The organism is Chlorobium ferrooxidans DSM 13031, from assembly GCF_000168715.1.
Lineage (GTDB): Bacteria > Bacteroidota > Chlorobiia > Chlorobiales > Chlorobiaceae > Chlorobium > Chlorobium ferrooxidans.
Map to the genome: position 1 here is coordinate 171889 of NZ_AASE01000001.1, position 57671 is coordinate 229559.

Annotated in this window: 53 protein-coding genes, 1 tRNA gene and 1 pseudogene (2 of these 55 only partly in view); 14 read left to right on the forward strand and 41 right to left on the reverse strand. The window is 51.2% G+C overall.

Annotated features, from left to right (window positions below):
* From purH to CFERDRAFT_RS12250, 7 genes are all read right to left on the reverse strand, one after another.
* Positions 1-1320 carry the 5' portion of a bifunctional phosphoribosylaminoimidazolecarboxamide formyltransferase/IMP cyclohydrolase gene (gene purH, locus CFERDRAFT_RS00810; RefSeq protein WP_006365276.1) on the reverse strand. 258 nt of this gene lie to the left of the window's left edge, so 1320 of the gene's 1578 nt are visible here — the first part of the coding sequence; its start codon is at positions 1318-1320; the stop codon falls past the left edge of the window.
* A 129-nt stretch (positions 1321-1449) separates the two neighbouring features.
* Positions 1450-2754: an NAD(P)H-dependent oxidoreductase gene (locus CFERDRAFT_RS00815; protein WP_006365277.1), complete on the reverse strand. Its 1305-nt coding sequence runs from the start codon at positions 2752-2754 to the stop codon at positions 1450-1452.
* Positions 2754-3446, reverse strand: coding sequence for a TetR/AcrR family transcriptional regulator (locus CFERDRAFT_RS00820; RefSeq protein WP_006365278.1), 693 nt, complete (start codon positions 3444-3446; stop codon positions 2754-2756). Before CFERDRAFT_RS00820 ends, CFERDRAFT_RS00815 begins: the two co-directional genes overlap by 1 nt.
* A gap of 247 nt (positions 3447-3693) precedes the next feature.
* The gene (locus CFERDRAFT_RS00825; RefSeq protein WP_006365279.1) at positions 3694-4473 is read right to left on the reverse strand and encodes a PhzF family phenazine biosynthesis protein; all 780 of its coding nucleotides are present in this window, start codon (positions 4471-4473) and stop codon (positions 3694-3696) included.
* A gap of 162 nt (positions 4474-4635) precedes the next feature.
* Positions 4636-4860 (reverse strand): addiction module protein, encoded by a 225-nt coding sequence (locus CFERDRAFT_RS00830; RefSeq protein WP_232209720.1) that lies wholly within the window; start codon positions 4858-4860, stop codon positions 4636-4638.
* A gap of 92 nt (positions 4861-4952) precedes the next feature.
* On the reverse strand, positions 4953-5597 hold the full coding sequence (locus CFERDRAFT_RS00835) for a hypothetical protein (RefSeq protein ID WP_006365281.1): 645 nt from the start codon (positions 5595-5597) through the stop codon (positions 4953-4955).
* 22 nt (positions 5598-5619) lie between these two features.
* A complete protein-coding gene (locus CFERDRAFT_RS12250; protein WP_156777949.1) occupies positions 5620-5769 on the reverse strand; it encodes a hypothetical protein in 150 nt (49 codons plus the stop codon).
* Positions 5770-5962: 193 nt separating this feature from the next.
* Between CFERDRAFT_RS12250 and purN the strand changes: the two genes are divergently transcribed.
* From purN to nfo, 4 genes are all read left to right on the forward strand, one after another.
* Positions 5963-6565 carry a phosphoribosylglycinamide formyltransferase gene (purN, locus tag CFERDRAFT_RS00845; RefSeq protein ID WP_006365282.1) on the forward strand — a complete coding sequence of 201 codons (603 nt, stop codon included), beginning with the start codon at positions 5963-5965 and terminating at the stop codon, positions 6563-6565.
* Positions 6562-7236: a 7-carboxy-7-deazaguanine synthase QueE gene (locus CFERDRAFT_RS00850; protein WP_006365283.1), complete on the forward strand. Its 675-nt coding sequence runs from the start codon at positions 6562-6564 to the stop codon at positions 7234-7236. Before purN ends, CFERDRAFT_RS00850 begins: the two co-directional genes overlap by 4 nt.
* A 275-nt stretch (positions 7237-7511) precedes the next feature.
* On the forward strand, positions 7512-8516 hold the full coding sequence (locus tag CFERDRAFT_RS00855) for a glycosyltransferase family 2 protein (RefSeq protein ID WP_006365284.1): 1005 nt from the start codon (positions 7512-7514) through the stop codon (positions 8514-8516).
* Between the two features lie 42 nt (positions 8517-8558).
* The gene (gene nfo, locus CFERDRAFT_RS00860; protein WP_006365285.1) at positions 8559-9401 is read left to right on the forward strand and encodes a deoxyribonuclease IV; all 843 of its coding nucleotides are present in this window, start codon (positions 8559-8561) and stop codon (positions 9399-9401) included.
* A gap of 207 nt (positions 9402-9608) precedes the next feature.
* Here the strand turns inward: nfo and CFERDRAFT_RS00865 are convergent, their stop codons facing one another.
* Positions 9609-10490 carry a cell division protein FtsX gene (locus CFERDRAFT_RS00865; RefSeq protein WP_006365286.1) on the reverse strand — a complete coding sequence of 294 codons (882 nt, stop codon included), beginning with the start codon at positions 10488-10490 and terminating at the stop codon, positions 9609-9611.
* A 243-nt stretch (positions 10491-10733) separates the two neighbouring features.
* Here CFERDRAFT_RS00865 and CFERDRAFT_RS00870 point away from each other — a divergent pair.
* Positions 10734-10806: transfer RNA gene (locus CFERDRAFT_RS00870), tRNA-Ala, on the forward strand.
* 101 nt (positions 10807-10907) lie between these two features.
* Here CFERDRAFT_RS00870 and CFERDRAFT_RS00875 read toward each other — a convergent pair.
* Together CFERDRAFT_RS00875 and CFERDRAFT_RS00880 are read right to left on the reverse strand one after the other, a co-directional pair.
* Complete coding sequence (locus tag CFERDRAFT_RS00875) at positions 10908-11432, reverse strand: hypothetical protein (RefSeq protein ID WP_006365287.1); 525 nt, start codon at positions 11430-11432, stop codon at positions 10908-10910.
* 51 nt (positions 11433-11483) lie between these two features.
* Positions 11484-14111, reverse strand: coding sequence for a RyR domain-containing protein (locus CFERDRAFT_RS00880; RefSeq protein WP_232209721.1), 2628 nt, complete (start codon positions 14109-14111; stop codon positions 11484-11486).
* Between the two features lie 473 nt (positions 14112-14584).
* Here CFERDRAFT_RS00880 and purF point away from each other — a divergent pair, with 473 nt between their 5' ends.
* Positions 14585-16078: an amidophosphoribosyltransferase gene (gene purF, locus CFERDRAFT_RS00890; protein ID WP_006365289.1), complete on the forward strand. Its 1494-nt coding sequence runs from the start codon at positions 14585-14587 to the stop codon at positions 16076-16078.
* Between the two features lie 108 nt (positions 16079-16186).
* Here purF and CFERDRAFT_RS00895 read toward each other — a convergent pair whose 3' ends face one another.
* From CFERDRAFT_RS00895 to bchF, 15 genes and pseudogenes are all read right to left on the reverse strand, one after another.
* Entirely contained in the window at positions 16187-16621 is a 435-nt protein-coding gene (locus tag CFERDRAFT_RS00895; RefSeq protein WP_006365290.1) for a TraR/DksA family transcriptional regulator, read from the reverse strand.
* A gap of 62 nt (positions 16622-16683) precedes the next feature.
* Complete coding sequence (gene ileS / locus CFERDRAFT_RS00900; protein ID WP_006365291.1) at positions 16684-19941, reverse strand: isoleucine--tRNA ligase; 3258 nt, start codon at positions 19939-19941, stop codon at positions 16684-16686.
* Between the two features lie 322 nt (positions 19942-20263).
* Positions 20264-20479: a hypothetical protein gene (locus CFERDRAFT_RS00905; protein ID WP_006365292.1), complete on the reverse strand. Its 216-nt coding sequence runs from the start codon at positions 20477-20479 to the stop codon at positions 20264-20266.
* A gap of 114 nt (positions 20480-20593) precedes the next feature.
* Positions 20594-22009, reverse strand: coding sequence for a mannose-1-phosphate guanylyltransferase/mannose-6-phosphate isomerase (locus CFERDRAFT_RS00910; protein ID WP_006365293.1), 1416 nt, complete (start codon positions 22007-22009; stop codon positions 20594-20596).
* An 18-nt stretch (positions 22010-22027) separates the two neighbouring features.
* Positions 22028-23008, reverse strand: coding sequence for a UDP-glucose 4-epimerase GalE (galE, locus tag CFERDRAFT_RS00915; RefSeq protein ID WP_006365294.1), 981 nt, complete (start codon positions 23006-23008; stop codon positions 22028-22030).
* Positions 23009-23041: 33 nt separating this feature from the next.
* The gene (rfbB, locus tag CFERDRAFT_RS00920; RefSeq protein ID WP_006365295.1) at positions 23042-24091 is read right to left on the reverse strand and encodes a dTDP-glucose 4,6-dehydratase; all 1050 of its coding nucleotides are present in this window, start codon (positions 24089-24091) and stop codon (positions 23042-23044) included.
* 26 nt (positions 24092-24117) lie between these two features.
* Positions 24118-24990 (reverse strand): dTDP-4-dehydrorhamnose reductase, encoded by an 873-nt coding sequence (gene rfbD / locus CFERDRAFT_RS00925; RefSeq protein WP_006365296.1) that lies wholly within the window; start codon positions 24988-24990, stop codon positions 24118-24120.
* Positions 24991-25039: 49 nt separating this feature from the next.
* Positions 25040-25468, reverse strand: coding sequence for a HEPN domain-containing protein (locus CFERDRAFT_RS00930; protein ID WP_006365297.1), 429 nt, complete (start codon positions 25466-25468; stop codon positions 25040-25042).
* Between the two features lie 64 nt (positions 25469-25532).
* Positions 25533-26039, reverse strand: a complete 507-nt coding sequence (locus CFERDRAFT_RS00935; RefSeq protein ID WP_006365298.1) for an LptE family protein — start codon at positions 26037-26039, stop codon at positions 25533-25535.
* Between the two features lie 13 nt (positions 26040-26052).
* Positions 26053-26877, reverse strand: coding sequence for an SDR family NAD(P)-dependent oxidoreductase (locus CFERDRAFT_RS00940; protein WP_006365299.1), 825 nt, complete (start codon positions 26875-26877; stop codon positions 26053-26055).
* A gap of 23 nt (positions 26878-26900) precedes the next feature.
* A pseudogene (locus tag CFERDRAFT_RS00945) lies at positions 26901-28203 on the reverse strand (RuBisCO large subunit C-terminal-like domain-containing protein).
* A gap of 131 nt (positions 28204-28334) precedes the next feature.
* On the reverse strand, positions 28335-29216 hold the full coding sequence (gene lsrF / locus CFERDRAFT_RS00950) for a 3-hydroxy-5-phosphonooxypentane-2,4-dione thiolase (RefSeq protein WP_006365302.1): 882 nt from the start codon (positions 29214-29216) through the stop codon (positions 28335-28337).
* Positions 29217-29272: 56 nt separating this feature from the next.
* Positions 29273-31390, reverse strand: a complete 2118-nt coding sequence (locus CFERDRAFT_RS00955) for a bifunctional aldolase/short-chain dehydrogenase (RefSeq protein ID WP_006365303.1) — start codon at positions 31388-31390, stop codon at positions 29273-29275.
* Between the two features lie 81 nt (positions 31391-31471).
* A complete protein-coding gene (locus CFERDRAFT_RS00960; protein WP_040432820.1) occupies positions 31472-31690 on the reverse strand; it encodes a hypothetical protein in 219 nt (72 codons plus the stop codon).
* 41 nt (positions 31691-31731) lie between these two features.
* Positions 31732-32205 carry a 2-vinyl bacteriochlorophyllide hydratase gene (gene bchF, locus CFERDRAFT_RS00965; RefSeq protein ID WP_006365305.1) on the reverse strand — a complete coding sequence of 158 codons (474 nt, stop codon included), beginning with the start codon at positions 32203-32205 and terminating at the stop codon, positions 31732-31734.
* A 354-nt stretch (positions 32206-32559) separates the two neighbouring features.
* On the opposite strand from bchF, the gene recX reads away from it, so the two are divergent.
* Positions 32560-33066, forward strand: coding sequence for a recombination regulator RecX (gene recX / locus CFERDRAFT_RS00970; protein ID WP_006365307.1), 507 nt, complete (start codon positions 32560-32562; stop codon positions 33064-33066).
* On the opposite strand, the gene pyrH is transcribed toward recX, so the two are convergent.
* The 5 genes from pyrH to rplM all read right to left on the reverse strand — a co-directional run bounded on the left by pyrH (position 33048) and on the right by rplM (position 36537).
* Positions 33048-33767, reverse strand: coding sequence for a UMP kinase (gene pyrH / locus CFERDRAFT_RS00975; RefSeq protein WP_006365306.1), 720 nt, complete (start codon positions 33765-33767; stop codon positions 33048-33050). The two genes, recX and pyrH, sit on opposite strands and share 19 nt — an antisense overlap.
* 90 nt (positions 33768-33857) lie before the next feature.
* Entirely contained in the window at positions 33858-34724 is an 867-nt protein-coding gene (gene tsf, locus CFERDRAFT_RS00980; protein ID WP_006365308.1) for a translation elongation factor Ts, read from the reverse strand.
* A 33-nt stretch (positions 34725-34757) separates the two neighbouring features.
* The gene (gene rpsB / locus CFERDRAFT_RS00985; protein WP_006365309.1) at positions 34758-35513 is read right to left on the reverse strand and encodes a 30S ribosomal protein S2; all 756 of its coding nucleotides are present in this window, start codon (positions 35511-35513) and stop codon (positions 34758-34760) included.
* A gap of 167 nt (positions 35514-35680) precedes the next feature.
* Entirely contained in the window at positions 35681-36070 is a 390-nt protein-coding gene (gene rpsI / locus CFERDRAFT_RS00990; RefSeq protein ID WP_006365310.1) for a 30S ribosomal protein S9, read from the reverse strand.
* 17 nt (positions 36071-36087) lie between these two features.
* The gene (gene rplM, locus CFERDRAFT_RS00995) at positions 36088-36537 is read right to left on the reverse strand and encodes a 50S ribosomal protein L13 (RefSeq protein ID WP_006365311.1); all 450 of its coding nucleotides are present in this window, start codon (positions 36535-36537) and stop codon (positions 36088-36090) included.
* 151 nt (positions 36538-36688) lie between these two features.
* Between rplM and der the strand changes: the two genes are divergently transcribed.
* From der to CFERDRAFT_RS01010, 3 genes are all read left to right on the forward strand, one after another.
* Positions 36689-38002, forward strand: coding sequence for a ribosome biogenesis GTPase Der (der, locus tag CFERDRAFT_RS01000; RefSeq protein WP_006365312.1), 1314 nt, complete (start codon positions 36689-36691; stop codon positions 38000-38002).
* 74 nt (positions 38003-38076) lie between these two features.
* Entirely contained in the window at positions 38077-39195 is a 1119-nt protein-coding gene (locus CFERDRAFT_RS01005) for an Mrp/NBP35 family ATP-binding protein (RefSeq protein WP_006365314.1), read from the forward strand.
* 116 nt (positions 39196-39311) lie between these two features.
* Positions 39312-39572 (forward strand): NifU family protein, encoded by a 261-nt coding sequence (locus CFERDRAFT_RS01010; protein WP_006365316.1) that lies wholly within the window; start codon positions 39312-39314, stop codon positions 39570-39572.
* Positions 39573-39579: 7 nt separating this feature from the next.
* On the opposite strand, the gene CFERDRAFT_RS01015 is transcribed toward CFERDRAFT_RS01010, so the two are convergent.
* From CFERDRAFT_RS01015 to uvrB, 8 genes are all read right to left on the reverse strand, one after another.
* Complete coding sequence (locus tag CFERDRAFT_RS01015; protein ID WP_006365317.1) at positions 39580-41997, reverse strand: DNA translocase FtsK; 2418 nt, start codon at positions 41995-41997, stop codon at positions 39580-39582.
* Positions 41998-42033: 36 nt separating this feature from the next.
* Entirely contained in the window at positions 42034-43131 is a 1098-nt protein-coding gene (gene gcvT / locus CFERDRAFT_RS01020) for a glycine cleavage system aminomethyltransferase GcvT (RefSeq protein WP_006365318.1), read from the reverse strand.
* A 237-nt stretch (positions 43132-43368) separates the two neighbouring features.
* Complete coding sequence (locus CFERDRAFT_RS01030; protein ID WP_006365319.1) at positions 43369-43692, reverse strand: putative signal transducing protein; 324 nt, start codon at positions 43690-43692, stop codon at positions 43369-43371.
* Positions 43693-43835: 143 nt separating this feature from the next.
* Positions 43836-44492 (reverse strand): TPM domain-containing protein, encoded by a 657-nt coding sequence (locus tag CFERDRAFT_RS01035; RefSeq protein WP_006365320.1) that lies wholly within the window; start codon positions 44490-44492, stop codon positions 43836-43838.
* A 97-nt stretch (positions 44493-44589) separates the two neighbouring features.
* Positions 44590-45324 carry a TPM domain-containing protein gene (locus CFERDRAFT_RS01040; RefSeq protein ID WP_006365321.1) on the reverse strand — a complete coding sequence of 245 codons (735 nt, stop codon included), beginning with the start codon at positions 45322-45324 and terminating at the stop codon, positions 44590-44592.
* A 14-nt stretch (positions 45325-45338) separates the two neighbouring features.
* Positions 45339-45926, reverse strand: a complete 588-nt coding sequence (locus CFERDRAFT_RS01045; RefSeq protein ID WP_006365322.1) for a LemA family protein — start codon at positions 45924-45926, stop codon at positions 45339-45341.
* 160 nt (positions 45927-46086) lie between these two features.
* Entirely contained in the window at positions 46087-48288 is a 2202-nt protein-coding gene (locus tag CFERDRAFT_RS01050) for a RelA/SpoT family protein (RefSeq protein ID WP_006365323.1), read from the reverse strand.
* A gap of 120 nt (positions 48289-48408) precedes the next feature.
* On the reverse strand, positions 48409-50460 hold the full coding sequence (gene uvrB, locus CFERDRAFT_RS01055) for an excinuclease ABC subunit UvrB (protein ID WP_006365324.1): 2052 nt from the start codon (positions 50458-50460) through the stop codon (positions 48409-48411).
* Between the two features lie 268 nt (positions 50461-50728).
* Between uvrB and CFERDRAFT_RS01060 the strand changes: the two genes are divergently transcribed.
* The 3 genes from CFERDRAFT_RS01060 (at position 50729) to CFERDRAFT_RS01070 (ending at position 55774) form a co-directional block, all read left to right on the forward strand.
* The gene (locus CFERDRAFT_RS01060; RefSeq protein ID WP_006365325.1) at positions 50729-53674 is read left to right on the forward strand and encodes a M16 family metallopeptidase; all 2946 of its coding nucleotides are present in this window, start codon (positions 50729-50731) and stop codon (positions 53672-53674) included.
* Between the two features lie 214 nt (positions 53675-53888).
* Positions 53889-54968: an LPS export ABC transporter permease LptG gene (gene lptG, locus CFERDRAFT_RS01065; RefSeq protein ID WP_006365326.1), complete on the forward strand. Its 1080-nt coding sequence runs from the start codon at positions 53889-53891 to the stop codon at positions 54966-54968.
* A 5-nt stretch (positions 54969-54973) separates the two neighbouring features.
* Positions 54974-55774, forward strand: coding sequence for an SAM hydrolase/SAM-dependent halogenase family protein (locus CFERDRAFT_RS01070; RefSeq protein ID WP_006365327.1), 801 nt, complete (start codon positions 54974-54976; stop codon positions 55772-55774).
* 101 nt (positions 55775-55875) lie between these two features.
* On the opposite strand, the gene CFERDRAFT_RS01075 is transcribed toward CFERDRAFT_RS01070, so the two are convergent.
* Both CFERDRAFT_RS01075 and CFERDRAFT_RS01080 read right to left on the reverse strand, forming a co-directional pair.
* Entirely contained in the window at positions 55876-56589 is a 714-nt protein-coding gene (locus tag CFERDRAFT_RS01075) for an RES family NAD+ phosphorylase (protein ID WP_006365328.1), read from the reverse strand.
* A gap of 80 nt (positions 56590-56669) precedes the next feature.
* Positions 56670-57062 carry an MbcA/ParS/Xre antitoxin family protein gene (locus tag CFERDRAFT_RS01080; RefSeq protein WP_006365329.1) on the reverse strand — a complete coding sequence of 131 codons (393 nt, stop codon included), beginning with the start codon at positions 57060-57062 and terminating at the stop codon, positions 56670-56672.
* Positions 57063-57270: 208 nt separating this feature from the next.
* Here CFERDRAFT_RS01080 and CFERDRAFT_RS12255 point away from each other — a divergent pair, with 208 nt between their 5' ends.
* Positions 57271-57432, forward strand: coding sequence for a hypothetical protein (locus tag CFERDRAFT_RS12255; RefSeq protein WP_156777951.1), 162 nt, complete (start codon positions 57271-57273; stop codon positions 57430-57432).
* A 76-nt stretch (positions 57433-57508) separates the two neighbouring features.
* Here the strand turns inward: CFERDRAFT_RS12255 and CFERDRAFT_RS01085 are convergent, their stop codons facing one another.
* Positions 57509-57671: the final stretch of an HAD family acid phosphatase gene (locus CFERDRAFT_RS01085; RefSeq protein ID WP_006365330.1), read on the reverse strand. The gene runs 488 nt beyond the window's last position; 163 of the gene's 651 nt are visible here — the last part of the coding sequence; its start codon lies off the right edge, out of view — the gene reads right to left on this strand; its stop codon occupies positions 57509-57511.

Genomic DNA, 57671 nt, shown 5'->3' on the forward strand with positions numbered 1-57671 from the left:
ACCGACGCCGTATGTCTGACGGTTTTTCACATAGAGAATGGTGTTCGATTTGATATGCTTGCAGATCTTCCAGGCAAACATCAGATCCGAAAGCTCCTCTTCGGTAGGCTGACGTTTGGTCACCACCGTAAGATCCTCTTTTGCAACGATTTTGCTGTCGCGCTCCTGAACAAGCATACCGAACGGAGTGGATTTGAACTCCCAGCCCCCTTTCGGCAGAGCCTTTTTCTGAAGCACAAGCCTGCGGTCCTTTTTCTTCATCAAGAGCTCAAGCACACCCGACTCAAAGGCTGGGGCAATGAGAATCTCGGTAAAGATCTCATTGACGGCGACTGCCGCCTCCATATCAAGCGGACGGTTAAAGGCGATGATTCCGCCAAAAGGTGCCTGGGTATCGGTTGAGAATGCACGGCGGTAGGCTTCGGCAAGCGTAGGGGCCTGCGCAACACCGCACGGATTGGTATGTTTCACGATAACGACCGAAGGGTCTTCACCGCGGAACTCTTCAATAACTCCGGTTGCAGCGGCAATATCAAGCATGTTGTTGTAGGAGAGCTCCTTGCCGTGAAGCTTCTCGAAAAAATCGCCGAAAGAGCGTGAACCGTTACTGTCGGTCAAGGTGTAAAAGCCAGCGCTCTGGTGCGGGTTCTCACCGTAACGCATGTCGAGCTCACGCTCAAGCTTGACGGTCATCGAAGAGGCTGCCGCCGACTGCTCGCCTGCAGAGGCTTTGGTGAGGTATGCTGCAATAGCTCCGTCATAGCGGGAGGTCTCGGTAAATACCTTGGTTGCAAGCCTCAGGCGGGTCGCCCTTCTCGTGGCTCCGTTATTCTCCTTCATCTCCTTGAGCACAAGCGCGTAATCGGCACTGTCGGTTACCACCGTTACCGACTCGTTGTTCTTGGCTGCACTGCGGAGCATGGAGGGGCCGCCGATATCGATATTCTCTATGGCATCTTCAAAGGTTACGTCGGGTTTGGCGATGGTTGCCTCGAAGGGGTAGAGGTTCACGACCACAAGGTCAATAAATCCGATACCGTTCTCGACCGCCTGTTTGACATGATCGGGATTCTCCCGGACAGCAAGCAGTCCGCCATGAATTTTCGGATGAAGGGTTTTCACCCGCCCGTCCATTATCTCCGGAAATCCGGTGATGTTGGATATCGAGGCTGCACTGACGCCTGCATCCTGAAGCGACTTCAAGGTTCCTCCTGTTGAAAAAATCTCGACGCCGAGTAGCGAAAGCTCACGGCAGAAATCGACAATACCGGTTTTATCAGATACAGAGACCAGCGCCCGCTTGATGACAGGATCAGACATTTTTTTTGAAAATTTATTTATCGTTTGAGTGCTATTTGTGAAGCGGGAATTTAAGAAAAAATCCCCAATTATTTGAGCCACTCTGAACCTTCGGCGAAGCAATATACATGCATTGCAGTTTGCTCAAGACTAAACCGCTTTCTCGTAAGGCCTTGCCTTCAGGAGCTTCTGCGTACCGAACTTTCGTGCCCGCATCTTCCAGCTAATAGTACCGCCCAGTTTGTACAACCACTGCGGCATCACCGGCTTGGCCAGCAGCTCCTGCGCACTCTCTGAAATGGCTTTACCCTCGCCAAGCTCCCCTGCCGCGATCTCCAGCGCCCTTCTGAGGGATGCACCCTGTCCACCCATCTCCCCGAGCGGCCGTGCCTGAACCATCCCCTCCCCCGCGCCAAGCGAAAGCCCGCCCATCCACTCAAATCCGGCGTCGCGGGCAAACCCGGCACAGAGTGCAACGGCGCTCTCATTCTGGCTCGCTTCGGGAAAACCGCAATTGACAATGGCTGAAAAACGGGTCGGCTTTGTTTTCCCCTTGCAATGCGCAACAACATCTTCAAGCACCGAAATAACCGGCGCAGGAAGCGTATCGACATAGAGCGGAAAAGCCAGCACAGCCAGATCGGCCATCGCAATCGCCTCACGCAGCGCTTCCATACGCTCTGCACTGTTGATCACCTTGTAGAGATAAATCGTTTCGGTCTCTAATCCTTGCTGCTGGAGTTGCTCAAAAAGATAGGAGCCGAGGGATGATGAAGTGCTTTTTTCAAGACGCGGAGAGCCAACCAGCAGCAGTGCACGACGGGGTGAAACCGGTGTCGCAGATGAACACCTGATCTCCGGCAGAGCAGGCACTGCATCTGATTCGTGACGATCAATCTGATCAAGCACTCGATGAAGCTCTGCTTCCATAACACGATCTGCCTGATTTCCGGAGAGGATGCCGCAGGCATGCACCTTTGCATAGAAGTTGATGGAGTTCCGCCATGCCAGATGCCGGAAAACAGATGCCGCCTCTTTATCCGGCTCACGCTGCCAGCCGATGGTGAGCACGTCGGGATAACGCTCGTAGCGCTGCATATGATGAATCTCCCCGCTGTGGGTTGCAAAAAACGGCAGGGTGTTCTGTATCATGTGATCAACCATTCTCTTGAGCGTCGGCGAGTAACCGCCAAACGTAATGGGCGAGAGAAAAATAACAAGGTCGCTTTCAAGGTACTTCCCCGATATCTCCTGATTGTCGTCAGCCACATGGCACTTGCCGGGGCTTTTGAACCAGCAATAAAAATCACCCATACAGTTGCCGATCTTTTTGTCGCGCAACGCCACCACTTCCGAGGTCGAACCCCGCTCTGCAAGGTGAGCCTGCAGGTCGGCTACCGAAAGCATGCCGACTCTGTCACCTGCCGGTGACCCGTCAAGAATCAATGTTTTCATCACTCCTCCTGTATAAATTGTCTGGCTGTTGATTGTAATTCATAGGTATAGAGCGTTTCGCCGCTCACTCCGAACGGGGGAATACGACCACCGATTTCAAGCGAAACCAGCCCGTGCACACGGCTCCAGACAATCAGGGCCACACCGTGCGACACCATGTGATAGTTGCGCGTGCAGGTGTTCAGGGGCGAAAGCCCGGTCGCAGACTCCTCCTGCGGAAGAGGGAACTCCTCCGTTTTCAGTTTTCCGGCAATACGGATATCCTCAATCACACTCACCAGCGCACTGATGGAGCGGGTTGCTGATGGAATGATTGCCATCTGCTGCTGTTCGTAGCCGGGAATGGGGGTGCCGAAGATGAGCTGATAACGCTGGGGATAGCTCAGTGCCCAGTGGCGATAGGCAAGGCCGATAGCTTGCAGACGCTCAAGTGGCTGAGAAGAGGGATAGCTGTCGCGAGCCCTGAGCTGCACATCCCCGAAAGAGGTAAAGGCATCAATGGTGAGGGCGGTCACCAGTGCGTCACGATCAGAAAAGTAGTTGTAAATGGCCGGAGCGGTAATCTTCAAGGCCCGGGCAATGGCCCGCAGAGAAAGGGCCGGAGCGCCAGATTCTGCTATCAGCCGCCATGCAGTATCCTTGATAGCCTCCTGTAAATTCAGGATCTGCTCTGTTTTTATCGGTCTTGCCATGCGGCACCTCTCTAAATTTATTCCGCGATTCGATTGCTTCGTTGTGCGGTGCTCGAAATCCTCAAGTACCTCGTGTACATTCCGGTTTCTGCGCTCTGTCCGCCTCGCACTCAAACCGCTCACGACAATTTACAGAGGTGCCGAATAATGAACCACCAATTAATTTTACACCGTAAATATACAATGTAAAATTAATATCTGCAAGAAGAGCGAAAAGGAAAATCACCTTCAGCTTTCTCTCTGGCAATTACAGGGTAATCTCAGTCTCCATAACTGTCACCGCACTCCCCGAGAGAAGAACCCGGTCACCTTTCACTTCGCAAGCGATATTGCCACCCCGTCTGGAAACCTGTTTGGCCGTAAGGGTATGCTTTCCAAGTTTATTGGCCCAGTATGGCGCAAGCGTGCAGTGAGCGGAACCGGTTACGGGATCCTCATGAATACCGAACTTGGGAGCAAAGAAGCGACTGACAAAATCAACATCACTGCCGGGAGCAGTAATGATGACACCGCGCAGATCAAGTTCGCAAAGCATTGCATAGTCAGGAGTGATAGCGCGCAGAGTGGCTTCGCTGTCGAACAGGGCAAGATAATCGTCCGAAGCCCACACCTCCAGAGGTCGCTTGCCAAGAGCTTCAGCCAGAATTTCAGAAAATCCGCAGGGCAGCGGTGGAGAGGCAGGAAAATCCATTTCCAGCAGCTCCCCTCTCTTTTGCACAAAGAGATCACCGCTCCGTGTTTCAAAGGTGATGCGTTGACGGGAGTAGCCAATAATGTCGAAAATCACATGGGCCGCCGCAAGGGTTGCATGGCCGCAAAGGTCAAGCTCCCTGACCGGGGTAAACCAGCGCAGTTTGAACCCTTTTTCAGCAGGAACAAAAAATGCCGTCTCGGACAGATTATTCTCTTCCGCTATAGCCTGAAGAAGCTCATCATCCAGCCAGCTATCAAGCGGACACACGGCAGCAGGGTTCCCCTCAAATGGTCTGGTAGCAAAAGCATCTACCTGATATTGTTTCAGTTTCATAATGCAGAATCAAATTAAAAGCGATGCCAATCAACTTATGAGAGTGTCAGGTTCTTCAGCATAATATTCCCGGAGAGTCCGCACCATGAGCACATATCGAATAGAAGCATTGTCGGATAGCTTCTGCCAAATCCTAAGCAAAAAACGATATAAGGCAATATTTCATCTTAGACTTTTCCGAAGAGCATCAACAACCGTTTTGCCATCTATCGCCTCAATTTCACCTTTTTCAAACAAACGAAGCCGTCGCTCGGCCTCCTCAACCCATAACGCTTCGATTTCGGATTCCGGCAGTTCGTCGAGGCTGTCGATGAGCCACTTCGCAAGCGTAGCTCGATCCTTCAAATCAAGCTTCCGGATCTCGATTTCAATTTCTTTAATACCCATATCCATGCTTTTATAGTACCCTACATCTCAATCAGCTTACAGCTTGTAGCAATCCTGTTCGCCCGGGAAAACGACATTGCAATCTTGCATCATTACGGAAACTTTGGCAGTCCGAATCCGCAAGGACAAGTGGCGGGATGATTCCAAGCATTGCAGCCATAGGTTATCCCGAACCTCTCTTTGTATTGGTGCAGACGCTTGTCAAGCTCGCATGCGTCAATTTGACCATTATGATATTTTGTGATATCCGTAATCATTTTACCGGCAAACGTTTCATCTTTTCCCCACCAGCCCCATCCGGTATGGGACTTATATTCATAGTTGGGAGCAATGGCAATTCTTGCATGGAATAACTCCCTGAACTCTTTCAATTCTTTATGGGTCAGGGGATTATTCGAAGTATGGTCAGCCATGCAACTGGCAAGAAACACGCATGAAAGCTTTGGCTGCTTCTTCAGTCCGTACGTTCCCATCTCCTTCCACAGATCCTTCCAGTCTCTGCCCGCATCTATCCCGGTACCGACTGCGTATTGACCTCTGTTTCCATGACCATTATAAACAAGGATATCCCCGTCGTTAAGCGTCTTAAATGCTGCAGCAAGTTCGGCCCTGTTTTTCACAACAATAGGTTGTACATTTTTAACCGGCGGAGGTGGCGGAGCCGGTAAAATGTTGCCGGCATTGTCAAACTCAAGCGCCTGGATGACCACAATTTTATGCGGTGTCGTGGGTTTCATGCCTCATCTCCCTATACTTTAGTTATTTATCCCGCCTTGATATTATGCCTGATAAAGCTTCATCTTCTAATTCCGGCAGTTCGTCGAGGCTGTCGATGAGCCACTTCGCAAGCGTAGCTCGATCCTTCAAATCCAGCTTCAGTATCTCGATTTCAATTTCTTTAATGCCCATATCCTCTCCGTTACCAAGCTTTATCTCAAAATGAGCGTTACGATAAAGGTAAGGATAATTACAGTAAAATGAGAAGAATAGGGACATCAACGGGTCAACCGAAAGCACAGCCGGAGAGAGAAACCCGAAAAGCGGAAAAACTTGGAAATGGAGGGCAGTTGTAATAAAATAAGTGCAATAAGACCATAACCATATGACTACCAACAAAACCCGCATAGCGGTCTTCTGCTCCGGATCCGGAAGCAACTTTCAAGCCATTTTCCATGCATTGAAACAGAGAGAAATCAATGCGGAGATCGTGCTCTGCCTCTCCAACCGTTGGCAGTGCGGAGCGATGGAGTTCGCCCGTGAGAACGGCATAGCAACCCTGCATCTGACGGAAAAGCAGTTCGACTCCTTTGACGGGTTTGCAGCAGCCATGGTTGAATGCCTTAAAAAAGAGCAGATCGAGATCATTGTGCTGGCGGGCTACATGCGCAAGGTGCCTGACGCGGTCGTGGAGGCATATACAGACAGGATTATCAACATCCATCCCGCCCTGCTGCCGAAGTTCGGTGGCGAGGGTATGTACGGCATTCATGTCCATACGGCGGTACTCGCTTCAGGCGAAACCGAGAGTGGCGCAACGGTGCATCTGGTCAACGAGGAGTATGACCAGGGGCGGATTCTCATGCAGCGCAAGGTTCCGGTGCATCCAGGCGACAGCCCTGAAAGCCTTGCCGCAAGAGTACTTGCCTGTGAGCACACCCTCTACCCTGACGCCCTTGAAAAACTGCTATCCGAGCTGAACTCATGAGCACCCCTACTCTTAACATTAGCGAAATCTTCCACTCAATCCAGGGGGAATCTTCATATGCAGGATGGCCCTGCACCTTCATCAGGCTTGCCGGATGCGGCCACGGCTGCCGCCACTGCGATACCGCCTATGCGGAACACCCCGGCAGGGAGATGAATATTGAGGAGATCATAGAACGGGTGGTTGAACTCGGGGCGCCGCTTGTGGAGATAACCGGAGGAGAACCGCTCCTGCAGGAGGAGGTCTACCCGCTCATGGAGAAGCTTTGCAACCGTTGGAAAGAGCGTGTCCTGCTTGAAACCGGCGGATTTCTCTCTGTGGCGAAGGCGGATCCCCGCGTGCATAAAATCATCGACCTGAAACCGCCGTCAACCGGTGTATCGGATAAAAACAACCCGGAAAACATTGCACTCGCCCTGAAGCAGAAAGATCACGCAAACCGGTTGATAGAGCTGAAAATTGTCGTGGCCGACCGCGAAGACTACCTCTGGGCTAGGGAGCTGCTCACCAGAACCGGACTCCCTGACGCCTGCACCGTCATGATGGGCGTGGCATTCGGCATGCTGGAGCCCGTAAACCTTGCCAACTGGATTCTCGAAGACCGGCTGAACGTCAGAATGCAGCTTCAACTGCACAAATACATCTGGGATCCCGGAAGAAGAGGGGTTTGAAGAGGAAGAGAGTGGACGCAAATGGACGAAGAAATTGTGGACAGAAGTGGACACAGTGGACAAGAATTAAAGCGATGTTAGATTGAATTGTAGGGGCGAACCTGCGTGTTCGCCCTTCCGGGATGGCATTTCTTTTCGTCGTTGCTGTCCCTGTAGTCCTTTGGCTCCTTTCCTGAGAAGATGGACAAGAGTTTGAAGAGATTTTGAATACCGGATGATGGTTTTTGCTTTATTACAGTTAACTTTTTCGTTATTCAACTTTAATCGTTCAGCCTTTGGCCTCACTCTCCGTTATCGTCCCTCTGCTTAATGAGCGGGAATCAATTCCTGAACTGATTGATCAGCTCTATCTTGCCATGGAGGAGCCGGAGCTGCGCACCCTCTTTCCTGATCCGTTCAGTTTTGAGATTATCATGGTGGATGATGGCTCAACCGACGGTTCAAACCGGGTTATTGAAGGGCTGATCGACTCCCGGCCTGAGCTCCGGCTGATCTCCTTTCAGAGAAATTTCGGCAAAACCGCCGCGCTATCGGCCGGATTCATGGCGGCAACCGGTGAGTATCTCTGCACGATTGACGCAGACCTGCAGGATGACCCCTTTGCCATCAAGACCTTGCTGAAAAAGCTGATGGAGGGCTATGATCTGGTCAGCGGGTGGAAGCAGAACCGCAAGGATCCGCTCTCCAAAACACTTCCATCAAAACTCTTCAATACGGTGACGCGCCTCTTTACCGGCATAACCATTCACGACTTCAACTGCGGGCTTAAAGTGTACCGCAGCGAGGTGACCCGCCGTCTGGAGCTGCATGGGGATATGCACCGCTACATCCCGGTCATGGCCGAGTGGATGGGCTTCAAAATCACCGAACTGCCGGTGGCTCACCGGGCAAGGCAATTCGGCACCACCAAATACAGCTCCGCCCGCTTTTTACCCGGACTCTTTGATTTTCTCTCGGTGCTCTTTATTACCCGCTACCTTCGCCGACCCATGCATTTTTTCGGTATGGCCGGGCTTGGCAGCTTTCTCCTCGGTTTTGCCATCAGCCTCTACGTTACCCTTGATAAAATCCTGCTCCACAAACCGGTCAGCAACCGCCCGATTCTTTTTCTCGGCATTCTCCTGCTGATTCTCGGGGTCCAGCTTTTTTCCACCGGCCTTCTTGGAGAGATGCTCTCCACTTCAGCTTCGAAAGGGAGTTCCTTTACCGTCAGAAAAACCATGAATCTCACCACCGGACAGGCCGCAGCCATCGGCGGTGCTGATTCCGTCAGGGGATAACGAAGTAATCAAATCACGTAACAAGTATAGAGAGGTTCAATTATGAAAAGAGTCGGCGCCCATGTAAGCATAGCCGGAGGAGTTGAAAATGCTCCGCTTCAGGCTGCAACCATCGGGGCAAAAGCTTTTGCGCTCTTTACCAAAAATCAGCGGCAATGGAGAGCACCAAAACTTGAGACCTCTTCAATAGATGCATTTCTGAAAAACTGTAATGATGGGGGCTTCAAACCTCAGCATATTCTGCCGCATGACAGCTACCTGATCAATCTCGGCAGTCCTGACACGGGGAAGCGCCAGGTTTCGCGTGATGCTTTTATCGGGGAGATGCAGCGGGTGGAAGCGCTCCAGCTTACCCTGCTGAACTTTCATCCCGGCAGCCATCTGAAAGAGATAAGCGAGGAGGAGTGCCTCAGGCTGATTGCCGAATCGATCAACCGGGCGCTTGATGTTACAAAAGGGGTTACCGCTGTTATTGAAAACACGGCCGGTCAGGGAAGCAATCTCGGATACCGCTTCGAGCAGCTCGCATCGATTATTGATCAAGTCGAGGATAAAACACGGGCCGGGGTCTGCCTCGACACCTGCCATCTCTTTGCCAGCGGTTACGACCTCAGCTCAGCCGCTGCGGCAGAAGCCACCTTCTGCGAGTTTGACCGTATCGTAGGGCTGCACTATCTGCGGGGCATGCACCTCAACGATGCCATGCAGCCGATCGGCAGCCGCATAGACCGCCATGCAAGTATCGGCAAGGGGACAATCGGAGTGGAGGCGTTCAGCTACATCATGAACAACCCTGTATTTGAAGAGATTCCGCTGATCCTTGAAACCCCCGACTCCGACCAGTGGCCCGAAGAGATCAAACTCCTCTACTCCTTCGAACACTAAGCTCCGGAGGAGCGTAACAATAGGATTAACCGTCGTGAGCAGTTCGAAGATTTTTGAACAACGAAACAGACGAAATCACACGAAATTGTGCCCAAGCAAACCATCAAGGTGTTCTCTTCGTCCTTGTAGTCCCTGCTGTCCTTGTTGTCCTTGATCTCTTTTCAGAGCACCACCCAACGAAGCAATCAAATCGCGCAACAGGTTAAATCAGCGTTTGGAAACGATCCTCAGATATTTGCCTACAGACAGCGCACTCCCGAAAACCCCGAGCACCAGCCCGAGCAGGACGGTCGACGGGTAGATCAGCAGTGCAGAGGGCTGCAGCACCTTGTAGATACCCGGTTCATAACTGAAGAGCAGTTGATCGAAGAGCAGACAGACCGCACCGGCAGCAAGTATGCCTGCTATCAGGCCCTGAAGTGCGCCTTCAATAATATAGGGAGCGCCGATGAACCACCCCGTAGCGCCAACCAGACGCATGGTACGGATCTTCTCCTGCCTTGAATACATGGCGAGCCGGATGGTGTAGCCGATCAGCACAACGGTTGCCACCGAAATGAGCACCCCGATTCCTCCGGTCAGCAGCGTAAACAAGCGGGCATTCTGCTCTATCTGGCCGATAAATGCCTGATTATAGCGGATATCGGCGCCCGGGGCGACGTTCCTGATAGCAGGAACAAGCTGCTCGACACTGTCGGGTGTTGCATATTCGGACTGAAACTTCACTCTTACCGATCTCGGAAGCGGGTTGGATCCGAGAATTCTGACAATATCCTCTCCAAAGTCACGATTAAAGCTCTTTGCCGCATCAGCTTTCGAAACAAACGTGGCCTCCCGAACTCCTTTGAGCACCCTGATCTGTTCCGCGCTCCTTGTTGCAAGAGAGTCGCTCATCGACTCGCCAAGAAAAACCTCAAGTTCAACCCGGCTTCGCAGCTCCTGGATCACATCAAAAAAACTGAGAGAGACGGTGCTGAAAAGACCGAGCAGCACAAGAGCAAAAAAACTGACCGTAACCGTAATGGCTGCGGGAAGCTTGGCCCTGCCGATACTTGAAAAACCCTCTTTGACGACGAATAACAATGACATAACAGCTTGTTTTGCATTAAATAACACCTGTAACTCAAAGAATCAACAAAACAAGTTGCAAAAACAAGTTTTTTTTCTTTTTATTACAGGGCATTTCTATTTAGTGTCGTGAGAAGCCGGAGTACAAGGCGGATGGAGCGCAGAAACCGGAGTGTAGATAGATTACATGAGGATTTTGAGCACCACCCAACGCAGTAATCGGGTTTCGGAACAAATAAATAGCGATGCCTACAGCGACAAATCGGGGCTATAGCTCAGTTGGTAGAGCATTTGCATGGCATGCAAAGGGTCAGGAGTTCGAGTCTCCTTAGCTCCACAAAAAAATAGAAAAGCGCAGTCAAACAGCTGCGCTTTTTTTATTTCTACCCTCCCGAAAAGGACCAACCTTTGGCATCGCAATAAGGGCACCTCTATTAATTACGTTCCTTTCCTCACCGCTTGCGCGATCAAAAAAACCACTCCCACAAAAAGTGATGCACAAAGACCTGCTGCAATATTGTAACTGGCTGCAAGAAGAACAACGGGAAGAGTAAAGTCCGCATCAAAACCAACCCGACTTGAACTTACTGCGAGCGTCAGGGCTGTCAGACCGGTAAAAAAGAAGCTGGTAGCTATACTTCCGGCAAAAGAGATGAAGACCTTCTCACCCTTCCCTTCCGCAATGGCCACTTTCCTTGCCACCTGTTTGCTGGCTCCCGGATCAAGCAGTTGGCGTACCATCATGGCCACAAGGGCAAAGAGAACAAGTACACCGGCGTGAATACCGTAAACCGTAAAGAGCTCGCTCTGCTGTGCGTTGAAATAACCCTGACCGAGCTTTGCCGAGGCAAGACGGAGCATGAAGATCGATGTCCAGTAAAACAGGGTACCCCAGAGCAGCGTTACCAGAACCCAGGTTGCCACACCGGGAGGAGCCGGAGTTTTTTTTATCGGTGATGCCATGAGAAAAATGTGTGATTAATAAAAAAACAATATAACAGCTTTGCACCCTCTTTATTGGGCAAGTTTTACAATAGTATAGCCTGCCTCCTTGAGCAAAAGGGGAATATTTTCTGAAACCAGAGCCCGATCCTTATCCTTTACCTCTTTTGAGAGTTGCTCCCAGTCGACAAGCAGTGCATGGAGCTTTTTCTCTTTATTGGTTTCAGGGGCATATTTCCACCCATCGGCAAGTTTGGCTTCCATCCACCGCTCGTGCTCAAGTTTGGCCATCTCTTTCAATTCGGGTATCGGAATTTCAACGGCCTGTTCGTTGTTGCGCATGGGAACAATGGCGTAGCCAAAAGCAGCGAGTTTGTTGGGAATATCGCGGACTGCTGCACGATTCTTCTCCTGATTATGCGCAGAAAGCGCAGCAAAGCTGACAAGCAGGCTGTGTGTTTTCGGGTTTGATTTTTCATTGTTCACCTTACCCCAAACGTATCCCTGGCTTTTCAGGTTGTCATACAACAATTTATGGTTAAGACGCGCCAATTTTTCAAGCAGCTCTTCGCGGAGTTCCAGATGATGCACCAACGCGGTAAATGAGAGCGGATCCACATGCAAACCCAACTGTTCTTCTGGCGGCAGATAGGAACGGTTGAAATGGGTTGCGGTGCCAAGCCTGCTCATGGCGACAATCGCCTCCATTGAGCGCGATCCATGCCGATAGGAGTCGACCCGGAGAAATGCCCGCATGATACCGATATCGATACGAAGAAAGTGATTTCTGTCGAACAGCTGAGGGGTCAGCCGCTCGAAGAGTGAGCGAAGGAGAATCGCCCGGCGCACAATGAAATAGGGGTCATCGCGTCCCTCGGAGAGTTGCGGGTTCGGACCGAGCACATTGAGAAACCCTTTAAGCCGGCTCAGAAAGTCCGGGGTTTTGGCTTCCACAAGCTCTTTCTGTTTTCTGGATTTTGTAAACTCGTTCAGACTCGACGAGGTGCCGCCCGCAAAGACAAAAATAGCTTTTCCAATCGGGTGGGTTAACTGTCCCTGCTGAAATTCACCATCCTGCATCGGCGCCAGAAAAAAGCGCAGCCATCCAAGCTTTTTTCCATCAAGCGAGGTGTCAAATTCATCCCAGAATGCGAGTGGTATTTTACCGGATAACGCGACATCACGAATCTGATGAAAAGCATCAATCAGATCTGCCGGACTTTTAAACTGGGAGAGATTGAAGGTGAGGGTTTTCTCCGCGATTTTTTTCCCCGGACTGGCCGCCCTGGCGATCTGCTTGACGGCAAACGATTTTCCTGAACCGGGAGGACCGAAAACAGCTATCGAAACAGGACGCTCTTCCTGCTGACTGCAATACTCTGAAATAAGACTGTGAATGCTCCGGAGCGATTCAATCTCCTGACGGTCCACCGTGACCAGCTCTCCGAATACCCCGATCGGAATATTTTTCAGGGCCGCTGTTGCGCCCTCAAGAACGATCCGCTGACTTAACTCTTCAAGATCATCATAATAACGATCCCTGAGAATTGTCCAGGATAATGGCTGTGCATGCTGTTCATCATCAATAATCGGGCAATCGGCCATGGCCAGCGGCGGCTCATCACTCTTCAGATGTTTAATAACACCATCAATCGGAAAACGCAGGCGGGGTGAAGAGTCAGTCCCTCCATCATAACCGGCTTTGTGAAGGTAACGCATCGCGGCGATACCGGACTGGATCCCTTTGGTCAGGTCCGGATTCTCTTTGGCCATCATAATTTCACGAACAATACCGGCGACCAAAACCGATGTTTTGCCGATAATCGTCCCTTTCCCTGCCGGCCATTCGCGCTCCATGTAGAGGGGGTCAAAGAGCAGCTTGGGCGATTCATGTTTTGTAATCCCCGGCAGAAGCAACGCACCGGTCGGGCCGAATGAAACAACCGTATAGGCAGAATGGGTCAGCCTGTTGATCATGGGATTATGGGTGAGTTCCCAGATCAGTTCCAGAGCTGTTTTTTCCCAGGATATCTGGGCGCTGACCTGAATGGCCGACTGGCGCAGATCGTTAATGCTCAGCACAACAATAAGACGATCTGAAAAATGTGCTATCAAATGCTCCCATAAGGCCCCCTCGGCCATCGGTTGGGACATTTTCACAATAATCCAGGGCCCATTTTTGCCGCTCCCCGGCTCTTTTATGGCAACAGGCCAGTGATCCGGCTGATCTCTGAATCCGAGGTTGCTGTCATCGATGACGATAATGTCGGCATGTTCCGGGCCGGCGGTAACGCCATCGGATTTATGTTGTTCCGGTTCAATTTTTGAGGAGCGGTCAAGACCGAGGAAGCGCTCAACCCGCCACACAATAGTGTCGGGTGCTCCCTTGTCGCGATATGGCGCCCATACGGAATAACAGTGGTAGTAGCAGGTGTCATAGGGATCGATAGTCGATGCCGGTGTGGTATGAGTACTCGTAACGTCAACGGTATACGGCAGGTAGACCTTCAGTTGATTCGTCATCGAAGTAATGAGGTCGGAAAGAAGAACAGCACTGCCGAACTGCCAGCTCATTCTGCAACTCTCGGCACCGGTCCAGGCGGAGGGATCATGCGATTCACGGGAGATATGAGCAATATTCCAGTCAATGGTAACATCACCGGTAACAAAGAGAGAAAGCTTATCTTTTTTTTTCCGCATTGGCAGTGATCTTGGGATTTGATTAACCGGAGTGATATCCTGCATTCATACGGGAACTCAAAATGGTGAGAGAAGAGTCCGGATCAGCAGTGAACTTACCGGGGCGAACATCGAGTTCATCCAACCCGGACAGGCAGACTTGATATAAAAGGAAGAATGAATCGGCTCTATAAGTTCCCCCGGGCGCCGTGCCGGCTGCTCCATTCGGTCTGATTTTCGGAGGTAACCGGCAGATGACCAAAACAAATGCAACCCGGTATCAGCAACTGGAGCAGGCAGCAGCCGAAGCCGACGCATCGAAAAATCCGTCAGCATATGCTCATAACACTTCGAACAGGAACAGAATAGGAACGAGAATACATCAACTGGAACTGATGCAACGATTATTTTCAGTTTTCCGTTTGAATATTGATCTTCATTTGCCATTATTAGGACTCTGAGGTGCTTCTCCTAACTTTAACATACTTTTGCTTATGTGTGGAGTTTTCGGCGTTTTTAATTCAAAAACTCCCGCGGAAGACACTTTCTATGGACTGTACTCACTTCAGCACAGAGGACAGGAAGCCGCAGGTATCGTGGTTGCAGACTATAACAAGATCAAAAAGAAAACCCTCTTCAAGCAGCACAAGGGCATGGGTCTTGTTTCCGAAGTTTTCAGGGATGAAACCATCTTCGACAAACTGGGCGGCTATGCCGCTATCGGCCACAACCGATACTCAACCACCGGTTCATCAGCATCCATCAACAATATTCAGCCGTTTTCACTGACCTACCGCTCGGGAAGCCTTGCTGTAGCGCATAACGGCAATCTGACAAACGCCCGAACCCTTCGGCGTCAACTCACTGAGGACGGCGTGATCTTCCAGGCATCCTCTGATACCGAAATCATTCCCCACCTTGCTGCACGCAGCCGGGAAAAAGAGCCCATACAGCAAATCTATAATGCCTTAAGCCAGGTTGAGGGCGCCTATTCAATGGTCATTCTGGCCAATAACCAGATGATTGCAGCAAGAGATCCCTACGGATTCAGACCCCTTGCTCTCGGCAAAAAGGTTGATCCTCTGACCGGAGAGCTTGCCTATATCGTTGCCAGCGAAACCTGCGCATTCGATATCATCCAGGCCGAGTACATCCGCGATATCGAGCCGGGAGAGATATTGCTGATCGACCACCTTGCGGTAACAAACGAGAAGCCTACCTCACTCTTTCTTCCCTCTTCTGATCGTAAAGCGCGCTGCATATTCGAATATGTCTATTTTGCCCGCCCTGACAGCTTTATTTTCAAGCACTCCGTTGACAAGGTACGCCGGAACCTCGGTAAAAATCTCGCACGGGAGTCGGAAATCGGCCAGCAGCCGGGAGAGAAGGAGCTGACCGTCGTAAGCGTCCCCGACTCATCCAATACCGCAGCTCTCGGCTTTGTCAGGGAGAGCAATAAAATGGATAAGGCTGCACGCTTTGAGCACGGCCTTATCCGCAATCACTATGTCGGAAGAACCTTTATCCAGCCGGGCATTCACAGCCGCGACATCAAGGTCCGTTCCAAATACAACATTGTGCGCGGTGTACTCACGGAGAGACCGATCATTCTCATTGACGACTCGATTGTCCGTGGTACAACCGCCAAAATGCTGATCAAGTTGATCCGTGAAGCCGATCCCAAGGCCATCCATCTCCACATCAGCTCTCCGCCTATCACCAACCCCTGCTTTTACGGGATGGATTTCCCGACCAAACGCCAGCTGTTGACCCATATGTTCGACACGCTGGAGAATGAAGAGGAGGAGATAGAAAAGATCAGGGAGTATATCGGTGTTGATTCATTGAAATACCTCTCCATGCAGGGACTCATGAACAGCGTCCCCTCATTTGAAAACGAAACATGTAGCTACTGCACGGCATGTTTCAGCGGTGATTATCCCATCGAGGTCAACGAGGCCACCACCGACAAAGAGGAGAACGACTGAAGAGATTCTGAATTCAGAATTTTGGATTTAAAACACAAAAGGGAAAGGGCGAACAGTTTGTACGCCCTTTCCCTTTTGTACGTCGATGAAATGAAAACCTGCTGCGGCCTACTTTTTCCCCTGCTTGAACTCGATTCTCACCGAGGTGTGCGGCACAGCCTCCAGCCTTTTTTTCGGGATCGGTTTGCCTGACTTGATACAGATTCCGTAGGTTTTGTTTCTGATGCGGTCAAGAGCCTGATCAATGTAACCGATATATTTCTCGTCCCGGGCAATAAACATGAAGCGCTGCTCACGGTCCATGGTCTCAGTGCCGTGATCAGCCATATGCATGGAGTAGTTCGAATTTATTGAATCTTCCACGTTTTCATCGGACAGTGATGAGCGCAGAATATCCAGATCACGAAGCACCTCTTCGCGCCGCTTGAGCAAAAGCTGACGGAAATGCTCCAGCTCTTCATCGGTCAGGTAGGTTTTAGTAAGAACCGGTTCCTCGATAACCTCATTTTCCTTTTTGGAAGCACTGCTGCTTTTTTTCGCCATAATACATCGTATTTGCTGATTCTAACCAAAAGCTGTAAAAAACAGAGAGTGAAATAATACGATTAACTAACATATTTTTCAAGTGATAACCGGCAGAATTCACCGTTTACCGGGTCATTCTTCCCCATTGCGGCAGACAACGGATCACCGAGAGTAGCCACAAGAACTGTTGCGAGAGTTTCAGCTTTAATATACGCATCATTTCTCTGCACCGCATCCAGAAGTTTTTCCGACCCTTCGATAGCAAGCGAAATCCTGTCGGTAATATCAAGGCCGCTCTCCTTGCGGAGCGACTGGATTCGGCTGACCAGTTCTCGCGACAGGCCCAGCATTTCAAGCTCCTCGGTCATCTCGGTATCAAGGGCAACCATAATGCCGTGAGCTTCATCGGATGCCACCAGCCACCCTTCGATATCCTCATGCATAATCTCAACATCCTCACGCAAGAGCTCAAACAGCTTCCCGTCAAGCTCAAAGGAGAGCCGTCCCTCTTTTTCAAGCAGGGCAATCTGCTTGTGGCTCATGATCCTTATCGACTCGGCAAGCGATTTCATCTCCTTGCCGTATCGCGGACCGAGGGTTTTGAAATTCGGTTTCACCTTCTTGCTGATGACCGAGCCATCCTCTTCGATATACTCAATCTTCTGAACGTTGACCTCTTCAAGAATGATATCTGCCACAAGAGAGTACTCCTCCCGGTCAGCGCCATTGTCAACGGCGAGGAGAATACGTTTCAGCGGCTGGCGAACCTTGAGCGAAGCCTTCTCGCGCATGGTACGCACCAGGGAGGTAATGATCTGGGCCTTTTTCATCCGCTGCTCCAGCGGCCGGTCAACAGCCGAAGAGTCGAGCAGGGGAAACGCTGCCAGGTGAACGGACTCAAAGGGTTCAAGCCCGCTGATGCTGTTCAGATTCAGGTAGATACGATCGGCAATAAAGGGGGTAAACGGCGCAAGCAGTTTGGCCAGCGTCAGAAGCGCCGTATAGAGCGATTGATAGGCCGCAATCTTGTCGGGCCCCATGTCACTTTTCCAGAACCGTTTGCGTGAACGACGGATATACCAGTTGGAGAGGTCGTCAACAATAAAATCGTTGATCAGCCGGACGGCGCCGGTCAGATCATACTGCTCCATGCGCATATGGACGTTGTCCACAAGAGTATTCAGTGAGGAGAGTACCCAGCGGTCAAGCTCGGAACGCTCCTGGAGGGGAATTGAGGACTCCGAAAAGTGGAATCCGTCAACATTGGCATAGAGCACAAAGAAGTTATAGCTGTTGATGAATGCCCGGAAAAATTTGCGCTGCTCCTCTTCAATTTCATCGGCATTGAACGATTTCGGCCTCCAGGGGGGACTGGTCACCATAAGGTACCAGCGGAGCGCATCGGCTCCGTAACGGCCCATGGTTTCAAAGGGATCCACCACGTTGCCTTTTGATTTCGACATCTTCTGACCGTTTTTGTCGAGAATATGACCGTTGACAATCAGATTTCTGTACGCAGGCTTGTCGAAAATGAGTGTGGCAATGGCATGAAGGGTGTAGAACCATCCTCTGGTCTGGTCAACCCCCTCGGCGATAAAATCTGCCGGAAAGGTGCGATCAAACTGTTCACGGTTCTCGAACGGGTAGTGAAGCTGGGCAAAGGGCATGGAACCGCTGTCAAACCAGACGTCAACCAGTTCGGGTGTGCGGTTGAAGCGCTTGCCATCCCTGATAAAATAGATCCTGTCAACAAAGGGCTTGTGCAGATCGAGCTCAACGAGACCCCTGTCGAGAGCATCCCCGAGGAGATAGCGTTCGGTATCTATATCGATGAAGCCTTCCCGCAGCTCTGCAATGGATCCGACGGCAAAAAGTCTGCCCGAATCGGCACCATCCCCGATAGCGAAATCCTCCGCAACCCAGAGCGGCAGGGGTGAACCCCAGAAGCGTTCGCGTGACAGCGCCCAGTCCTTGTTCTCCTCAAGCCAGTTTCCGAAACGTCCGGCTCCGATCTCGGGAGGGCACCAGTTGATGGTTTTGTTCAGCTCCACCATCCGCTCGGCAATAGCGGTAGTCCGGATATACCAGGACTCCCTTGCATAGTAGATCACCGGAACATCGTAACGCCAGGAGTAGGGATAGGTGTGGGTAATGGTCTCCTTGCGGTAGAGTTTTCCTGCCTCCTTGAGCTGACGGATAATGAGCGGATCGGTATCCTTGAAAAACATACCGTCATAGTCGCTGACTTCAGCCGTGAAACAGCCGTTGCGGGCAACCGGCTGGAGCATCGGGAGATCATATTTTTTGGCAATCTCATAGTCATCGGCACCGAAAGCCGGAGCGATGTGAACAATTCCGGTACCATCCCCGGTGGAGACAAATGATCCGGCGGTGACATACCAGCACTTTTTCTCAGGCTGGATATAGTTGAAAAGCGGCTCATATTCGAGCCCTTCAAGATCCCGCCCTTTCAGTTCAGCAATAACCTGCCAGAGTGACTCCCCCTCTTCGTTTTTCTCAAGAAGCACCTGAAGACAGGAGTGGGCAAGAATCAATACCTCACCGCTCTCTCTGTTCCGAACTTTTACATAATCAATATCGCTGCCTACACAGAGCGCCACATTTGAAATCAATGTCCAGGGAGTCGTTGTCCAGACCAGAAAAGACTCTTCCGAACCCTTCAGACGAAATCGCACATAGACACTCGGGTCTTTCACCTCCCGGTAACCGAGGGCAAGCTCGTGAGAGCTGAGCACCGTCTCGGATTTCGGGTCCTGCGGGACAATTTTGTAATCCTTGTAGATAAGCCCCTTGTCGAAAATGGTCTTCAAAGCCCACCAGACCGACTCGATGTAGTTATTGGTACAGGTAATATAGGGGTGGTCCATATCGACCCAGTAGCCCATCTGCTCGGTCAGCTTTCCCCATCCCTCGCGATTATCGTCGATGTGATGGTAGACAAGCGCCCTTGCTTCAGCATTGAAATCCCCTTCACCATACTCCACAACCTGGGACTTGTTCTTCAGACCCAGCTTTTTCTCTACTGAAATCTCCACCGGCAATCCATGAGTATCCCATCCTGCCATTCTCGGCACCCGGTAACCCTGCATGGTCTTGTACCGGCACACCACATCCTTGATGGTTCGGCTGAACACATGGTGCACACCCGGCTTGCCATTGACCGTCGGTGGTCCTTCGTAAAACGAGTAGACCCTCTCCGCCGGTCTCTCCTCCAGACTCTTCTGAAAAATTCCCTTTTCATTCCAGTATGCAAGAACTTCCGCCTCTACTGTACTATAGGGCACATTTGAGGGATACTCCCTGAATTTATCGTCCATAATGCTTATAGGTCATTCAATCAACAGCAGGCAACCGGCCTGCAATTATAAAAAAAGTCAATATACAAGAATCCGGTATGAAACAGCACAGGCAAGCCTTTCATAAACAGAAAAGCTTGCCTGAAACCTTGTATGGGCACCTCTATTAATTTGTTCCGCGATTCGATTACTTCGTTGGGCGGTGCTCGAAATCCTCAAGTACTCCTTGTACATTCCGGTTTCTGCGCTCCGTCCGCCTCGTACTCAAACCGCTCACAACAATTTATAGAGGTGCCTTTTAAATATCTGAAGCGACAAAAGACAACCGGGAAAATTCCGATTCTTACTTTTTACCGCCAAGAGTTGAATTTACGCCGTCAAGAATCTGTTTTGCTACCACCGTCAGGGAATCAAGCGTCTGGGCAACGATCTTGCTCAGGGGGGTCAGCGTACTGTCAAGTAGAGTGCCAACACCGACCAGAATTGTCGAAAAATCACCTTTGACAACATCACCCTGGCGCTGCTGAGCCTGTCCGGAAGATTTGATTTCTTCAGCCATATTAAAGGGATATTTAGATTTAACAGGTTTAACGCCAACTAAACAATAACCTTAAAATGTACTATTTTTAATCATCCCGTCAAAGAAATTCAAAACAAAGGCGCCTGTCCTGTTTTACTGCCGGCCGTAACGATCCTCCACACGAACAATATCATCCTCTCCAAGGTACCCGCCTGTCTGTACCTCAATCAGTTCAAGAGGCACCTGAGCAGGATTCTCAAGACGATGGAAGGAGCCAACCGGGATATAGGTGGACTGATCCTCATGAAGCTCGATTGTTCGATCCTCTACAGTCACCAGAGCTCTTCCCCTGACGACAATCCAGTGTTCGGCTCGATGCTGATGCTTCTGAAGCGAAAGCGCCGCACCGGGGTTCACGGTAATGCGTTTGACCTTGAAGCGGCCCGATACATCAACCGTTTCATAGGAACCCCATGGACGGTAGACCCTTCGGTGCATAACCGCTTCATCACGCTCTTTGCGGTTAAGCTGTTCAACCAGCAACTGAACATCCTGAACCCGATCCTTCGCCGCTACAAGCACCGCATCAGCGGTCTCTATAATAATGTGATCATCAAGACCAACTGCGGCAACAAGACGGCTTGTTGCATGGATATAGCTGTTCCTGACATCGTGCAGCAGCACATCGCCCTTCTTCACATTGCCCGCTTCGTCCCGCTCATGCACATCCCAGAGCGCTGACCATGCACCGATATCACTCCATCCTGCATCAAGTGGAACGAGTAGTGCCCGTCCGGTTTTTTCCATCACGGCATAGTCAATGGAATCAGAGGGGGAGGATTGAAATGCTTCCGCATCAAGCCTCAAAAAGTCGAGATCTTCAACAGCTTTCTCTATAGCCTCACGGCATGCACCGAGTATCGACGGGGCATACATTTCGAGCTCCTGCAGATAGCTTTCGGCCCTGAAGAGAAAAATGCCGCTGTTCCAGAAGTAGTCGCCCGAAGCAAAAAAGCGCTCTGCGGTCTGCTGGCAGGGTTTCTCGACAAATTCAAGAACAGGATAAGCCCCGTTATACGCTTCCCCCTTAAGCGATGCCCGGATATAGCCGTAACCGGTTTCAGCAGAGAGCGGAACAACGCCGAAAGTGACCAGCGCACCCTCCCGGGCGGCAGCCCTTCCGGTAAAGATCGCCTCCCTGAATGCCTGCGGGTCAAGAATGACGTGATCAGCCGGCAAAACAAGCATCAGGGCGCCGGGATGCTTCCTTGCAATAAGAAGAGCCGCTGCCGCAGATGCCGGAGCCGTATTGCGCCCCGTCTGTTCAAGAATGATTTCGCCGATTTCAGCCTCTATCTCCCGGAGCTGCTCGGCTACAAGAAATCGATGGCTTTCATTACAGACAGTATAAACAGGACCCAGGTCATCAAGCAGGGAAAGGCGTAACACGGTATCCTGCAGCATGCTCTTTTCTCCGATGATCGAGAGAAACTGCTTGGGATACAACGCCCTGGAAAGAGGCCAGAGTCTTGTGCCGGAACCGCCGCTGAGAATCACAGGAATAATCATGGATAGAGCGCGAAAAGCTTAATGGCGGGCAAATTTCTCATACATTTTCCAGGTCGAGGAGACAAGGGTATCAACATCACTGTACTTCGGCACCCACCCGAGCAGCTCCCCGGCCTTTGCCGCAGACGCCACCAGTTCTGCCGGATCGCCGGCTCTCCTGCCGGCAATCTCTGAAGGAACAGCCTTTCCGGTAAGAGCGCGAACCCGCTCCAGCATTTCAAGAACACTGACACCCTTCTGGCTTCCGAGATTGACCGTAATGCTCCGGTCATGCTTCCGGATATATTCAAACGCGGTTACATGAGCTTCCGCCAGATCACTGACATGAACATAATCCCGTATGCAGCTTCCGTCTCTGGTCGGATAATCGTCACCGTAAACGGAGAGCCTGGGACGGATGCCTGCCGCAGTTTCCATCACAATCGGCAGCAGATTTTCAGGATTCAGCTCAAGACCTTTGATTCGTCCCTGAACATCATAACCGGCCGCATTGAAATAGCGGATTGCCGCATAGCGCAGACCTTTCAGCCGGTCATACCAGCCGAGCATCCGCTCGATTTCGAGCTTGGTATAGCCGTAAAAATTTTCCGGCTTCTTCGGATGCTCTTCATCCATAGGCAGATATTGTGGAGCGCCATAGACCGCTGCCGAAGAGGAGAAGATAATCGGAGAGAGGGATGCAGCTGTCGCCTCATTAAGGATGTTTATCGTACCGGCAATATTGGCCTCGGCATAGCGTTCCGGATGGAGCATTGACTGACCGGCAGCTTTCAAGGCCGCGAGGTGTATACAGCCGTCAAATCCTCCTCCAGTCATGACCGCGCGCAGCTGCGCGGGATGCATAATATCTCCATGCACAAACTGAGCCTCTTCAAAGAGATTCTCCCTCAAACCGGTCTGAAGATTATCAAAAACCGTAACACGGTATCCACGATCAAGAAAAGCTCTTGTAACATGACTGCCGATATAGCCTGCACCGCCGATAACCAGAATTCGCATAGGAAAAGCTGTTCACTGTTTGTTGTAATGCTGTCACTTTACGCCATACATCTTCTCGTAATAGTGCTGATAACTGCCGGAGGTCACATTGTCAAGCCACTCCTGATTTGCAAGATACCACTCTACGGTCAGCTCAAGCCCTTTTTCAAAGGAGATCGAAGGAATCCAGCCCAGTTCCCGCTGCAGCTTCGACGAGTCAATAGCATAACGAAGGTCATGGCCTGCCCGGTCGGTAACGTAGGTGATGAGTTTTTCTGACTCACCCGCCCCGCGACCAAGCTTCCGGTCCATAATCCGGCAGAGCTGCCTGATCAGGTCAATGTTTGTCCACTCATTATGACCGCCGATATTATAGGTCTCGCCGCTCCTTCCCCGATGATAAATGACATCGATTGCCACGGCATGGTCAACCACCCAGAGCCAGTCCCGCACGTTCTCCCCCTTTCCATAGACCGGAAGCGGCTTGTTGTTGCGGATATTGTTGATAAACAGCGGAATGAGTTTTTCGGGAAACTGGAAAGATCCGTAGTTGTTTGAACAGTTGCTGATCACAACCGGAAGGCCGTAGGTATCATGATAGGCCCTGACAAAGTGATCCGAAGCGGCTTTGGATGCCGAGTAGGGACTGTGGGGATCGTAAGCGGTCTCTTCGGTAAAGAGTCCTTCAGCTCCAAGGGAGCCGTAAACCTCATCGGTTGAGATATGGTAGAATCGTTTTCCCTCCATCTCACTCTGCCACGAGGCCTTTGCGGCATTGAGCAGATTGACCGTGCCAAGAACATTGGTCACCACAAACTCCGTCGGGTTGGCAATCGAACGATCAACATGCGACTCGGCCGCCAGATGAATCACTCCGTCAAACCGCTGCTCCTCAAAAAGTCTCAACAGGAAGGCGCTGTCGGTTATATCCCCTTTTATAAAACGGTAGTTCGGCAGAGCATCCACATCCGAAAGGTTGGCAAGATTTCCGGCATAGGTAAGGCTGTCAAGGTTGGTGACCGTGTATGAGGGGTAGCACTTCAGAAAGTGCCTGACGACATGTGAACCTATGAATCCTGCTCCTCCGGTGATCAGTATATGCATTGTTTCCTGTTATAAAGGTTACTCGTTCATGTTGCTTCCCGCTGTATCTCCCTGAGCATGGTTGCCAGTGAGCTGCGCCAGTGAGGAATTTCCACTCCCCATGATTTTTTTATAGCCGACTTGTTCAGTACGCTGAAGCCCGGCCTCCTTGCAAGAGTCGGGTATTCGCTGCTCTCTACCGGCAAAACGCGGCAGGAGAGTCCAGCAAGCTCCATAATGGCTTCAGCAAAATCATACCACGAGCATACTCCTTCGTTGGAGTAATGATAGGTCTCGCCATAGCAATGCGACAGGTCACAGCGATCCAGAATCGAGGCAATTGCCGAGGCGAGATCAGCTGCACAGGTCGGCGTGCCGATCTGGTCAAACACCACAGTAAGCGAGGACTTTTCTGCGCCGAGCCGAAGCATGGTTTTGACAAAGTTACTGCCGTAAGGGGAGTAAAGCCAGGATGTTCTGATAATCAGGTGTGAGGGGCCGATCCTGCGAACAGCCTCCTCCCCTTCCCATTTGGAAAGGCCGTAAACACTTGCCGGCGAAACCCGATCACTTTCCCGGTAGGGCGAGTTTGACTCTCCGTTAAAGACATAATCGGTCGAAATATGTACTAACAGGGCATTTCGATCTTTGGCACACCGGGCAAGCACGGCGGGACCATCCCTGTTCACCAGAAAGGCCGATGCGGAATCCGACTCAGCCTTGTCTACGGCAGTATAGGCCGCACAATTGACAATCGCCTGAATCGAGTGAAGCCGGCAAATCTCTTCCACCTGAGCGGCATTCGTAATATCGAGATCGGGAAGATCATAAAAATAATAGTGATGGCTGCCGGTCAACCCCGAAACCCTTTGCAGTTCTGAACCAAGCTGACCTCGGCTGCCGGTAACAAGAATATTCATGCACAAGTACAATCAAAAATTACAATCGGACGAAACAGCCCTGAAAAAGTTATTTAGCCAGTTCAGCAATTTCGGTACTCACCCGCATGCATTTGCGGGCAGCTTCGATTGCCGCCACACCTTTCTCTTCATCAAAGATCTTCCAGGGAAGCCGGAACTCCGCCTCATCACCATATTTCGCCAGCATTTTCAGATGTGAATCATATTTCTGCAAATCCGGAAGTATCTCTTCAATCAGAGCTGCTATCTCTTCCGAAACCGTTCCTTCGGATATAAGCCGGGAGAGATGCAGCCCCGGTTTATGCGTAAGGGAGGAGACACCAAAGAGCATCAGGACCGCAAGCCCGGTATTTTCAATGACCAGTATGGAGTGCGAAACACAGGTACGCCAGCGTTTGAGGGAATAATCCAGTTCAGCCTCTTCAAGAAAACCGCGGGCGAGTTCGAAACGGTATCCTATTTCCTTTCCTGATTCCATGATAACTCCTCCGTTAACTATACCAGCATATTGATAAAAACAGCCATAAAAATCTCCGTAACACCTACCAACCCGAAACAACCCGATCGAAAACCGCATCAACAATCTGACCGAGACAGAAACGGATTGCCTCCTCTCTTGCAACGTAATTACCAACGGGATAATCTGCAAATCCTGTGAAGGATTGATTAAAGAGTGTTTTTTTGTCGATTCGATTGCTCATGCTGACCTGAACGGTTAGCACAAGACGGTTCGTTATCGCCCGCTCCGTCCGGCTGGAAAGCTGACCGGGATAATCGGAAAAAGAGGTGATCACACCATCAAGCAGAGCATCTGCCCCTGCAATGGATGGAATAACCTGAAAGCTGCTCTGAGCTTCCAGCCTGTCAGCAAGAGCTTTCGACAGCTCACCCCTGAACTGCGCAATACCTGCTCCCGAGCGATCATCAAAAACCGGAACGGCTATGGTTTTCATGTTCGGAGCAAGTGATCCGCCGGTAAAGCTGTAGCAACCCTGAAGGGTAACCATAACAAGAAAGAGCACGATTACCGGGGTACCTCTTTTCAGCATGACAATCCTCTTTTTACCAGGTTCGACAATCAATTCTGTGCAGTATTTTACGGAAGGGATAGGTCAGGAGCAACCATTTTTTTCTGCGTCCGTCAAGAGCTGAGAGATAGATCCCTGTTTTTGTGTCACTCCAGGCTGAAGCAAGCTTCACGGCAAGCTTTGCTGCAACGGAAGGCGGCTGGGCAAAAATATCAAGAATGGTGTTGAAGGTGGCAAGCTGTCGCAGAAGTTCAGGAGTAGGGTGTTCTGCACTGACCATTCCGGTACGAACAAGGCCCGGATGGAGCAGCATCACCGCAATGCCGGTATGCCGGTACTCTTCTGCCACGGCATAGGTAAATCGGGCGATGGCAGCTTTGGTTGAGCCGTAGGCACTTATCCAGGGCGTATTGGAACTCCGGTCGGTACCGGAACCTGCCATATTGATAACTTTTCCTTTCCGGTTCTCCCTGAGAAAATAACCTATTGCCGCACGGGTTCCGTTATAGGTCCCTTTAAGGTTGGTGTCAACAACCCTGCCCCACACTTCAGGGTCACTGTCGGTGATACTCCCGAACGGGTCCGAAATGCCCGCATTGTTGATAAAACAGTCTACTCTTCCGAAGCGCTCAACCGCCGCTTTGAGCAGATGCTCCATTTCGGAGAGGGAAACAACATTGCAGACACAGCCATAGGCACAATCCTTCGGAAATTCGGCAACAGCTGCATCAATATTGGATTTTGATGCAGAGGTTATAACCACCTTTGCCCCCTCGCGTACAAACTCATGGGCGATAGCTTTACCGATCCCTCTGGTAGAACCGGTAATAACGGCAACCCTCTCATCGAGCAGACCCATAAGCAGACCTCCGCCTTTGCTCCTTATTTTTTCCCCTGCGCCCCGTCGATCATGGCCTGAAGCTCAGGATGACCGGCAGCATAACGCTCAAGCGAAATACCCTCTTTGATAGCGCTCCATGCCTGGCGGATACTTGCCGCTCCCGCCTTTGGTCCCATGGGATGGCCGAAAACGCCCCGGCCGGGCACAAAGCCGAAATCAACACTGCCGACCTTGCGGTAAACCGTTTCAAGCGTCAGTGCAGAATCGCTGCCGCCGGGAACAGGAAGGGAACGACGGATATGACCGAAATCCTGAAGACACTCGGCAATATTCTCCTGTACCTCCTCTTCCGGGGTCATCATCCTGCTGCCGAATCCGGGCATAATAATCGAGTCAAGACCGGCAAGACGCTGCAGTTTGGTCATCACCTTTGAGTGAATGCCATATTTTTCCATCCGGCTGAATGCAGCAATAAAGGGAAAGTGACCGATAAGAGGGACTTTCGTATGGCGGGCAAGCATTCTGACAGCACTGAGCCCTACAGGCAGCGCATTGATAAGCAGGGCATTGGCGCCGTTACTGACCGCTATATCATGCTGCTCAATCAGACGGTCAACCTCATCCGTAACATTGGCAAGATAAATTTTCGGCTCTCCGGTCTGCTTCTCCGCCCTCCTCCTCGCTTCACCAAGCACTTGGGAACGCTCCACCAGTGTTGACCAGTCAACATCAAGCAAGCATCTCATCATCCTTTGCTATATCAAGACCGCCAAGCCAGCTCTGGAAGGCTATTTCAGCAAACTCATCAGGACTGAGACCGATATTGGGTTTCACCACACCAAAAAATATCGGACGGTCATAGGCCTGCAGAAGATCACGGATACCCTCGACACCGAATTTCGGCCCGTCAAACTCCTGAAGATAGGAGTCAGGAAAACCGATATCAAGCAGTTTGACGATAGGCACTCCCGGTGTAAAAAAGACCCCTTCGCCACACACTGCGGAGAGCAGGTTCGGCAGTTTCGGGCCGAAATTGCGGTGTGGATGAGCAATGGTGATACGACAGGCGTGTATTGGACCGGTTTCGGAGTGCTTGACCGGATAGCTCAGCTCCTGTAGCTCGCCCTCCACCGTCAGATTGATGACTTTGGCCGCATACCTCGGGCGGAAATCCTCATCATAATCAACACGCTTCCACTGAGCAGTCGATTGCTCACTGCAAAAATGCGCAAGCGCCGTCTCGATATCACCCACGCACTCAAGATAGTAATCGAGCGTCAGGTAGTCAGCCATGTCAAGCTGCTCTCTGGAGGTAAAAAATCCTTTGATATCATCAATATTCATAAAAATACGTCATACGCCCCGACTGCACACTGCACGCAATTGACACGGGGGTTCCATTAAAAAAATAAAACGGTGAAAAAATGCCGCGACAGAGCACTCCACTCTGTCGCAGCACCGGAGAACTCTTTATGTTATCCTTCCGACTTGATGTCATTGAAATAGGCAAACGCATCTTCCGGAGCCAGTTGCTCATGCACAACCTTGTTTACGGCTTTCATCATGGCCAGCGGAGCGTCACTCTGGAAAATATTGCGGCCCATATCTACTCCCGCAGCACCCTCCTGGATGGCATGCGAACACATGGTAAGCGCTTCGAGTTCGGAAATTTTCTTGCCTCCGGCCATAACAATCGGAACCGGACATGAAGCTACCACGGTTTCAAACTCTTCGGGGACATAGTAGGTCTTGACGATCTGTGCTCCGAGCTCTGCCGAAATCCGGCATGCAAGCCTGAAATATTTGGCATCACGAACCATATCCTTGCCGACAGCCGTCACGGCCATGGTGGGAATTCCGTAACGCAGGCCCATATCAACAAGTCTGGTCATATTGCGCACTGACCGGGTTTCGAACTCACCGCCAATGAAAACCTGGAGGGTTATGGCGGCAACATTCATGCGAATGGCATCTTCAATATCAACAGCAAGCTCTTCGTCCGAGAGCTCCTTGAGAATGCTCGGCCCGCCGCTGCAGCGCATGACGATAGCCTTGTTCAGTGTCGGAGGGACAGTCGTGCGAAGAATGCCTCTTGTCAGCATGATGGCATCAGCATGCGGCATAAGCGGCACAATATTGACGTCCGGACGTTCAAGACCGGTGGTAGGGCCCTGAAAGTAACCATGATCAATAGCAAACATGACTGTTTTTCCGGTATCGGGCCGGAAAATCCTCGAAAGCCGGTTTTTCATCCCCCAGTCAACCGAGTGGGCACCTTTGAGGAAAAAACCGTAGTTGTTAACCGGGATATCGGTATAGTACTCTTTTGCCTGTTTGTCCTTGTCGTATTCCGCCATGATGAAGGGTCTCCTCTGTTCAGTTGTAGTTGTTTATAGTGAACCTGTTCTCTCTTTCAGCGAAGGGCCGCTGCAATATTGCCGCCATCGACTGTTGTGATTGAGCCTGTCGTTCTGGTTTCCAGAGCCAGATGCACAAATGCCTCTGCAACATCCTCAGCGGTAACCTCAAGCTGCAGGAGGTTTCCTGCCATATACTCCTTCTCACTCAGACCGCGGGCAGTTGAGCGGGCCTTGATCATCTCTTCGGTAAGCAGACCGCTGCGAATTCTGTCGGCATTGATGCCGTTTGAACGGATGCCGTCACGACCGTGATCCAGGGCATATTGACGCACAAGAAACATCGTTGCCGCCTTCGGCAGTCCGTAGGGGCCGAAATCGGGACCGGGATTGACCGCCTGTTTTGATACGTTGAAAAGCAGAACACCGCCGGTACCCTGAAGCTTCATCACCCGTACGGCCTCCTGGGCGATGGACTGGTGGGAAAAAAAGTTGAGTTCAAAGCTTTTGCGAAGTACCTCATCAGCCACTTCACCGATGCGCCCCTGAAGCGCAGCCCCGACATTGGAAACAATAATATCAATCCCGCCAAACCGGCGGCACGCCGCATCGAAAGCCGAGCGGATCTCTTTGCGTGAGGTGACATCACAGGTCTTGACGAGTACATTGCCGCCGATAGACTCAGCAGCCCGTTCAAGCGATTCAAGAGTAAGATCAAGCAGCACCAGCTCGGCGCCTCTCTGCCGGAAGGCTTTGGCCGTTGCAAGGCCGATACCACTGGCGGCACCGGTTACCATCACGACTTTTCCCGCAAAAACATCATGATGAACCTTGTTCACCTTCTCCTGCTCCATATCCCAGTACTCAATCTCGAACGCCTCCCGGTCACTGATGGATTCAAATGTTCCGATTGATTCCGCGTCAAGTATGGCTGCGGCGGTACTTGTTGCAATATCGGCGTTGACTGCTGCAGAGCGGGCGGTTTTACCAAGGCCGAAAAGTCCGAGGCCGGGAACAAGCACCACTCCCGGAAGCGGATCAAGCATGCTGACCTTCATGCCTGAAGCATGTTTCTCTGCTTCAAAATATGCGGTATAGGCTTCACGATAGTGCTCTACAGCATCCACTACGGCCGCCTTGAACCCCGCAAGGTCGGCAGCATCAGGCGCCGGAACCACAAGTGGCTTGTTCTTGGTGCGGACAATAAAGTCAGGGGTCATTGCCCCCTTCTGACTCATCCCGATAAGATCCCGGCAGTTGACATAGTCAAGAATTTCCGGCGAGGTGCGGAAATCAAGAATAAACTGATGGAACTCCCTGGTTCCCGGTGACTTCTCCTCAACGCAGGCGCCACGAATGATCGGAGCAGCATCTTCTACTGAAGCAACTGCTGACGGAAGGGTTACCTTCGGAAAGGCTTTTCTGCCTGTTGCTGCAATCCGTTGTTCAAGTCTGCTGACGGCATCAATCATGCGGGTGTATGCCTCTTTGGCGGTAGTGCCGAAGGTAACCAGACCATGTTTCTGCAGAACCAGCCCCTCGATCTCCGGATTTGCCTCATAAACAACTGCCGCAGCACGGGCAAGTCCCATCCCCGGCTTGATATAGTCAACCGAGCCGAAACTCGCACCAAGCACGTCACTGCAGAGCGCTTCACCATTCGGCTGATTGCTGAGCGTAAGCAGGGCAAAGGAGTGGGTGTGTAAAATGTACCGGTGCGGAAGAAATGCATGCAGCAGCGTCTCTATGGAAGGAGTCAGCCGATGCTGTGCCATATGGTCGGTAAGACTGAAAAGGTTCAGAAGCAGAAGGTGCTTGAACTCCTTGGTTGAAAAACGCTGCAGCTCCTCCTCGCTTATCCGGTCATTTTGGTTAAAAAGCTGACCGAGTTTACGGAGGGGACGCAGTTTGACCGGAGTATAATCATGGGGGGTAACCTGGCTGAGATCAACTCCGCTGGCTTTGATCAGGAGCACTTCCGCCCTGTTGCCGACCATATCAACCAGTTCACATTTGACAGAGGTGTTCCCGCCGCCATGAATCACCAGCGAACTTTCACTGCCAAGCAGGCGGGATGCATAGACCAGCCCGGCCAGTTCATTGGGCATCTCGGAAACTCCTTCATACTCTCTGAGAGAGCGTTGAAGATCAGCATCATTCCAGAGGTTCTGCATAGGATATTCATACTTCTCACACCGTCAGGCGCCGATGTGTATTGTTGATAAATTACGACAGGAGGGAACAGGACTCCCTCTTCAGGAGCGCTTTGCCTGTTTCTTGTTATGCCACTCTTCAATAAAAAAACCGGCTCCGTAAATGAGCAGAAAACCCGGAATAACCACACTGAGAAAGGTGATTTTGTCTCCGATGTTCTGCAGCTGACCCGACGACCAGATCATCCAGACAAGCACATACCATGCAGGTCCGACAAAGAGAAAGGTGGTATTCCAGAGTCTTTTAAAACTGTAGTTCATAACATATCGGGCATCTTGGTACATAGAAAGTGCACAAAGCGTCAGATCTGGCCGTCAATCCGGAGTTTGCGCTCATTGAGTTTTTCAAGAATAATCCTGACAAGGTACTGCAATGCATTGATCACATAGGTGAAATAGGCCAGAAAAGCGTCCCAGATAAGGACTTCCTGGGAATAACCAAGCCAGGCCAGAAAAAAGTAAAGGAGATGAAAAAAAGCAGCCACAGTACTGCCGATATCTTCCCAGAGAAACTCCTTGGAGTAGACCCATTGATCGAAAACCTCCTTTTCAAAAAACATCCCGGTAATGAACAGGAGCGCAAAAAAGAGTGTCTTGAAAAGAATGGCTATGCTGACCCAGTAAAAACCGGTAACAAACAGACCGTTGGCATAGAGCGCGGTAGTAGCAAGACCCGCAATAAAAAAGAGAAACTGAATCGGCGCAAGAATGATCTGTATATCGGTCCAGATTGAAGCGTTTCGTTTGGCAAGCTGTTCAGGGGTATAGCGAGGCATCTCTCTTTTACACTTGACGATAGTTGAAGAGCGATCGCACAGGTAACGATCTGCATGAAACTTAAAGCATTGAATATAGCAAAATTGAAGAGAGAGAAAAAGCCGGAACTCTTGCGCCCGCCTCTCAGTATGGGTCAAAACACTCTGCAGCAGATGACCGCTCACGCCGTATCATGAAGAGGTGCCTGATAGCACCCTTTCCGGTGTAACGGTCAAGCTGAAAACGAGCAGCGTTTTACGAGTTAAAATGGTGCTTTACAGGAATCACGCTTCATCGTACATTGAAGGGAAGGGGAGCAAAAGCTCTGGCTTGAACAGGCTCTCTCAACAGATCAATTCAGAAAGAGAAACCATATGGCGGATAGAGACAAAGAGGGGGCGATGCTCTTCGCCGTGAAACTGCTTGGACTGCGCAGTCATAGCCGCGATGAGCTTGAGCGCAAACTCCGGAAAAAAGGGTATGACGTAAGCTGTATCGAAGCGGTAATGGAGAAGCTGACCCTTCAGGGCCTGATTGATGACCGGGTGTTCGGTGCAGAGTTTATCCAGAGCCGGTCAAGGAGGAAACCTGCGGGAAAACTGAGAATGAGAAGCGAACTGAGAAAAAAAGGGGTTTCTGATACCATTATCACTACCCTCGTGAGTGCGATGGACTCAAGGGATCTCTGCCTGAAAGCGGCGGAGAAAAAATTCAGATCCCTGCATGCACGCTCCGGAGCCGACAAAAAGAAGCGGCTTGAGCAGTTCCTGCACAACAGAGGATTTGAATGGCAGGATATACAACCGGTAGTCAAGTCTGTGCTTGAGGCCGGCGGAGCCGGCCCGGACGATCAGGAGCTCTATCAGCAGGAATCACCATGAACCAGTGAGCCCACTTTTTCACCCTGAAGCAGGCGGGTGAAATTTCCTTTCACATTCATGTTCAGCACCACAATGGGCAGCACATTTTCACTACAGAGCGTAATGGCGGTCATATCCATAACCTTGAGGTTTTTACGGATCACATCAAGATAGGAGATACTTGAAAAGAACTCCGCATGCGGATTTTTCTCGGGATCCGAATCGTAGATACCGTCAACCCGTGTGCCTTTGACGATAACATCGGCCTCTATTTCAATCGCACGAAGTGAAGCTGCCGTATCGGTTGTAAAGTATGGATTTCCTGTTCCGGCACCGAAAATAACCACCCTTCCCTTTTCAAGATGCCTCACCGCCCTGCGCCGGATAAAGGGTTCAGCCATCTGCTCCATCTTTATTGCTGTCTGCAGCCGGGTAAAGACACCTTTGCGCTCAAGTACATCCTGAAAGGCGAGAGAGTTTATCACTGTGGCGAGCATACCCATATAGTCCGCCTGTACACGGTCCATCTTTGCCGCGGCCTCTGAAACGCCGCGAAAGATGTTTCCGCCCCCTATGACCAGGGCAATTTCTGCTCCCATATCCCTTGCCTCCCTGATCTCCTCGGCATAACGTTCAAGCATCTCGGCATTGAGACCGTAACCGTCTGCCCCTGCAAGAGCTTCACCACTTAATTTGAGCAAGATGCGCTTGTATTGCAGCATGTCCCTCTCCTTCTGAACAAAGGGTTAATAAATCAAATGAAAGATAAAAACCGGGCAAAAAAAAAGCCTCGAACAACGAGGCTTCTTTTTTTATTCTCCTATCTGACAGCGAACAAATTCGATAACATCGACCTTCGCCTGATGCTTCTTCCTGAACTCGCTGAGCACATCAGCCACCTTGGTGTTGTTGTCCTTGATAAAGGATTGCTCGGTCAGCACTACCTCCTGATAATACTTTTCAAGCCTTCCGGTAACAATCTTGTCAACGAACTCCTCCTTCTTGCCCTGTCCGAGTGCCTGCTGGCGAAAGATCTCCGACTCTCTGGCAATATAATCAGCAGGAACCTTCGACCGGTCGGTAACAATCGGAGCTGCTGCAGCAACCTGCATGGCAAGATCTTTTGCCAGCTCCCCGAGCAGTTCAGGCTTGTCGGTAGCAACATGAATAATCGCTCCAAGCCGGGATCCGGGATGGATATATGCCTCAACCAGACCGTCATGGCCATCGCAGGAAACAAGACGCTTGAGAGCAATCTTCTCACCCAGCTTGCCGGTCATGGTCTTTATTGCTCCATCAACTGTTTCACCGCCATAGGCTTCACCAAGAGTGAGTGCAAGCAAAGCTTCGGGAGAAGCGGCTCCGCTCGAAAGGGCCAGGTCGGCAAGCGCCGCAGCGAAAGAGGTGAAAACCTCACCGCGGGCAACAAAGTCCGTCTCGCAGTTAAGTTCAAGAATAACACCACTCTTGCGGTCATCACCTATTTTAACCGTTACCATTCCCTCGTTGGCCTCCCTGTCCGCCCTTTTGGCAGCAAGAGCAGCACCCTTCTTGCGAAGATAATCGATAGCTTTCTCTATATCCCCTGCGGTTTCATCAAGGGCTTTTTTGCAGTCCATCATCCCTGCACCGGTAATATCACGAAGACTTTTTACGTCTTTTGCTGAAATCTGGCTCATTGAACTATCACTCTTTTATATTATAAACTGGGCTTATTCGCTGATCTCTTCCTCTTCGCCGTCCTCTTCCTCTTCATCAAGATCGGCAAGAACCTCCTGCTCAACCTTCAGCTCTCTTGCTTTGAGGATCGTATCGGCAACGGCCTTGACCATAAGCTGTATCGAACGGATCGCATCATCGTTGGCAGGAATGACAAAATCAACCTGCTCCGGATCACAGTTGGTATCGACCATGGCAATGATCGGGATACCGAGTGAACGGGCCTCCTTGATGGCGATGTGCTCTTTCTTGATATCAACGATAAAGAGTGCGGCCGGAAGGCGTGTCATGGTAGCGATACCACCGAGAATTCTCATCAGCTTCTCCTTTTCACGGCCAAGCATGAGACGCTCTTTCTTGGTAATCATATCGAAGGTACCGTCAGTCTCCATTCTGTCAATGGAGTTCATTCGTCTGATACTCTGGCGGATGGTAGAGAAATTGGTAAGCATACCGCCAAGCCAGCGTTCGCAAACATAGGGCATTCCTGCGCGTTCAGCTTCTGCGGCAATAATCTGTTTGGCCTGTTTTTTGGTACCGACAAACATGATCTCCCGGCCTGTCTGCGCAACAGCCTCAATAGCCTTCAGCGCTTCGTCGGCAAGAACAACCGTTTTCTGCAGATCAATAATGTGAACACCGTTCTTTTCCATGAAAATATACGGCTTCATTTTCGGACACCAGCGGCGTGCAAGGTGACCGAAGTGTACTCCTGCGCGGAGCATCTCTTCAAGCTGGAAATGCGACATCTCTTCTCTTCCTGTGGTTTAGTTATTCCTCTACCGTGCATCTACTGACCGGTATCCGGCGCCGGAGCGCCGGACACTTCCGGTAAGCTTCATCCCGATTGCGTCGGGATGAGCACGATATGTGAAGTTGTTTACTGAAATACAAAAGCAAGTACGGATAGCCGGGATTAACGTTTCGAGAACTGGAAACGTTTGCGGGCTTTTTTGCGACCGAATTTTTTCCGTTCTACCATACGCGGATCTCTGGTCAGAAGCTTCTCGGTTTTTAGGACAACACGGGCAGTTTCATCAAACTCGGTAAGAGCGCGGGCAATGGCAAGACTGACCGCTCCGGACTGGCCGCTTACACCGCCGCCCTGAACGTTGATCTTGATATCAAAATCCTCTGTTTTTTCTGTAAGCACAAGCGGACGGAGAGCCTGCTGACGCTTGAACTCATCCTTGAAATACTCTTCAACCGGCAGTTTGTTGATGATGATCCGACCTTTACCCGGGCTCAGAAATGCTCTTGCCACGGAGGTTTTACGGCGTCCTACTGTATCGATAACCTCTTTCATTACCTATTCTTTATGGTTTATTTTATTTTCATTTCAACAGGTACCTGCGCAGCGTGCGGATGCTCGGGGCCTGCATAGACCTTGAGTTTCCTGAAAAGCTGGCGGCCGAGATTATTGTGCGGCAGCATTCCCCAGACGGCATGCTCGATAACCTTCTCGGGCTTTTTCTTCAAAACATCCTTGACATGATCAATCTTGACGCCACCGGGATAGTGCGAATGCGAAAAGTAGGATTTCTGATCCTCTTTCTTACCCGTCAGGGCTACTTTTGCAGCATTGGTCACAACAATAAAATCACCGGTATCGATATGCGGAGTAAACTGCGCCTTATGCTTGCCCCGGAGGACCTTTGCGATTTCAGAAGCCATTCTGCCAAGGACCTGACCTTCTGCATCAATGATATACCACTTCCGCTCGACTTCAACAGGCTTGGCCGAATATGTTTTGAAACTTAACGTCTTGCTCATGCTGTACAATAGGATTAACTGGACTTTTCCGAAAAATAAAGTTCATCAATGTAAATTATTTCACTTAATTCTACAAATTATACCTTATATCTAAAAAGGAATTCCAGGGGAGCCCGGACCAACTTTTCTTACCAAGACTGCATCTGCTGTTATGAAGCCTTTAATCGCACTGGTGGGCCGACCCAATGTCGGCAAATCGACCCTTTTCAACAGAATCCTGCGCCAGCGAAGCGCCATTGTTGACAGTACGCCCGGCGTTACAAGGGACCGCCACATCGCAGATGGAGAGTGGCAGGGAAAACAGTTTCTCCTGATGGATACCGGCGGCTACAACGCCGAGAGCGACCTCATAAGCAAGGCGATGCTTGAGCAGACCCTGATGGCCATTCGCGATGCCGATATTATTGTTTTCGTCACCGATGCCCGTGCCGGACTCTCCTACGAAGATCTCGAACTCGGCAAGCTTCTGAAACGCAACTTCCAGAACAAGCAGCTCTTCTTTGCAGTCAACAAGGTCGAATCCCCCCAGCTCATTATCGAGGCTGAATCCTTTATCAGTACCGGATTCACCAAGCCATACTTCATCTCGGCAAAAGATGGCAGCGGGGTTGCTGATATGCTCGACGATATCCTTGAAACATTCCCCGAACTTGAAGATGTTCCTGATGAAGAGGACTCTGCCATAAGCCTTGCTATCGTCGGAAGGCCGAATGTAGGCAAATCAAGCTTTGTCAATGCGCTGCTCAATTCAAACCGCCATATCGTATCAAGCATAGCAGGCACAACCCGTGATGCCATTGACAGCCGGTTTACCCGCAAAAAGCAGGAGTTCGTTCTGATTGATACCGCAGGATTGAGAAAACGAACCAAAATAGACCGGGGTATTGAGTATTACAGCTCACTGCGGACAGAGAAGGCTCTTGAGCGGTGCGATGTTGCTCTCGTCATGCTTGATGCCACACCCGGCATCGAAAAGCAGGATCTGAAAATCATCAATATGGCGGTCGAGAAGAAAAAAGGAGCACTCCTGCTCGTCAATAAATGGGACCTGATTGAAAAGGATTCAAAGACAAGCAAGATCTACGAGGATAATCTTCGCTCCAGCATGGGCAACCTCGGCTACATACCGGTGCTGTTTATTTCTGCACTGACCAAAAAGAATCTCTACCGCGCCATTGATACCGCACAGCAGATCAGTGAAAGCCGCTCCCGGAAAATAAGCACCAGTGCCCTCAACCGTTTCCTTGAAGAGACTCTACAGCAAAAGCACCCGTCAAGCAGAACCGGCAAGGAGCTGAAAATCAAATATATGACCCAGATCGAATCCCACTGGCCGATATTTGCATTTTTCTGCAATGATCCGGAACTTGTGCAGACCAATTTCATAAAGTTTCTTGAAAAAAAGCTGCGTGAATCCTTCTCGCTTGAAGGGGTACCGATTTCGCTTCGCTTCATGCAGAAATAGGGCGCAGTAACCCTCTGAAAGCTGATCATCTGTTTCTACGAGCACCGCTCTTAACCATTAATCGCCACAGTCGTATGTCCATAATAACAGAAGCGCAAATTATCGCAGCGCTCAGTACCGTCAATGACCCCGACCTGAACAGGGATCTCGTTACACTCAACATGATATCCGATGTCCGGATTGATAGCGGAAACAGGGTCTCGTTTACGGTAACGCTTACCACACCGGCATGCCCGCTCAAAGAGCAGATCAAGCAATCCTGTATAGCGGCAGTCAACGCACAGGTACCGGGAGTTTCTGCCATTGAGGTAACCATGAGCTCGAAAGTCACCTCCTCCTGCGGCCATCACGGCCACCAGCACGGAGAGCACCATCACGAAGGAGAACACACCTGCTGCAGCGAAAAACCGCTGAAAAATGTTAAAAACATCATTGCCGTAGCATCCGGAAAAGGGGGAGTCGGAAAATCAACCTTTGCTGTAAACCTTGCGGTCTCGCTTGCCGGAACTGGAGCCAAAGTCGGCCTGATTGATGCCGATCTCTACGGGCCGAGTATTCCGACCATGTTCGGACTCCTTGATGCAAAACCGGAAGTGGTGAACAAGAATCTGGTTCCCCTTGAGAAATATGGCGTGAAACTGATGTCGATCGGATTTCTGGTTGACACCGATACCGCAGTTGTCTGGCGGGGCCCCATGGCGTCAAGCGCCATCAAACAGTTCATCAATGAGGTGGACTGGAATGAACTTGATTATCTGATTTTCGATATGCCTCCCGGTACCGGTGATATTCAGATCACCCTTGTCCAGACCCTTCCGCTGACCGGAGCGGTTATCGTTACAACGCCACAGGACGTAGCGCTTGCCGATGTATCAAAGGCTGTCAGCATGTTCCGCAAGGTGAATGTACCTATTCTCGGACTGGTTGAAAACATGAGCTACTACGAACTTCCTGATGGCACCAAAGACTACATTTTCGGTCACCATGGAGGAGAGAACTTCGCCAGAACCCACGGGCTTGAATTCCTCGGCTCAATCCCTATTGACCGTGAAGTTCGCGAAGACGGCGACAACGGAACTCCCTATGTTCTTGGCCATTCAGGCTCTGCAACATCCATAGCGGTCAACCGTGCAGCGATGGAGGTAGCCCGCAGGGTTTCAATAACCAATGCCGAATGCGCCGCAGCGAAATAAGGTTATTCCGGAAATTAAAAACGCTGCCTTGTTGTTTTTTTGCGGCGGAGGTTTAATATTAGTGCTATGAATCTCAGGCCGGAAACACTATTAATCATTACAAAACCATTCAGATCATGAGCACCAGCAAGGATTATCTTCCAAACAGTGATGCAATTTACGACCGGGTCATAGCTGCACTTGAAACCGTACGTCCCTACCTTCAGGTTGACGGTGGCGACTGCCAGCTTGTAGGAATTTCAAAGGATATGGTTGTTGATGTGAAGCTGCTCGGTGCATGCGGTTCATGCCCGATGAGCACACTCACCCTGCGTGCAGGCGTTGAGCAGGCAATCAAAAAGGCTAATCCCGAGATTGTCCGCGTAGAATCCGTCTGAAATTCCCTTACCCGTCCAGATTTCTCAAGAGTAGCTCCAGGGAGTCCTCGTTATTGATGAGGACTTCCCTTGCTCTACTCCCGTCAGCTTCACTGACAATCCCGCTGAACTCAAGCTGGTCCATCACTCTTCCCGCACGACTGAACCCGAGCCTCAAACGACGCTGCAGAAGCGAAACACTGGCCTGCTGATGCATAACCACAAGACGTGCCGCCTCCTCAAACATGCTGTCCCTCCCATCCTTCTCCGTACTTCCGGATGACTGGGAACCGTTGCCTTTCTGGGAATCGGGTGCAGGAAGCACACAGAGATTCTTGAGCGCATGCTGGGAGCCGATAAAGGAGGTAATTGCCTCCACCTCTCCCGAGGAGACATAGGGCCCCTGAATACGCATCGCCTTTGGCTGGTCGGATGGCTGAAAGAGCATATCACCGTTTCCAAGAAGCTGATCGGCCCCCGAGCTGTCGAGAATGGTGCGGGAATCAACCCTGCTTGCCACCTGAAAAGCAATTCGCGAAGGGAAGTTAGCCTTGATAATGCCGGTAATGACATCGACCGAAGGGCGCTGGGTGGCAACAATCAGGTGAATGCCGACAGCACGGGCAAGCTGGGCAATCCTGATGATCGGCTCTTCAACCTCACGTCCGGCCGTAATCATGAGATCGGCAAGCTCATCAATGACCACAACAATATAGGGCAGCGCCTCTTCAGGGAAACGGCGGTTAAGGTCACCGATATTGCGCACACCCGCCTTTTCAAGGGTCTCATAACGCAGCTCCATCTCCTTGACCACACACCGCAAAGCATAGACCGCCTTCTGTGGATCGGTGATGATCTGCTCCTCAATACCGGGAAAACGCATGAGAAAATGGTTCTTCAGATGCTGGTACTGAAAGAGTTCAACCCGTTTCGGATCAACCATCACAAATTTGACCTTGTCAGGGCTGCATGCATAGAGCAGGCTCGATATGATAACATTGATGCAGACCGACTTTCCGGCACCGGTTGCACCGGCTATCAACAGATGCGGCATGGTCGCCAGATCGGCAATGTAGACCTCATTGGCAATGGTTTTGCCGAGTACAATCGGCAGAACCATCTTGCTGTTCTTGAATTTTTCAACCTGAAGCACCGAGCGAAGCCAGACCGTTTTCGGTTTTCCGTTCGGAATCTCGACACCGACCGCATTTTTACCGGGAATAGGAGCAATGATCCTGATCCCGCGGGCGGAAAGAGCCATGGCAAGATCATTCTCAAGGGATTTAACCCGGCTCACCTTGACATCCGGCGCAAGCTCCAGTTCGAAAAGGGTCACTCGCGGCCCGACAGTTGTCGATATTCTCTTGACCTCAATCTTGTAGATCGCAAGCTTCTCAAGCAGCTTCCGCTTGCTTTCGGCGAGGTGATGCTCATCGATATGGTCATTATCCTCGGGCACCTTTTCCAGCAGGTCAATCGAGGGAAACCGGTAAGCTTCACGGTCTTTCGTCTGCACTTTCAGGCGACGCTCATCAAGATCGGCCTCTTTTTCCCGAACGGTTTGATGAATAATCATCTCAGGCTCACCGGGAACCTGGGAAATCAGCTGCTGCAGGGTTGTAGATGCAGCCGGAGTTGCATCCGCAGGCAGAACAGGTTCATCATAAGTGAGCGGAACTGCCGGACGAGGCTCTTCCTTCGGTTGCATAACCGGTGCCGGTGCCGGAACAGATCGCATCTGCTCCTCCTTTTTCCGCAAGGCCTTTTCCTCTTTGACTCTTCTCTTTTCGGCCCTTTTTTCCCGCCGCTCTTCATTCCACACCCTGATGGCTTCAGCCGGAACGCTGGCCGCACTCATGACCGTAACAACAATCCGTGAGAGTGCCGCAAACACACTTTTGCCCATATAGAAGGTGAGCACTACGGCAATCACACCGAGCAAAACCCATGCGCCGGTAAATCCTATGACCGTTGAAAGCAGTGCGGCAAGCATACGCCCGATTGTTCCGGCCATGACATCACTGAATGGTGCTGACGTGAGTCCGAACATGGAAGCCGCAACAATGGAGATAACCACACTGTAAAGAAAAAAGAAGAGCGCTGGTTTGAGACTTTTTGCCCGAAGCAGTGACCATCCCCAGAAAAACATGGACAGTACGGGCAGAATAACCGGATAACCAAGAAAGGAGTTGATAAAGAACGCCGAAAGCCGCGCACCAAGGAGGCCGAAAGGATTATGGATACTCTCGGCAACATCACTGGCGGCTTTGCCGAATATATCATACCAGCGAAGAGCCGCAAAGCTCGCTTCATCATCGGGATGAAAACTCAGGATGGCACAGATCAGATAGAGAGAGCCCAGCATAAAAGCAATGCCGATGATCTCCTTTTTGAGCATCGTCCTGTCCGGAGCACTCCCTTTGGCTGCTTTTTTCTCTCTTTTCATTTTCACTGTGCACTCACTCCTTGATAACTTGTACCGTCAACCCAGAGAGGTTGTAACAAACGGCAGACTCCTGATCACACCGCTGTGGAAACCGCCACGAACTTCCACAAAAATAGATGTTCCCGGTTTTATATACTGGCGAACAATATTGCAGGTACCTACCGGCTCCTGCAGCGTCGGTGACTGGGTGCCGCTGCATACCCAGCCGATCTCCTGGCGGTCACTGTTATAGACCTTGAAATGCTGGCGGGGAAGCACCCGACCTTCAAGCGAAAATCCGGCAACACCCCTCTGGAGGTTACTTTCAACCTGCTGGCAGGCCTCCCTGCCGATAAAATGACCCTTATCCATCTTGACCACCCACTTCAGACGGGCTTCAAGCGGATTGGTATCCTGATCAATCTCATGGCCATAAAGTGAATAACCCATCTCAAGGCGAAGCGTATCACGCGCACCCAGACCGATTGGCTGAATACCATCCTCTTTTCCCGCCTCCATGAGCGCTTCCCATAACGGTTGCGCCTGTTCATTCGAAAGACAGATCTCAACACCCTGCTCTCCGGTATAGCCGGTTCGTGCAATGATAGCCTCCGAACCATTGAAGAGCGCACTGCAGAAGTGGAATGATCCAAGCGAGTTGACTTCAGCCGAAGGAAATACTCTCGAAAGAATATTCAGCGCCAGCGGCCCCTGCAGGGCAATCAGCGAGAGACGATCGGTATGATCTTCAAGCACAACTCCATCAAAAGCGCCGATATGCTCCTGCAGCCAGGCATAATCCTTCGGAGCATTGCTTGCGTTGACAATGAGAAAAAAGGTTTCGCTGTCAATACGATAGATAATCAGATCGTCAACAATACCACCGCTCGGATAGAGCATGAGATTGTACTGAGCCTGACCGTCCTTGGCCTTGGAGATATCATTGGTCGTCACGGACTGAAGGAACTCCAGTGCTCTTTTGCCCCTGACATAAAAGTTGCCCATGTGGGAGACATCAAAAAGCCCCGCAGCGCTCCGCACTGCCCTATGCTCGGCAATAATGCCCGCATACTGAACCGGCATCAGATAGCCGCCGAAATCGATAATTTTTGCTCCGGCCTTCTCGTGCCAGGCGTACAATGCGGTTTTTTTCATAACTACCCTATACTAAAGTTGTTGAGCGGCATTGCCGCTGAGCGTAAAAAAACATCCTTAAAGAGAAAAATACGTTTTTTCCCGTGATACAGGAGAAACTGTTCATGGTAAAACAAGGTAAACCATGCAAGTAAAGCCAATATACGAATCCTGATTTCCTGCAAAACAGAGCGGGGAAATATTTTCATTGAAGAAGTGATCAAAAGAGCTGAACAGGATGCGGATGAAAACAAGTTTTTACTCGTCGCTTTGCCGCCCGCACTTCCAGCATGAAGAGAACTGCCCTTCAATCGATTCGCCGCAACCCGGGCAAACCCATTGGGGGCGGGTTTCATGCAGCGAACTCCGCCACCCTTCAACCAGCTCAGCGGCTCTGGAATAGTCCGCGTCATGCATAATCCAGAGTGCAGGGAGGCACTCCTGGGGCGCAAGCTCCCCTGAAGCAATGGAGAGATGTTCGTTGCGGATGGTGCAGGCAATCTCCTCCCTGTCAAGCAGCTCCCTGAGCAGGTAGACCTCGCCTGACTGGCTCATCGTATTTGGTGTAAACAAATGCTTCATCAGGGCGCCTCTATTAATTGTAGTGAGCGGATTGTGTACGAGACGGACGGAGCGCAGAAACCGGAATGTACAAGTGGTACTTGAGGATTTCGGGCACCGCCCAACGAAGTAATCATTTCGCGGAATAAATTAATCGCGGTGCCCTATTTGCCTGCGCCAATAATAACCTCATCGGAAAGCTCATTGCGGTCACCGGCTTGCAGCGGAAAATGGGTAGAGAGGATATCTGCACAACGATCAACCGCTGTAGCAATTGCTGCGGCCTGTGTTTTGGCATGGATGCCGCCGACAATGGTCGTAACAATCTCCTGCCAGGCATCCTTGTTCACCCTGTCATTGATGCCTTTGTCGGCAATAACACGCACGTGGTGCTCGAAGAGGGAGATGTAGATGAGAATGCCGGTATGGTCAACCGTCTGGTTGAGATCCCGGTAATAAAAAGTTTGAATAGCCGCCTCCTCAACCTCCTCTCTCATGTCGGAACGGGTAACAAAAATACGTTTGAGCAGAGGTACCCGCCTGATCACTTCGTGAACGAAAATGAAAACCATACTGAAGAGAGCAGGAAAGAACCACATACTCTCCTTGCCGATAAATTGCTCATAGAGAAAGGTCACGGCAATGGTGATAATCATCGCTGTCAGGAGGCTGCCAAGCATAGAGGCAAGTGGATAGTGATAGCTGGAGGGAACAACCATGACGACGATCTCGCCCGAGGTACGTTTTTCCGCCTCAGCGACCCGTGCCTCAATATGCTGCCGTTCAGCGGCTGTAAGGAATTTTTCCGCCGGATCTTTCATAATATCACCAATCTTTATGTGTTCAGGGCACCGCTAAAAATCGTCGTGAGCGGTTTGAAGTTCAAGCCCCGTTGGGGCGAAATGTCGGTAGCGCAGGCTACCAGTCGCCTGACGCACCACCCCCGCCAAAACCGCCTCCACCTCCGCCACCTCCACCAAAGCTGCCGCCTCCGCCGTAGAAGCCACCACCCGTACCGCCGATCATCGGCCCGCCGCCCCGGTGGCCGCGGGTGAGCTGGCTGATAAAATAGATCACCAGCAGGATAATGAACAAAAGAGGAATGGAGGGCTTGCCGTTGCTCCCTTTTGCCTGGGGTTTCGCCTTATATTCACCATGAACCGCGGCAATGATGGCATCAACGCCTTTACTGAATCCGTCATCAAACTTGCCTGCCTTGAAAGAGGGTACTATCTCGTCATTGATAATCCGTCCGGAGAGAAGATCGGTCAGTCGCCCCTCAAGGCCGAAACCAACCTCAATGCGAACCTTGTGATCATCCCGCGAAACAATGAGCAGAACTCCGTTATCACTGCCTTTATGGCCGATTTTCCATGCTTCGGCCACCTTTATTGAAAAGTTCTCGATAGGCTCTCCTTCAAGCGAAGGAACGGTAAGAACAGCAATCTGAGTAGATTCCGCCGCTTCAAACTGCTGAAGCTTTGCCTCCAGTTCGGCTTTGACGGAAGGCGATATCATGGCGGCATAATCATTAACCCGCCCTGAAAGTGCCGGTACTCCGATAGCACTGAGGGTGCTGAGCGGCAACAGCTGGAGCAGTGCCGCCAGCAAAAAGAGAGCTGCCCTGACCTTCGAACTCATCAATCGATTCATGTCGCTTTTCAGTATCAGAATTTCACCGCCGGTACCGCTTTTGCTGCTTCATCAGCCTTGAAATATGATTTGGCCTGCAACTTCAGAAGAATGCCGTTGGTAAGAGAGTTCGGGAACTTCCTGATTGAGAAGTTGAAAACCTCTACGGCGCCGTTGTAGCGCTGACGGGCCACACTGATACGGTTTTCAGTGCCTTCAAGCTGAATCTGGAGATCCCGGAAATTCTGGTTGGCCTTGAGCTCCGGATAGCGCTCTACCGCAATCAGCAGGCGTGAAAGGGATGACGAGAGGTTTCCCTGGGCACTCTGGAACTTTGCCATGGCCGCCGGGTCACTCAGCATCGCTGGCGTAAGCTGAATGGAGGTCGCTTTCGCTCTGGCTTCAATAACCGCAGTAAGGGTCTCCTTCTCAAAATTGGCCGCCCCTTTGACCGTGGCAACAAGATTCGGCACCAGATCGGCTCTCCGCTGCAACTGCGACTCAAGATCACCCCATGAGCGGTTCACCGCCTCTTCATTCTGCTGGATACTGTTGTAACCGCACCCGGAAAGGGTGCTGAATAAGAGAAAAAAAGCAAGCAATTTTGCCATAGACCATTTCATATCTCTCTCCTGTCTCATGTTTATTTTTGGTTTAATTGTAATAAATATCTGTTCGTTATCGGAATCATATCTTTCCCCCCAGGGTTGAAACCCTGCGCTACCAATATTTCGCTCCTCCGGAGCTTAAACACTTTTGATATTCCATAAGTCCTTGCTCTCTTCAGCTTATCAGACGCTCAACGGTAAAGATTCCCTGCACCTTTTTCAGCTTGTCCATAAGGGTATTGAGCTTTTCCGCGTTACGGACATAGATCATCAGGGTTCCCACAAACATCCCGTCACGGGCGTGAAGCGAAATGCTGCGGATATTGGTATCGAATTTGGAGATGACGGTGGTCAGCTGGTTTGAAATACCGAGACGGTCTTCACCGACAATCCTGATACCGGCAAGAAAGTCGGTCTCGACTTTCCGGTTCCAGGAAACCGAAACAACCCGTTCGCTTTTCAGCAGATTCTCGTTACTGACATTGAGGCAGTTCTTGCGGTGAATCTTCACCACCCCTTCACTGGTAACAAACCCGAGCACATCATCACCGGGTACCGGCTGACAGCACTTTGCATAGGAGTAAGCGATATTGCTCATTCCGGCAATGGTCACCTCATCCTTTTTCGAAGCCGGACGATCCAGATCCTGATCGTGACGGGCAATCTGCAGGTAGTCCTCAACCTGACGCGCCTCATCGGCAACGGTTTTCGAGGCCGGTTCATCCTTGCGGGGGTTGGTCACCCGCTCCATGACCTCCTCACCGTTGATCTGCTGGTTTGCCAGTGCGCTGAAAAAATCAGACGGCGTCTTGATCCCGTAGCGTTTGGCCTGCGTGACAATATCGTTATCCGTAAAGAGCTTTTTGGTACCGCTCACCATTTTCTCCCACATACCGCGCCCCTTCTCAATCTGCAGGCGCCGCTCCTCATTGATAGCCGAGCGTATTTTCAGCTTGGCACGCTGGGTCACCACAATTTTAAGCCAGTCAGCCTTGGGCTTCTGGTTTTTGGAGGTGATGATCTCAAGACGGTCGCCGGACTTCAACTGCGCATTCAGACGGACAATCTTGCCGTTGACCTTCGCTCCGATACAGCCGTTACCGACCTCGGTGTGGATGGCATAGGCAAAATCTATCGGTGTTGCACCGGCAGGCATGGTCTTCATGTCTCCCTTCGGCGTAAAGACGTATATCTCGTCGTGATAGAGGTTGAGCTTGAACCCTTCCATAAAGGCCGCCGCAGAGTCGGCATCCTTGATCAGCTCCCTTGCCCAGCGGAGAAATGAGTCGATATGGGCATCATCCCTCGATATTTTCTCCTTGTACCGCCAGTGGGCCGCAACACCAAGCTCGGCAAACTCATGCATCCGCTTGGTGCGGATCTGCAGCTCGATCATGTTCCCTTTCGGGCCGATGATGGCCGAATGCAGGGACTGATAGCCGTTATGCTTGGGTATGGAGATGTAGTCCTTGAAGTGCTGCGGAATCGGAGGGTACTTCTGCGTAATGAAACCGTAGACCGCAAAACAGTCGGCAATTCGCTCCGTATCAACAATCACCCTGAGACCGTAGAGATCGTGAATATCCTCAAAGTCCTTGTTCTTGTTGCGCATCTTGTTGTAGATGGAGAAGAGGTGCTTGGCCCGCCCCTGCACCTCAACCTTGAACCCCTGCTTTTCCAGATCGGCCGTAATCGGATCAATCATCTTGTTCAGGTAGTTGATCCTCTCTCCCCTGCTCAGTCGAACCTTCTGCTGGAGAAACTCATACATCTCCGGATCGATATACTTGAGCGCAAGGTTTTCAAACTCGACCTTCATCTTTCCAAGACCGAACCGGTGAGCCAGAGGTGCATAGATATCTCTGGTCTCAAGCGCGATCTTCAGCCGGCGATGCTCCGGAAGCGACTCAAGCGTTCGCATGTTGTGCAGCCGGTCGCAGAACTTGATCAGAATGACCCTGATATCCTTGACCATCGAAAGGAGCATCTTGCGAAACCCTTCCGCCTGTGTTGTCTCCCGGTTGATCATGATACCGGAGATCTTGGTCAGCCCTTCAACAATATCGGCTACCTCAACGCCAAGTTCGGCAACAATGTCCTCATAGGTGTAGCCGCTGTCCTCAATAACGTCGTGCAGCAGCGCGGCCGCCACGGAGACTCCGTCAAGGGGAAGCTCATTGAGCAGAATGGTGGCCACTTCAACCGGATGATAAAAAAAAGGCTCTCCTGAAGCCCTTTTTTCACCCTCATGTGCCCGATAGCACATAAAAAATGCCCGCTGAATCAGCGATTCATCAAAGTTTTTAAGATTCCTGCGCGAAAGCCGGAGAATCTCGTTCAGTTTATTGTAATGGTTTTTCTCTATCTGGGCTAACATCGTAGCATCAACTCCGGTGAACAACGCATTAAAATGGAAACAAAAGGAGAATGGGAGAAAACTCCCTTTTATTATATAACGTTAATTCCAAACAAGAAAACAAACCGCCGAAAAAATCATTCAGATATCTGAAGGCTGACGCGATTCTATCACCTGCTCCAGCTTTGCAATCTCATCGCGCAGATAAGCCGCTTTCTCATACTCCATATGCACCGCCGCCTCCTGCATTTCAATCCGGAGCTCGGCAGCCATGGCATACCCCTCGGCCGGAGTCATGGATTCAAGCAGACCGGCAAGCATCCGTTCCGGTTTGGGCTCAAGGCCGAACCGCTTCCTGCGGTATCGCTCTTCGGCATCCGCAACCCCTGTTGTATCGAGAATCTGGTCAACCGATTTAATGATTGAGCGGGGCACGATGCCGTGCTCTTCATTGTAGCGCTGCTGGATAGTGCGGCGTCGGGCGGTTTCATCAAGCACCTCGCGGATTGAACGGGTCACGACATCGGCATAGAGCACAACAAACCCCTCAACATTACGGGCCGCCCTTCCGGCAATCTGCATCAGCGAGCGGGTATTGCGAAGAAAACCCTCCTTGTCGGCGTCAAGAATCGCAACAAGGGAGACCTCGGGCAGATCAAGCCCTTCCCGCAGCAGATTGACACCGACAAGCACATCAATATCGCCAACCCTGAGCTCCCGGAGAATCTGTATACGTTCAAGGCTCTTGATCTCCGAATGGAGATATCGCGAACGGATACCGGTCTTTCTGAAAAAATCGTGCAGATCCTCGGCCATTCTCTTGGTCAGGGTCATCACCAGCGCCTTGTTCCCCTTTGCGGTGTGCAGACGGATCTCGGCCAGCAGATTATCGATCTGCCCCTTGACCGGACGCACCTCTACCGGAGGATCAAGCAGACCGGTGGGACGCACAAGCTGCTCAACCACCACTCCTCCCGAGCGGGTCAGTTCATGCTCGCTCGGCGTGGCACTTACGCAGATAACCTGCGGCGCCATCTCCTCAAACTCCTCAAAGCGGAGCGGCCGGTTGTCAAGCGCCGAAGGGAGCCTGAATCCGTGCTCGACAAGGATTGTTTTCCGGGAGCGGTCGCCTCCGTACATGCCGCGAATCTGTGGCAGGGTAACATGCGACTCATCAATGACCACAAGGTACTCCTCAGGGAAATAGTCGAGCAGGCAGTAGGGCCGTTCGCCGGCATTGCGACCGGAGAGATGACGGGAGTAGTTCTCGATTCCGGAACAGTAGCCAAGCTCCTTCATCATCTCAAGGTCATAGCGGGTGCGCTCCTCAAGACGGCGGGCCTCAAGCAGGCGATTTTCAGCACGAAACCAGTTGAGCTGACCGGCCAGCTCATTCTCGATTGCAAACATAGCCTCCTTGAGCTTCGCCTCCTCGGCCACAAACTGCCGGGCCGGATAGATAAAGGCATACGGATCAACGCCGAGCACTTCGCCGCTGTGAATATCAAAGGTCTGCAGGCTCTCGATTTCATTGCCGAAAAATTCGACCCTGAGCGCCAGCTCCTCATGCGCCGGAACCAGATCGATAATATCCCCCCTGACTCGGAACTTTCCGGGTGCCGGATCGATATCGTCACGAACGTAGTGCAGGGCGATCAGCTCCTTGAGAAAGAGATCCCGATCCTTCTCCATCCCCGACCGCAGCTCGATAATCTGGGCTTTCCAGTCCTCCGGTGAACCGAGACCGTAGATACAGCTGACCGAACTGACCACAATCACATCCTTGCGGCCGCTGAGCAGCGAGCTGGTTGCCCGGAGCCTGAGACGCTCAATCTCGTCGTTAATGCGAAGGTCTTTGGCTATATACTTGTCAAGCGCGGGAAGGTAGGCCTCAGGCTGGTAAAAATCATAGTAGCTGATGAAATACTCGACCGCATTATCAGGAAAAAACTGTTTGAGCTCTCCGTAAAGCTGGGCGGCAAGGGTCTTGTTATGACTCATCACCAGAACGGGCTTGTTGACCCGGGCTATGACATTGGAGATGGTAAAGGTTTTTCCCGAACCGGTCACGCCGAGCAGGGTCTGATAGGGATTTCCCGTCAGTACGCCTTCACTCAAAGCCTCAATCGCTTTCGGCTGGTCTCCTGTCGGACTGTATGGGCTCACAAGCCTGTATAGATCACTCCCCTGCATAAACACTCACTTTTCTTGATATTGGAACTCCTCTTCTCTCTTTCGGTGCCTACAAGAACTATTAATACTGTTTGTTAGTTCTTCCAGAATCTTGTATAACAAAGTACCGGCTGCGATTGCTTTACATAAACTCCGCATGCAAAAAGGCCCTCCCGAAAACGGACGCCCGCTTTCCGGAACAGAGCATCACCGGCATGGCAATTTTCGTGCACGCACAGTGAATCCGGTTGCAATTATGCACATTTAATCCCATTATTATAATCTTTTCATGCCGGAAAATTTTCAAGCGTTCATGAACAGTCGCATCCCGATATTTGCCATCGGAATACTTTTTTTGCATTTAATTTCCTGTAAACCCATGATAAAAGAAGAGAAGCAGTATCCATACACTACCACACAGGGCGACTCCCTCCATACAAGAATCTATACACTGAAAAACGGCCTGACGGTCTTCATGAGCCCCTACAGGGATGAGCCGAGAATCTATACCTCCATTGCCGTACGTGCCGGAAGCAAGAACGATCCTGCCGAAACAACCGGCCTTGCCCACTATCTCGAACATATGCTCTTCAAGGGTACCGATGCAATCGGCTCTCTTGACTATGAAAAGGAGCGCACCGAGCTCGACAAGATCACGGAGCTCTATGAAGAGTACCGTTCAACCTCCGACCTGGACAAACGGGCGGCAATATACCGTGATATCGACAGCATATCCAATGTAGCGGCCAGCTTCACCGTACCCAACGAGTACGACAAGCTGCTCAACTCCATCGGCGCACAGGGCACCAATGCCTACACCTGGGTCGAGCAGACGGTCTACGTCAATGATATCCCGTCAAACAAGTTCGACCAGTGGCTTACAATCGAAGCCGAACGGTTCCGCAATCCGGTCATGCGGCTCTTTCACACCGAGCTTGAAACGGTCTATGAAGAGAAAAATATGACCATGGACAGCGACAGCCGCAAAATATGGGAGAATCTCTTTGCCGGTCTTTTCAAAAAACACACCTATGGAACCCAGACCACCATCGGCAAGGCGGAGCATCTGAAAAATCCCTCGATAAAAAATGTCATCGACTACTACCGCACCTACTATGTGCCGAACAACATGGCACTCTGTATCGCCGGTGACTTCGATCCGGATGAAACCATAAAACTGATTGACCGGAAATTTTCGGTACTCCAGCCAAAAGAGATCCCCCATTTCACTCCGGCAGTGGAAGAGGAGATCAAAAAGCCCACCGTTATCAAGGCCAAAGGGCCTGAGGCTGAAGAGCTGGTTATCGGATACCGCTTCAACGGCATCAACAGCAGTGACGCAGACTATCTGACCCTTCTCGACAAGATCCTCTACAACCAGACCGCAGGCCTCATCGACCTCAATCTGAACCAGCAGCAGAAGGTGCTTGATGCCGGCTCCATGCTCGTGATGATGAAAGATTACTCCGCGCACATCCTGAGCGGCAAACCAAGGGAGGAGCAGAGCCTTGACCAGGTACGGGCACTGCTGCTTGAGCAGATTGAGCTGCTCAAGGAGGGGAAATTTCCCGACTGGATGCTTGAGGCGGCCATCAACGACCTGAAACTCGAACAGCTGAAACTCTACGAAAGCAACAGGGGCAGGGTTGAAGCCTATGTTGACGCCTTCATCTGGGGTATGCCGTGGCCGGAACATGTCAGCCAGATAGAGCGGCTTGAAAAGATCACCAAGGCCGATCTTGTTGCGTTTGCAACAAAACATTACCGCGATAACTATGTCACGGTCTACAAGGAGCACGGCAAGGCAAAAAGCGAAAAGAAGATCCAGAAACCGCCGATCACTCCGCTCAAGGTAAACCGCGACACCTCGTCGCCATTTGCCGAAAAGCTTCTGGCAGAGAAATCAGCGAAAACCGAACCGGTCTTTCTCGACTACCGCAAGGATATCACCTTTGAGGATGTCAACCCCTCAATCAAGCTGCACTACCTGCAAAACCTTGAGAACGAGCTCTTCTCGCTCTACTATGTGTTTGATGTCGGCAAAAACCACAGCCGCAAAATCAACCTTGCGCTCGACTATCTCTCCTATCTCGGCACCTCCACGCTTACACCGAGAGCCTTCAGCCAGGAGCTCTATAAAATCGGTGCAAGCTTCACAGCCTTTACGGCGGACAACTATGTCTACCTGAAACTCTCAGGACTGGGCAAGAATGCTCCGGCGGCTATCCGCCTGCTTGAAACCCTGCTTGTTGATGCCAAACCCGATGAGGAGGCGCTTGAGAACCTCAAGGCCGGTGAATTGAAAGAGCGCGCAGACGACAAGCTTTCGAAGAAAAAAATACTCTTCGAAGCCATGACCAACTACGGCAAATACGGCTCAACCTCTCCCTTCACCAATGTGCTCAGTGATGAGGAGCTTGGCAAGGTAACATCCACTGAACTGCTCTCGGAACTGCACGATCTGCTGCAGTATCAGCACCGGGTACTCTACTACGGCCCTGCGAAAGCACAGGAAGTGCTCGCAGAGCTTCGTTCGGTCCGCCATTACCCTGCGTCATTCAAAACGCCTCCGGTATCCGATCCCTACCCGGAGCTGGAACAGCAGGATAATCAGGTCTATGTAGTCGATTACGATATGACCCAGGCCGAGGTGATCATGCTGACGCGCGATGAGCTTTACGATCCATTGCAGGTTCCCCTGGCTACCTTCTTCAACGAGTATTACGGCGGAGGGATGTCGTCGGTGGTCTTCCAGGAGCTGCGCGAGGCCAAGGCCCTTGCCTACTCCGTCTTTTCGGTCTACAGGGCTCCGAAGCAGAAAGAGAAACACAACTACATGGTAAGCTATATCGGCACACAGGCCGACAAGCTTCCGGAAGCGCTTGAAGGGATCAGCCATCTGATGAACGACCTGCCGAAATCGCCCGAGCTCTTCGCGTCCGCCCAGAACGGCATTCTGCAGAAAATCTCGACCGAGCGCCTTACCAGAACCGAGGTGCTCTTCAACTATGAAGATGCGGTCAGAATGGGCCACAGCCATGATATCAGAAAAGATATCTATCGCGAAGCGGCAACCATAACCCTCAAGGATATCGAAGCCTTCCACAAAAAGCATCTGCGCAATAAAAACCATGTCATGCTGGTGCTCGGCAAAAAAGGGAACCTCGACATGGCAACCCTGCAGAAGTACGGAACGGTTAAGGAGCTTAAATTGAAGGATATTTTCGGATACTAACAGATTGCACCGCTCATGACGATTTATAGCGATACAGAGGAAGAGTTCGTTCATTTTCGATATAAGGGCGCCTCTATTTATTGTCGTGAGAAGCCCGAGGACAAGGCGGATGGAGCACAGAAACCGGAGTGTATACGGAGTACATGAGGATTTCGAGCACCACCCAACGCAGTAATCGGGTTTCGGAATAAATAAATAGAGGTGCCCATAACGCATGAAAATTCTTGACCGCTACATATTCAGGCAGTTTGCAAAGGCGTTTATCTTTACCTCCACCACCTTTGTCTTCCTGTTCATCCTTATCACCATGGTCGAACACCTTGATGATATGATGGGCAGGAATCTCTCCATTTTTCAGATTATCGGCTACTACCTCCTCTCCATTCCCTCCACCGTTCTGGTAACCGCTCCGGTCAGCTCGCTCCTCGCTTCCATTCTGGTGGCAGGCCGCCTCTCGGCTTCCAGCGAACTCTCGGCAATCCGTTCTGCCGGTGTCAGCATGCGCCAGCTTCTCTACCCCTTTCTTGCCGGAGCCTCGTTCATCGCCGCCGTGAACCTGGTCAATTCCTGCTGGATAGCTCCTGCGGCATTTTCCGGTATAGCCCGCTTTGAACGGGAGCATCTCTCCAAAGAGCCCGGAAAGCTCCCTGAAAACCGGAACATGCACCTGATCGAGCAGGGGAACCGGATTGTCTCGATCGGAAGTATGGGGAGTGATGAATCAACGGGCAAAGCCGTCTCGATAGAGGAGTTCAGCGGCGCGCACCTCGTCTCACGAATCGATGCCGCATCCATGAGCTACAACCCGAAGAGCGGGGAGTGGATGCTTGAGAACGCTGCAATCCGCTCGTTCACCGGCGGAAGCGAGCAATACAGCTTCATTGGCCGCAAACCGGTCAAACTCTCCATCTCACCCCGCTCACTGCTTGAGTTCAACCTGCAGCCGGATGAGATGAACGTCAGCCGCCACTACCGCTACCTCACGGAAAAACGGCAGGCAGGTATTTCCGGACTCGATCGCTCAGCCGTCAAGTTCTACACCAAGCTCTCCCTCCCCTTCGCCTCACTCATCGTCATGCTGATCGGCGTACCGCTCTCGGCCAAGAAAAAAAGGGGCGGACTGGCCTCTGAAATCACCATTGCCCTCTTCTTCGGCTTTCTCTTTATCGGATTACAGAAAACCGTCGCAATTGCCGGATACCAGGGAGCCATGAATCCCGCGCTGGCTGCATGGCTGCCGAACATCATCTTTCTTATCGTCGGATACCTCATCTATAAAACCGCAATCGACTGAGCCGTATGCCTGCACCCGCCCATCCTGTTATCGTGCTGATGACCGATTTCGGCATCACGGACAGCTATGTCGGCCAGATGAAGGGGGTCATCCTCTCCATCGCACCCGAAGCGAGGATCATCGACCTGACGCACGCCATTACGCCCCAGAACATCGCTCACGGTGCTTTCATCCTCACAAAATCAGCCGATTTTTTCCCCGAAGGCTCCATATTTGTCTCGGTGGTTGACCCCGGTGTCGGCACCTCACGAAACGCGATTGCGGTCCGGACAGAGCGGGCACTCTTTCTTGCACCTGATAACGGTATGCTCACCTCAATTCTTCAGAGCAGAAGCGTAACTGAGGCTGTCACCATCACCGATAGCCGCTACCTGCTTCCGGTTCGCAGCTCAACCTTTCACGGTAGGGATGTTTTTTCGCCTGCAGCCGCACACCTCGCTTCCGGCCTACCGATAGAGAGTCTGGGAAAGAAAATTGATCCTGCGGAGTGCACAAGGATCCCGATGCCGGAGTGCCACAGCGCCGACAACGGAAAAACATGGGAGGGAAGTATCATCTACACCGACCACTTCGGCAATCTGGTCACTTCACTCGACGCGCAGCTCCTTGACCGCTCAAAAAAGTGGCATGTTCATGCAGGCAAATACCGCCATCCGGTCTCCCGCACCTACGGCGATGCCGCCGACCAGCAGCCCCTCGCCTACACCGGCAGCTTCGGAATGATTGAGATAGCCGTCAGAAACGGCAACGCCCGTGAGACTTTGGGACTGAAGGATGGAGACCCGGTCAGAGCCGAGAGCACCTGACCGGCGTGAGGTTTTCAGCAGCAATTGACTATGCTGCACCGCTATGAATCGTAGTGAGCAGCTTGATGTTCAAGCCCCGGAGGGGCGAAACATTGGTAGCACTAAAGCTGATTGCGGTCAATCTCCATCCACACAACTCCCGGCACCTTCTCTACCGTCACAACCTTCCCCTCCAGACGATAGGTCAGATTGCTGTGATGGCGCGGGTTGGAGAGAACTCCGGGATTCAGTATCGCATAGTTCAATCCCCGCTTCTGCCGAACGGAGAAGGTAAGCAGACCGGGATGGCCTTCACGATGGATACGTGCCCCGACAGCGTGTGTAAAGCTGTAGTCGGACATGTGCAGCATATCCGGGTATTCCTGAACGACCTGACGAAAGTCAAGCAGCAGCGCATCGCATGCCACGCTGTAGAGTTTACGCTCTATGACGACAGCTTCATGTTCAAATCCCGCATCGCAGAGCAGCCCCCGGAACCAGTGATAAGCTGACTCATAGACGGTGGTCTCTACTTTGTCGCTCCCATACCAGACGCCAAATGAACCGTCAGAAAAACGGCTTGCCTGCCAGTTTTTAAAGGGCCATGCAATCGCGTTGAACCAGAGTGCATCTTCAAATGGGCGATGGATTTCCGGCTGACTTGATCGGTAGGGGTGCGGTTTCACATCCAGCTCAACCTGCTGTGCCATCTGCCACTCCTCCGGCCTGTCGCTCAAGTCATCAAACAGATCCTCCGACTCTCTGAGCGAAACCACATTGCGGATCAGATTCCGATGCGTATCGGCTAAAGTAAGCTTTGAAAAGAGTGTATCCATCACCGGGTATCGCTATGTATTGTCGTGAGCGCTTTGATGTTCAAGCCACGGAGGGGCGCAATATTGGTAGGCTCGCCAAGTCAAATCCCTCTCGCCCTGTCCAGATACGCCCTAACCATCAAAAGACCGGCAAACCCCCACTCCCTGATCACCTCTACCGGGGTAAGGTTGTCAAAAGCCCTGTTGCGTGTGCTTATCCAGCGGTAGGCAAGATCACGGTTTTTCGGAAAAAGGAGACGAAGGTTCTTGTGGATTGCAAGCAGATGACCAACCCGCTCATACTGGTCACGACTGGTGCCTATCGGCTCCCCCTTGCGGTAACGCGCCAGCGCTGCACGATTGGCAGAGGCAAGCCCCAGAAGCACAACCTGCTCCTCCGTACTCAGCTTCCAGTGGTCAAACAGCGTCATCACCATCTTGGCCAAAGCCCCCCGGTCAGTCGATTCGCCGCTCTTTAGTTCTGCCCTGCCCATTGCTATCCCCCTTCGTTGAATTGATCCCTTTGATAAAGTATAGCAAATAGTTACTATTAATACAATTTCTGTTTTTTTTATATGCAAGCTATTATATTTATCATGAAGAGAACAGACAATCAAGTGGCCACACGAACAGGATTTCAGCGCCGATACGATAGTGTGGGATATTCAGCATGCTCAATCATGCTCGTAAACAGATAGACAGATGAAAAAGGAAAAGCAGATAAGACTTGAGGCAGTCGGATGGAAAGTCGGAAGCGTTGCTGAATTCCTGGCACTCAGTCCTGAGGAAGCCGAATACATAGAGAGTAGAGCTAATGATCGTCGTAAAGGAGACAAAAACGCGACTGATGATGACTTATTCTGAGGGAAACCCGGAGAATACGACATTTCTGCGCAAGGTCAATCAGCCATCCAAGGAATGAGCAATCCGGAAACCCTTTTCAGTTCTCAGAATTGATGAGCACATCCTCCCCCATCTTTCCAACCTTTTCGTACGAGGTCTTGTTGGGTGAAAGAGGCGAACGGAGTACACGGACGGGGCGGGCTTTGGCTCCGATGGCGGCATCCATGTCCGAATCGGCATCACCGTAATAGATCGTCACC

Excerpts from the sequence above, each read along its gene's own strand:
- CFERDRAFT_RS00815 (WP_006365277.1), bottom strand. The coding sequence starts at position 2,754 with ATGAAAACATTGATTCTTGACGGGTCACCGGCAGGTGACAGAGTCGGC.
- CFERDRAFT_RS00820 (WP_006365278.1), bottom strand. The coding sequence starts at position 3,446 with ATGGCAAGACCGATAAAAACAGAGCAGATCCTGAATTTACAGGAGGCT.
- CFERDRAFT_RS00825 (WP_006365279.1), bottom strand. The coding sequence starts at position 4,473 with ATGAAACTGAAACAATATCAGGTAGATGCTTTTGCTACCAGACCATTT.
- CFERDRAFT_RS00830 (WP_232209720.1), bottom strand. The coding sequence starts at position 4,860 with ATGGGTATTAAAGAAATTGAAATCGAGATCCGGAAGCTTGATTTGAAG.
- CFERDRAFT_RS00835 (WP_006365281.1), bottom strand. The coding sequence starts at position 5,597 with ATGAAACCCACGACACCGCATAAAATTGTGGTCATCCAGGCGCTTGAG.
- CFERDRAFT_RS12250 (WP_156777949.1), bottom strand. The coding sequence starts at position 5,769 with ATGGGCATTAAAGAAATTGAAATCGAGATACTGAAGCTGGATTTGAAG.
- purN (WP_006365282.1), top strand. The coding sequence starts at position 5,963 with ATGACTACCAACAAAACCCGCATAGCGGTCTTCTGCTCCGGATCCGGA.
- CFERDRAFT_RS00850 (WP_006365283.1), top strand. The coding sequence starts at position 6,562 with ATGAGCACCCCTACTCTTAACATTAGCGAAATCTTCCACTCAATCCAG.
- nfo (WP_006365285.1), top strand. The coding sequence starts at position 8,559 with ATGAAAAGAGTCGGCGCCCATGTAAGCATAGCCGGAGGAGTTGAAAAT.
- CFERDRAFT_RS00865 (WP_006365286.1), bottom strand. The coding sequence starts at position 10,490 with ATGTCATTGTTATTCGTCGTCAAAGAGGGTTTTTCAAGTATCGGCAGG.
- CFERDRAFT_RS00875 (WP_006365287.1), bottom strand. The coding sequence starts at position 11,432 with ATGGCATCACCGATAAAAAAAACTCCGGCTCCTCCCGGTGTGGCAACC.
- CFERDRAFT_RS00880 (WP_232209721.1), bottom strand. The coding sequence starts at position 14,111 with ATGCGGAAAAAAAAAGATAAGCTTTCTCTCTTTGTTACCGGTGATGTT.
- purF (WP_006365289.1), top strand. The coding sequence starts at position 14,585 with ATGTGTGGAGTTTTCGGCGTTTTTAATTCAAAAACTCCCGCGGAAGAC.
- CFERDRAFT_RS00895 (WP_006365290.1), bottom strand. The coding sequence starts at position 16,621 with ATGGCGAAAAAAAGCAGCAGTGCTTCCAAAAAGGAAAATGAGGTTATC.
- ileS (WP_006365291.1), bottom strand. The coding sequence starts at position 19,941 with ATGGACGATAAATTCAGGGAGTATCCCTCAAATGTGCCCTATAGTACA.
- CFERDRAFT_RS00905 (WP_006365292.1), bottom strand. The coding sequence starts at position 20,479 with ATGGCTGAAGAAATCAAATCTTCCGGACAGGCTCAGCAGCGCCAGGGT.
- CFERDRAFT_RS00910 (WP_006365293.1), bottom strand. The coding sequence starts at position 22,009 with ATGATTATTCCTGTGATTCTCAGCGGCGGTTCCGGCACAAGACTCTGG.
- galE (WP_006365294.1), bottom strand. The coding sequence starts at position 23,008 with ATGCGAATTCTGGTTATCGGCGGTGCAGGCTATATCGGCAGTCATGTT.
- rfbB (WP_006365295.1), bottom strand. The coding sequence starts at position 24,091 with ATGCATATACTGATCACCGGAGGAGCAGGATTCATAGGTTCACATGTC.
- rfbD (WP_006365296.1), bottom strand. The coding sequence starts at position 24,990 with ATGAATATTCTTGTTACCGGCAGCCGAGGTCAGCTTGGTTCAGAACTG.
- CFERDRAFT_RS00930 (WP_006365297.1), bottom strand. The coding sequence starts at position 25,468 with ATGGAATCAGGAAAGGAAATAGGATACCGTTTCGAACTCGCCCGCGGT.
- CFERDRAFT_RS00935 (WP_006365298.1), bottom strand. The coding sequence starts at position 26,039 with ATGCTGAAAAGAGGTACCCCGGTAATCGTGCTCTTTCTTGTTATGGTT.
- CFERDRAFT_RS00940 (WP_006365299.1), bottom strand. The coding sequence starts at position 26,877 with ATGGGTCTGCTCGATGAGAGGGTTGCCGTTATTACCGGTTCTACCAGA.
- lsrF (WP_006365302.1), bottom strand. The coding sequence starts at position 29,216 with ATGGCGGAATACGACAAGGACAAACAGGCAAAAGAGTACTATACCGAT.
- CFERDRAFT_RS00955 (WP_006365303.1), bottom strand. The coding sequence starts at position 31,390 with ATGCAGAACCTCTGGAATGATGCTGATCTTCAACGCTCTCTCAGAGAG.
- CFERDRAFT_RS00960 (WP_040432820.1), bottom strand. The coding sequence starts at position 31,690 with ATGAACTACAGTTTTAAAAGACTCTGGAATACCACCTTTCTCTTTGTC.
- bchF (WP_006365305.1), bottom strand. The coding sequence starts at position 32,205 with ATGCCTCGCTATACCCCTGAACAGCTTGCCAAACGAAACGCTTCAATC.
- recX (WP_006365307.1), top strand. The coding sequence starts at position 32,560 with ATGGCGGATAGAGACAAAGAGGGGGCGATGCTCTTCGCCGTGAAACTG.
- pyrH (WP_006365306.1), bottom strand. The coding sequence starts at position 33,767 with ATGCTGCAATACAAGCGCATCTTGCTCAAATTAAGTGGTGAAGCTCTT.
- tsf (WP_006365308.1), bottom strand. The coding sequence starts at position 34,724 with ATGAGCCAGATTTCAGCAAAAGACGTAAAAAGTCTTCGTGATATTACC.
- rpsB (WP_006365309.1), bottom strand. The coding sequence starts at position 35,513 with ATGTCGCATTTCCAGCTTGAAGAGATGCTCCGCGCAGGAGTACACTTC.
- rpsI (WP_006365310.1), bottom strand. The coding sequence starts at position 36,070 with ATGAAAGAGGTTATCGATACAGTAGGACGCCGTAAAACCTCCGTGGCA.
- rplM (WP_006365311.1), bottom strand. The coding sequence starts at position 36,537 with ATGAGCAAGACGTTAAGTTTCAAAACATATTCGGCCAAGCCTGTTGAA.
- der (WP_006365312.1), top strand. The coding sequence starts at position 36,689 with ATGAAGCCTTTAATCGCACTGGTGGGCCGACCCAATGTCGGCAAATCG.
- CFERDRAFT_RS01005 (WP_006365314.1), top strand. The coding sequence starts at position 38,077 with ATGTCCATAATAACAGAAGCGCAAATTATCGCAGCGCTCAGTACCGTC.
- CFERDRAFT_RS01010 (WP_006365316.1), top strand. The coding sequence starts at position 39,312 with ATGAGCACCAGCAAGGATTATCTTCCAAACAGTGATGCAATTTACGAC.
- CFERDRAFT_RS01015 (WP_006365317.1), bottom strand. The coding sequence starts at position 41,997 with ATGAAAAGAGAGAAAAAAGCAGCCAAAGGGAGTGCTCCGGACAGGACG.
- gcvT (WP_006365318.1), bottom strand. The coding sequence starts at position 43,131 with ATGAAAAAAACCGCATTGTACGCCTGGCACGAGAAGGCCGGAGCAAAA.
- CFERDRAFT_RS01030 (WP_006365319.1), bottom strand. The coding sequence starts at position 43,692 with ATGAAGCATTTGTTTACACCAAATACGATGAGCCAGTCAGGCGAGGTC.
- CFERDRAFT_RS01035 (WP_006365320.1), bottom strand. The coding sequence starts at position 44,492 with ATGAAAGATCCGGCGGAAAAATTCCTTACAGCCGCTGAACGGCAGCAT.
- CFERDRAFT_RS01040 (WP_006365321.1), bottom strand. The coding sequence starts at position 45,324 with ATGAATCGATTGATGAGTTCGAAGGTCAGGGCAGCTCTCTTTTTGCTG.
- CFERDRAFT_RS01045 (WP_006365322.1), bottom strand. The coding sequence starts at position 45,926 with ATGAAATGGTCTATGGCAAAATTGCTTGCTTTTTTTCTCTTATTCAGC.
- CFERDRAFT_RS01050 (WP_006365323.1), bottom strand. The coding sequence starts at position 48,288 with ATGTTAGCCCAGATAGAGAAAAACCATTACAATAAACTGAACGAGATT.
- uvrB (WP_006365324.1), bottom strand. The coding sequence starts at position 50,460 with ATGCAGGGGAGTGATCTATACAGGCTTGTGAGCCCATACAGTCCGACA.
- CFERDRAFT_RS01060 (WP_006365325.1), top strand. The coding sequence starts at position 50,729 with ATGCCGGAAAATTTTCAAGCGTTCATGAACAGTCGCATCCCGATATTT.
- lptG (WP_006365326.1), top strand. The coding sequence starts at position 53,889 with ATGAAAATTCTTGACCGCTACATATTCAGGCAGTTTGCAAAGGCGTTT.
- CFERDRAFT_RS01070 (WP_006365327.1), top strand. The coding sequence starts at position 54,974 with ATGCCTGCACCCGCCCATCCTGTTATCGTGCTGATGACCGATTTCGGC.
- CFERDRAFT_RS01075 (WP_006365328.1), bottom strand. The coding sequence starts at position 56,589 with ATGGATACACTCTTTTCAAAGCTTACTTTAGCCGATACGCATCGGAAT.
- CFERDRAFT_RS01080 (WP_006365329.1), bottom strand. The coding sequence starts at position 57,062 with ATGGGCAGGGCAGAACTAAAGAGCGGCGAATCGACTGACCGGGGGGCT.
- CFERDRAFT_RS12255 (WP_156777951.1), top strand. The coding sequence starts at position 57,271 with ATGAAAAAGGAAAAGCAGATAAGACTTGAGGCAGTCGGATGGAAAGTC.